Annotated in this window: 58 protein-coding genes (1 of these 58 cut by a window edge); 36 read left to right on the top strand and 22 right to left on the bottom strand. The window is 74.1% G+C overall.

What is annotated here, in order from left to right; all coding sequences use genetic code 11:
* Together FHL80_RS07450 and FHL80_RS07445 are read right to left on the bottom strand one after the other, a co-directional pair.
* Window positions 1-43: the start of a YlbE family protein gene (locus tag FHL80_RS07450; RefSeq protein WP_138732812.1), read on the bottom strand. Its footprint begins 1373 nt before the window's first position; the window shows 43 of its 1416 coding nt (coding positions 1-43); it begins with the start codon at window positions 41-43; its stop codon lies beyond the left edge, outside the window.
* Window positions 36-1508, bottom strand: coding sequence for an AllF/FdrA family protein (locus FHL80_RS07445; RefSeq protein WP_138732811.1), 1473 nt, complete (start codon window positions 1506-1508; stop codon window positions 36-38). Before FHL80_RS07445 ends, FHL80_RS07450 begins: the two co-directional genes overlap by 8 nt.
* Before the next feature lie 150 nt (window positions 1509-1658).
* Here FHL80_RS07445 and FHL80_RS07440 point away from each other — a divergent pair, with 150 nt between their 5' ends.
* From FHL80_RS07440 to FHL80_RS07425, 4 genes are all read left to right on the top strand, one after another.
* The gene (locus FHL80_RS07440) at window positions 1659-2531 is read left to right on the top strand and encodes an FAD binding domain-containing protein (RefSeq protein WP_138732810.1); all 873 of its coding nucleotides are present in this window, start codon (window positions 1659-1661) and stop codon (window positions 2529-2531) included.
* Window positions 2532-2610: 79 nt separating this feature from the next.
* Window positions 2611-3132 carry a (2Fe-2S)-binding protein gene (locus FHL80_RS07435; RefSeq protein WP_138732809.1) on the top strand — a complete coding sequence of 174 codons (522 nt, stop codon included), beginning with the start codon at window positions 2611-2613 and terminating at the stop codon, window positions 3130-3132.
* Window positions 3129-5552, top strand: coding sequence for an aerobic carbon-monoxide dehydrogenase large subunit (gene cutA / locus FHL80_RS07430; protein ID WP_138732808.1), 2424 nt, complete (start codon window positions 3129-3131; stop codon window positions 5550-5552). Before FHL80_RS07435 ends, cutA begins: the two co-directional genes overlap by 4 nt.
* Entirely contained in the window at window positions 5549-6202 is a 654-nt protein-coding gene (locus FHL80_RS07425) for an SRPBCC family protein (protein ID WP_138732807.1), read from the top strand. The genes cutA and FHL80_RS07425 overlap by 4 nt, the downstream gene beginning before the upstream one ends.
* Before the next feature lie 27 nt (window positions 6203-6229).
* Here the strand turns inward: FHL80_RS07425 and FHL80_RS07420 are convergent, their stop codons facing one another.
* The 4 genes from FHL80_RS07420 to FHL80_RS07405 form a co-directional block, all read right to left on the bottom strand.
* A complete protein-coding gene (locus FHL80_RS07420; protein ID WP_216870514.1) occupies window positions 6230-6376 on the bottom strand; it encodes a DUF1801 domain-containing protein in 147 nt (48 codons plus the stop codon).
* Window position 6377: 1 nt separating this feature from the next.
* Window positions 6378-6665 (bottom strand): hypothetical protein, encoded by a 288-nt coding sequence (locus FHL80_RS07415; protein ID WP_138732806.1) that lies wholly within the window; start codon window positions 6663-6665, stop codon window positions 6378-6380.
* Window positions 6666-6678: 13 nt separating this feature from the next.
* Complete coding sequence (locus tag FHL80_RS07410) at window positions 6679-8154, bottom strand: MFS transporter (protein ID WP_138732805.1); 1476 nt, start codon at window positions 8152-8154, stop codon at window positions 6679-6681.
* Window positions 8155-8311: 157 nt separating this feature from the next.
* Complete coding sequence (locus tag FHL80_RS07405; RefSeq protein WP_138732804.1) at window positions 8312-9598, bottom strand: right-handed parallel beta-helix repeat-containing protein; 1287 nt, start codon at window positions 9596-9598, stop codon at window positions 8312-8314.
* Between the two features lie 321 nt (window positions 9599-9919).
* Between FHL80_RS07405 and FHL80_RS07400 the strand changes: the two genes are divergently transcribed.
* Window positions 9920-10912 (top strand): ABC transporter ATP-binding protein, encoded by a 993-nt coding sequence (locus FHL80_RS07400; RefSeq protein WP_246078523.1) that lies wholly within the window; start codon window positions 9920-9922, stop codon window positions 10910-10912.
* Window positions 10909-11817, top strand: a complete 909-nt coding sequence (locus tag FHL80_RS07395; protein ID WP_246078522.1) for an ABC transporter permease — start codon at window positions 10909-10911, stop codon at window positions 11815-11817. Before FHL80_RS07400 ends, FHL80_RS07395 begins: the two co-directional genes overlap by 4 nt.
* Before the next feature lie 43 nt (window positions 11818-11860).
* On the opposite strand, the gene FHL80_RS07390 is transcribed toward FHL80_RS07395, so the two are convergent.
* On the bottom strand, window positions 11861-12583 hold the full coding sequence (locus tag FHL80_RS07390) for a response regulator transcription factor (protein ID WP_246078521.1): 723 nt from the start codon (window positions 12581-12583) through the stop codon (window positions 11861-11863).
* 284 nt (window positions 12584-12867) lie between these two features.
* Complete coding sequence (locus FHL80_RS07385; protein ID WP_246078520.1) at window positions 12868-13563, bottom strand: LuxR C-terminal-related transcriptional regulator; 696 nt, start codon at window positions 13561-13563, stop codon at window positions 12868-12870.
* Between the two features lie 467 nt (window positions 13564-14030).
* Here FHL80_RS07385 and FHL80_RS07380 point away from each other — a divergent pair, with 467 nt between their 5' ends.
* The 10 genes from FHL80_RS07380 to FHL80_RS07335 all read left to right on the top strand — a co-directional run bounded on the left by FHL80_RS07380 (window position 14031) and on the right by FHL80_RS07335 (window position 25783).
* Window positions 14031-14357, top strand: a complete 327-nt coding sequence (locus FHL80_RS07380) for a TcmI family type II polyketide cyclase (RefSeq protein WP_026847962.1) — start codon at window positions 14031-14033, stop codon at window positions 14355-14357.
* Window positions 14358-14386: 29 nt separating this feature from the next.
* Window positions 14387-16135, top strand: a complete 1749-nt coding sequence (gene accA, locus FHL80_RS07375; protein ID WP_138732801.1) for an acetyl-CoA carboxylase carboxyl transferase subunit alpha — start codon at window positions 14387-14389, stop codon at window positions 16133-16135.
* A gap of 2 nt (window positions 16136-16137) precedes the next feature.
* The gene (locus FHL80_RS07370; RefSeq protein ID WP_246078519.1) at window positions 16138-16665 is read left to right on the top strand and encodes an acetyl-CoA carboxylase biotin carboxyl carrier protein; all 528 of its coding nucleotides are present in this window, start codon (window positions 16138-16140) and stop codon (window positions 16663-16665) included.
* Entirely contained in the window at window positions 16662-18404 is a 1743-nt protein-coding gene (locus tag FHL80_RS07365) for an acetyl-CoA carboxylase biotin carboxylase subunit (protein WP_138732800.1), read from the top strand. Before FHL80_RS07370 ends, FHL80_RS07365 begins: the two co-directional genes overlap by 4 nt.
* A gap of 100 nt (window positions 18405-18504) precedes the next feature.
* Window positions 18505-18999 (top strand): SRPBCC family protein, encoded by a 495-nt coding sequence (locus tag FHL80_RS07360; protein ID WP_138732799.1) that lies wholly within the window; start codon window positions 18505-18507, stop codon window positions 18997-18999.
* Window positions 18996-19964, top strand: coding sequence for an ACP S-malonyltransferase (locus FHL80_RS07355; protein WP_138732798.1), 969 nt, complete (start codon window positions 18996-18998; stop codon window positions 19962-19964). Before FHL80_RS07360 ends, FHL80_RS07355 begins: the two co-directional genes overlap by 4 nt.
* Window positions 19961-20392, top strand: a complete 432-nt coding sequence (locus FHL80_RS07350; protein ID WP_138732797.1) for a cupin domain-containing protein — start codon at window positions 19961-19963, stop codon at window positions 20390-20392. The genes FHL80_RS07355 and FHL80_RS07350 overlap by 4 nt, the downstream gene beginning before the upstream one ends.
* Complete coding sequence (locus FHL80_RS07345) at window positions 20389-21693, top strand: beta-ketoacyl-[acyl-carrier-protein] synthase family protein (protein ID WP_138732796.1); 1305 nt, start codon at window positions 20389-20391, stop codon at window positions 21691-21693. Before FHL80_RS07350 ends, FHL80_RS07345 begins: the two co-directional genes overlap by 4 nt.
* Entirely contained in the window at window positions 21690-22931 is a 1242-nt protein-coding gene (locus FHL80_RS07340; protein WP_138732795.1) for a beta-ketoacyl synthase N-terminal-like domain-containing protein, read from the top strand. Before FHL80_RS07345 ends, FHL80_RS07340 begins: the two co-directional genes overlap by 4 nt.
* A complete protein-coding gene (locus FHL80_RS07335) occupies window positions 22928-25783 on the top strand; it encodes an FAD-dependent monooxygenase (protein ID WP_138732794.1) in 2856 nt (951 codons plus the stop codon). Before FHL80_RS07340 ends, FHL80_RS07335 begins: the two co-directional genes overlap by 4 nt.
* Before the next feature lie 60 nt (window positions 25784-25843).
* Here the strand turns inward: FHL80_RS07335 and FHL80_RS07330 are convergent, their stop codons facing one another.
* Complete coding sequence (locus FHL80_RS07330; protein WP_138732793.1) at window positions 25844-26920, bottom strand: alkene reductase; 1077 nt, start codon at window positions 26918-26920, stop codon at window positions 25844-25846.
* 177 nt (window positions 26921-27097) lie between these two features.
* On the opposite strand from FHL80_RS07330, the gene FHL80_RS07325 reads away from it, so the two are divergent.
* Window positions 27098-27919 (top strand): SDR family oxidoreductase, encoded by an 822-nt coding sequence (locus FHL80_RS07325; protein ID WP_138732792.1) that lies wholly within the window; start codon window positions 27098-27100, stop codon window positions 27917-27919.
* A 48-nt stretch (window positions 27920-27967) separates the two neighbouring features.
* Here the strand turns inward: FHL80_RS07325 and FHL80_RS07320 are convergent, their stop codons facing one another.
* A complete protein-coding gene (locus FHL80_RS07320; RefSeq protein WP_138732791.1) occupies window positions 27968-29803 on the bottom strand; it encodes an ABC transporter ATP-binding protein in 1836 nt (611 codons plus the stop codon).
* Between the two features lie 77 nt (window positions 29804-29880).
* On the opposite strand from FHL80_RS07320, the gene FHL80_RS07315 reads away from it, so the two are divergent.
* Window positions 29881-30297, top strand: a complete 417-nt coding sequence (locus FHL80_RS07315) for a MarR family winged helix-turn-helix transcriptional regulator (RefSeq protein WP_138732790.1) — start codon at window positions 29881-29883, stop codon at window positions 30295-30297.
* Between the two features lie 63 nt (window positions 30298-30360).
* Here the strand turns inward: FHL80_RS07315 and FHL80_RS07310 are convergent, their stop codons facing one another.
* Window positions 30361-30984 carry a dihydrofolate reductase family protein gene (locus tag FHL80_RS07310; protein WP_138732789.1) on the bottom strand — a complete coding sequence of 208 codons (624 nt, stop codon included), beginning with the start codon at window positions 30982-30984 and terminating at the stop codon, window positions 30361-30363.
* A 152-nt stretch (window positions 30985-31136) separates the two neighbouring features.
* On the opposite strand from FHL80_RS07310, the gene FHL80_RS07305 reads away from it, so the two are divergent.
* Window positions 31137-31958 (top strand): dienelactone hydrolase family protein, encoded by an 822-nt coding sequence (locus FHL80_RS07305; protein ID WP_138732788.1) that lies wholly within the window; start codon window positions 31137-31139, stop codon window positions 31956-31958.
* Here FHL80_RS07305 and FHL80_RS07300 read toward each other — a convergent pair.
* The 3 genes from FHL80_RS07300 to FHL80_RS07290 form a co-directional block, all read right to left on the bottom strand.
* Window positions 31955-32287, bottom strand: coding sequence for a thioredoxin family protein (locus FHL80_RS07300; protein WP_216870513.1), 333 nt, complete (start codon window positions 32285-32287; stop codon window positions 31955-31957). The genes FHL80_RS07305 and FHL80_RS07300 overlap by 4 nt on opposite strands.
* Before the next feature lie 20 nt (window positions 32288-32307).
* Window positions 32308-32733: a winged helix-turn-helix transcriptional regulator gene (locus FHL80_RS07295; protein ID WP_216870512.1), complete on the bottom strand. Its 426-nt coding sequence runs from the start codon at window positions 32731-32733 to the stop codon at window positions 32308-32310.
* Between the two features lie 115 nt (window positions 32734-32848).
* Window positions 32849-33223 carry a VOC family protein gene (locus FHL80_RS07290; protein WP_216870511.1) on the bottom strand — a complete coding sequence of 125 codons (375 nt, stop codon included), beginning with the start codon at window positions 33221-33223 and terminating at the stop codon, window positions 32849-32851.
* A gap of 119 nt (window positions 33224-33342) precedes the next feature.
* Here FHL80_RS07290 and FHL80_RS07285 point away from each other — a divergent pair, with 119 nt between their 5' ends.
* The 3 genes from FHL80_RS07285 (at window position 33343) to FHL80_RS25285 (ending at window position 37607) form a co-directional block, all read left to right on the top strand.
* On the top strand, window positions 33343-35415 hold the full coding sequence (locus tag FHL80_RS07285) for a hydantoinase/oxoprolinase family protein (RefSeq protein WP_138732785.1): 2073 nt from the start codon (window positions 33343-33345) through the stop codon (window positions 35413-35415).
* Between the two features lie 73 nt (window positions 35416-35488).
* On the top strand, window positions 35489-37366 hold the full coding sequence (locus FHL80_RS07280; protein ID WP_138732784.1) for a hydantoinase B/oxoprolinase family protein: 1878 nt from the start codon (window positions 35489-35491) through the stop codon (window positions 37364-37366).
* Between the two features lie 97 nt (window positions 37367-37463).
* Window positions 37464-37607, top strand: coding sequence for a hypothetical protein (locus FHL80_RS25285; protein ID WP_216870510.1), 144 nt, complete (start codon window positions 37464-37466; stop codon window positions 37605-37607).
* 3 nt (window positions 37608-37610) lie between these two features.
* Here the strand turns inward: FHL80_RS25285 and FHL80_RS07275 are convergent, their stop codons facing one another.
* Window positions 37611-38096, bottom strand: coding sequence for a DnaJ family domain-containing protein (locus tag FHL80_RS07275; protein ID WP_138732783.1), 486 nt, complete (start codon window positions 38094-38096; stop codon window positions 37611-37613).
* Window positions 38097-38129: 33 nt separating this feature from the next.
* Here FHL80_RS07275 and FHL80_RS07270 point away from each other — a divergent pair, with 33 nt between their 5' ends.
* Together FHL80_RS07270 and FHL80_RS07265 are read left to right on the top strand one after the other, a co-directional pair.
* Entirely contained in the window at window positions 38130-38669 is a 540-nt protein-coding gene (locus FHL80_RS07270; protein WP_138732782.1) for an NUDIX domain-containing protein, read from the top strand.
* A gap of 49 nt (window positions 38670-38718) precedes the next feature.
* On the top strand, window positions 38719-39114 hold the full coding sequence (locus FHL80_RS07265) for an STAS domain-containing protein (RefSeq protein ID WP_138732781.1): 396 nt from the start codon (window positions 38719-38721) through the stop codon (window positions 39112-39114).
* Between the two features lie 76 nt (window positions 39115-39190).
* On the opposite strand, the gene FHL80_RS07260 is transcribed toward FHL80_RS07265, so the two are convergent.
* Together FHL80_RS07260 and FHL80_RS07255 are read right to left on the bottom strand one after the other, a co-directional pair.
* A complete protein-coding gene (locus FHL80_RS07260; RefSeq protein ID WP_246078518.1) occupies window positions 39191-39721 on the bottom strand; it encodes a MarR family winged helix-turn-helix transcriptional regulator in 531 nt (176 codons plus the stop codon).
* Window positions 39718-40587 (bottom strand): SDR family oxidoreductase, encoded by an 870-nt coding sequence (locus FHL80_RS07255; protein WP_246078517.1) that lies wholly within the window; start codon window positions 40585-40587, stop codon window positions 39718-39720. Before FHL80_RS07255 ends, FHL80_RS07260 begins: the two co-directional genes overlap by 4 nt.
* A gap of 44 nt (window positions 40588-40631) precedes the next feature.
* Between FHL80_RS07255 and FHL80_RS07250 the strand changes: the two genes are divergently transcribed.
* Complete coding sequence (locus FHL80_RS07250; RefSeq protein WP_138732779.1) at window positions 40632-41183, top strand: sugar O-acetyltransferase; 552 nt, start codon at window positions 40632-40634, stop codon at window positions 41181-41183.
* Window positions 41184-41190: 7 nt separating this feature from the next.
* Here the strand turns inward: FHL80_RS07250 and FHL80_RS07245 are convergent, their stop codons facing one another.
* Together FHL80_RS07245 and FHL80_RS07240 are read right to left on the bottom strand one after the other, a co-directional pair.
* A complete protein-coding gene (locus tag FHL80_RS07245; RefSeq protein ID WP_216870509.1) occupies window positions 41191-42132 on the bottom strand; it encodes an anti-sigma factor RsbA family regulatory protein in 942 nt (313 codons plus the stop codon).
* A 150-nt stretch (window positions 42133-42282) separates the two neighbouring features.
* Window positions 42283-43524, bottom strand: coding sequence for a DUF6986 family protein (locus tag FHL80_RS07240; protein ID WP_138732777.1), 1242 nt, complete (start codon window positions 43522-43524; stop codon window positions 42283-42285).
* Window positions 43525-43575: 51 nt separating this feature from the next.
* On the opposite strand from FHL80_RS07240, the gene uraD reads away from it, so the two are divergent.
* The 5 genes from uraD to FHL80_RS07215 all read left to right on the top strand — a co-directional run bounded on the left by uraD (window position 43576) and on the right by FHL80_RS07215 (window position 46889).
* Window positions 43576-44103 (top strand): 2-oxo-4-hydroxy-4-carboxy-5-ureidoimidazoline decarboxylase, encoded by a 528-nt coding sequence (gene uraD / locus FHL80_RS07235; protein ID WP_138732776.1) that lies wholly within the window; start codon window positions 43576-43578, stop codon window positions 44101-44103.
* A complete protein-coding gene (gene uraH, locus FHL80_RS07230; protein WP_138732775.1) occupies window positions 44100-44417 on the top strand; it encodes a hydroxyisourate hydrolase in 318 nt (105 codons plus the stop codon). The genes uraD and uraH overlap by 4 nt, the downstream gene beginning before the upstream one ends.
* A 60-nt stretch (window positions 44418-44477) precedes the next feature.
* The gene (gene pucL / locus FHL80_RS07225) at window positions 44478-45383 is read left to right on the top strand and encodes a factor-independent urate hydroxylase (protein ID WP_138732774.1); all 906 of its coding nucleotides are present in this window, start codon (window positions 44478-44480) and stop codon (window positions 45381-45383) included.
* A gap of 61 nt (window positions 45384-45444) precedes the next feature.
* Window positions 45445-46335, top strand: coding sequence for a bacteriorhodopsin (locus FHL80_RS07220; protein ID WP_246078516.1), 891 nt, complete (start codon window positions 45445-45447; stop codon window positions 46333-46335).
* Complete coding sequence (locus FHL80_RS07215; RefSeq protein ID WP_138732773.1) at window positions 46332-46889, top strand: phosphoribosyltransferase; 558 nt, start codon at window positions 46332-46334, stop codon at window positions 46887-46889. Before FHL80_RS07220 ends, FHL80_RS07215 begins: the two co-directional genes overlap by 4 nt.
* On the opposite strand, the gene FHL80_RS07210 is transcribed toward FHL80_RS07215, so the two are convergent.
* The 3 genes from FHL80_RS07210 to FHL80_RS07200 all read right to left on the bottom strand — a co-directional run bounded on the left by FHL80_RS07210 (window position 46878) and on the right by FHL80_RS07200 (window position 50895).
* Entirely contained in the window at window positions 46878-47960 is a 1083-nt protein-coding gene (locus tag FHL80_RS07210; protein WP_138732772.1) for a class I SAM-dependent methyltransferase, read from the bottom strand. The genes FHL80_RS07215 and FHL80_RS07210 overlap by 12 nt on opposite strands.
* Window positions 47961-48062: 102 nt before the next feature.
* Window positions 48063-49640, bottom strand: a complete 1578-nt coding sequence (locus FHL80_RS07205; RefSeq protein ID WP_138732771.1) for a methyl-accepting chemotaxis protein — start codon at window positions 49638-49640, stop codon at window positions 48063-48065.
* A 130-nt stretch (window positions 49641-49770) separates the two neighbouring features.
* Entirely contained in the window at window positions 49771-50895 is a 1125-nt protein-coding gene (locus FHL80_RS07200) for a class I SAM-dependent methyltransferase (RefSeq protein ID WP_138732770.1), read from the bottom strand.
* Window positions 50896-51121: 226 nt separating this feature from the next.
* On the opposite strand from FHL80_RS07200, the gene FHL80_RS07195 reads away from it, so the two are divergent.
* From FHL80_RS07195 to FHL80_RS07170, 6 genes are all read left to right on the top strand, one after another.
* Window positions 51122-51889: an SDR family NAD(P)-dependent oxidoreductase gene (locus FHL80_RS07195; protein WP_138732769.1), complete on the top strand. Its 768-nt coding sequence runs from the start codon at window positions 51122-51124 to the stop codon at window positions 51887-51889.
* Window positions 51886-52905: an NADP-dependent oxidoreductase gene (locus FHL80_RS07190; RefSeq protein WP_216870508.1), complete on the top strand. Its 1020-nt coding sequence runs from the start codon at window positions 51886-51888 to the stop codon at window positions 52903-52905. Before FHL80_RS07195 ends, FHL80_RS07190 begins: the two co-directional genes overlap by 4 nt.
* Before the next feature lie 59 nt (window positions 52906-52964).
* Entirely contained in the window at window positions 52965-53171 is a 207-nt protein-coding gene (locus FHL80_RS07185; protein ID WP_138732768.1) for a hypothetical protein, read from the top strand.
* 63 nt (window positions 53172-53234) lie between these two features.
* Window positions 53235-53972 carry an alpha/beta fold hydrolase gene (locus FHL80_RS07180; RefSeq protein WP_138732767.1) on the top strand — a complete coding sequence of 246 codons (738 nt, stop codon included), beginning with the start codon at window positions 53235-53237 and terminating at the stop codon, window positions 53970-53972.
* Between the two features lie 136 nt (window positions 53973-54108).
* Window positions 54109-55053, top strand: coding sequence for a hypothetical protein (locus FHL80_RS25280; protein ID WP_216870507.1), 945 nt, complete (start codon window positions 54109-54111; stop codon window positions 55051-55053).
* Window positions 55054-55159: 106 nt separating this feature from the next.
* On the top strand, window positions 55160-55942 hold a 783-nt coding region (locus FHL80_RS07170), incomplete at its 3' end, for a hypothetical protein (RefSeq protein ID WP_439331086.1).

The following is a 55942-nucleotide window of genomic DNA, read 5'->3' as shown; positions in this document are numbered from 1 at the left end:
TCGACGGCGGGGCGGCCAGCAGGCCGCCGAGGGGGTCACTCATGGCCGTCTCCGATCAGGCTGAGGGCGTACCGGGTGGCGGTGGCGTTGCTGGCGAAGACCGCGGCACCGGCCTCGGCGAGGGCGTCGGCCTGCCGGGACCAGCCCTGCGGGTCACCCTCGGTACCGACCAGCGCGACGACGGTCGGCAGGCCGGCCGCCTGCAGCGCGGGCCCGAGGCTGGCCGCCGGGTCGGGGTCGGCGCCGTGGCCGAGGACGACGTCGAGCAGCAGGACGGCGGGCTCCCCGCCGGCCGCCAGCGCGGCGATCGCCTCCAGCCGCAGCGTCGGGTCGATCATCGGGTGCGCGCGGCCCACGGTCAGGGCGTCGTCGCCGAAGTCGACGACCACCGACCCCGCGGCGCGCAGGTCGGTGCCGAGGTCGAGCTCGGGCCGCAGCGGGGTGTTCGACCGGATGTCGCCGAGCACCGGGGCGGCGATCAGCATCGCCTCGTCGGCCAGCGTGCCGCCGGAGTAGAAGCCCTTCAGCACGGCGCCGGGCGGCACCGCGTCGGCGGTCCCGGGGCGGCTCGGCCACTCCGGGACGGCGACGCCCAGGTCGCCGAGGAGCGCCTCCACCGCGGCGGTGAGGTCGGGGGACTCCACCGACAGCACCGCCGAGCGGACCGGCACCGACAGCCGGTCGGCCGCCTCGCGCACCCGCGCCGCGACCGCGGCGGCCGGGGGCTTGGAGACCAGCAGCACCCGCTCGGTCGACGGGTCGGCGTCCAGCGCGGCGAGGGCGTCGAGCGTGGCCAGCCCGCCGACCGCCTCGGACAGGTCGCGGCCACCGACGCCGAGGACGTGCGAGACGCCCACGCCGGCGGCGTCGAGCAGGCAGCTGACCTGCTGCGCGCCGGTCCCGCTGGCCGCGACCAGGCCGACCGGGCCGGGCCGGACGACGTTGGCGAAGCCGAGGGCGACGCCGGAGACGATCGCGGTGCCGCAGTCCGGGCCCATCACCAGGACGCCGGCCTCGTGCGCCGCCTGCTTGAGCGCGATCTCCTGCTCGACCGGCACGCCGTCGCTGAACACCAGCACGCTGCGCCCCGCGGCGATGGCGTCGGCGGCCTCGGCGGCGGCGTACGGGCCAGGCACGCTGATGATCGCCAGCGCGGGGTCGGTCGCGTCGGCCAGCCCGGCACCGATGGTCCGCGCGGGGATGGTCTGCACGTCGCCGGACCTCTCGCGGTGCGCCAGCGCGGCCTCGACGGCGGCGACCGCGGCGGTCAGCTCGGCGTCGTCGGTGGCGGTGAGCGCGATGAGCAGCTGGTCGGGCTTCGCCTCGCCGTCGGGCGCCAGGCCCATGCCGGCGGCCAGCTCGAGGTTCAGCGGCGTGGCCATCGCGACCAGCACGGCGCTGACGCCGTCCCGGGCGCCGATCTCCCGGCTGACCTGCATCAGGCGGACCGAGTCGGCGTAGACGCCGCTCCGCAGGAAGACGTGCCGGACGCCCTGGCTGTCGTTCACCTGGCGGGACGTTACCCGAGAGGACCTCTTAGCGGTGAGGGACTCACCCCTCGAAGATTTAGCGCTGAGGTACTTCCGTGTCACAGGTCGCGGTGACAGAGTCGTGCCTTCCCCCGCTCGTGCAGGACTGCTCGGAGGTGACGGCACCCGGTGAAGCCCGCCCCGTTCGGCTACGCCGACCCGACGACGGTCGAGGACGCCCTCGACGTCCTCGCCGCGGACGAGGGCGCCAAGGTGCTGGCCGGTGGCCAGTCGCTGCTGCCCCTGCTCTCCATGCGCCTGGCCGCGCCGACCACGCTGGTCGACATCAACCGGGTGCCCGGGCTGGACGGCATCGAGGCCACCCGGGACGGCGTGCGGGTGGGCGCGCTGGTGCGGCACGTCGCGCTGCTGGGCTCCACCGAGGCCGCCGCCGTCCAGCCGCTGCTGGGCCGGGCGACGGCGAACGTCGCGCACCCCGCGATCCGCAACCGGGGGACGACGGTCGGCTCGATCGCGCACGCCGACCCCTCCGGCGAGCTGACCTCCGTGCTGGCGCTGACCGACGGGTCGGTCACGGTCGCCACCCCGGGCGGGCGGGAGACCGTCGGCTGGCGCGACTTCTTCGTCGGCCCGCTGGAGACCTCGGTGCACGGGCCGGCCGTCGTCCTCGATGCCTTCTTCCCCGCGCTGCCGGCGCGCTCGGGCACCGCGTTCGCCGAGATCGCCCGGCGCAAGGGCGACTACGCGGTCTGCGGGGCGGGCGTCGTCGTCACCCTCGACGCGGACCGGCGGGTGGCGAGCGCCCGGGCGGCGTACCTCTCCGTCGGGCTGGTGCCCGAGGTGCACGACCTCACCGACGCGGTCGCCGGCAAGCCGGTCGACAGCGCGGACTGGGCCGCCGCCGGCGAGCTGGCCCGCGGGCTGGTCGACCCCGACGGCGACCTGCACGCCAGCGCGGACTACCGGCGGCTGCTGGTCGGCACGCTCACCGGACGGACGCTGGCCCAGGCTGCGGCCGAAGCCGCAGGGAGGACCGCATGACCGCCGCGAGGACGACGCGGGAGCGAGCACCGCAGGGAGCGCCAGCGACCGAGGAGCGGAACGAGTGCGGAGTCGAGCGATGAGCGCCGTCCACACGGAGCGGACCATCACCGTGGTCCTCAACGGTGTTCCACGTGAAGCAACCGTCCCGGTCCGCTGGCTGCTGTCCGACGCGCTGCGGCACGAGTTCGGGCTGACCGGCACCCACGTGGGCTGCGAGCACGGGGTCTGCGGCTCGTGCACGGTGCTGGTCGACGGCGAACCGACCCGCTCCTGCCTGGTGCTCGCCGTCCAGGTCGACGGCCGCCAGGTGACCACGGTCGAGGGGCTCTCCCGGCCCGACCACCAGGGCGGTCAGGTGCTGCACCCGATCCAGGAGGCGTTCCGGGAGTGCCACGCCCTGCAGTGCGGGTTCTGCACGCCGGGTTTCCTGACCACGATCGCCGCCGGCCTGGACGCCCGGGACGCCTCGGTGGAGATCACCGACGAGGAGGTCGACGAGCTGGTGGGCGGCAACCTCTGCCGGTGCACCGGCTACGCGAACATCAAGAAGGCCTGCCGGTACGCCGCGGCCTCGATGCGGGAGCAGGCGGCCCGGTGACCACCAAGCTGTTCGGGGAGCCGGTCCGTCGGCGCGAGGACGCCCGGCTGATCACCGGCCAGGGTCGCTACCTCGACGACATCGGCTCGTCGGCGTACGCGGCGGCGTTCCTCCGCAGCCCCTACGCGCACGCCCGGATCGTCGACGTCGACGTCACCGCGGCGGTGGACGTCGAGGGCCTGCTGGCGGTCTACACCTACGAGGACCTGGTCGGCCCGATGGCCGAGCCGCTGCCGGTGCTCATCCCGCACCCCCAGCTCACCTCCCCGCGCACCGGGTACCCGCTGGCCAAGGACGTGGTCCACCACGTCGGCGAGGCCGTGGTCATGGTGGTCGCCACCGACCGGTACGTCGCCGAGGACGCCCTGGACAAGATCGCGGTGACCTACGAGGAGCTGCCGGTCGTCGTCGGCGTCGACGCGGCGCGCGCGGCGGTGCACGCCGTCCACGACGACGTCCCGGACAACGTCGCGGCCCGGCACCACCAGGAGACCGGCGACGTCGAGCCGGCCCTGGCCGCCTCGCCGCACACGCTGTCGTTCACCCAGTACTTCGAGCGCAGCGCCGCCATGCCCATGGAGGGCAAGGGCGTGCACGCGCGCTGGGACGGCGACGACTCCTCGCTGCGGGTCTACACCAGCACCCAGGCCTCGACGTCGGTGCGCGCGGCGATCGCGGCGAAGCTGCAGCTCTCGCTGGAGCGGGTCGAGGTCATCGCGCCCGACGTCGGCGGCGGCTTCGGGGTGAAGATCGTGCACCCGTGGCCCGAGGAGCTGCTGGTCCCGATGGCGGCCCGGCTGCTCGGCCACGAGGTCAAGTGGAGCGAGGACCGCCGCGAGCACTTCACCTCCTCGGCGCACGAGCGGCAGCAGCGCCAGGAGGTGACCGTCGGCTACGACGACGACGGGCGGATCACCGCCCTCGACGTCCACATCTGGCACGACAACGGCGCCTACACCCCCTACGGGATCATCGTCCCGATCGTGACCGCGACCCAGCTGGTCGGCCCCTACGTGGTCCCGGTGTACCGCGTGCAGGTGGAGAGCGTCTTCACCAACACGGTGATCGTGACGCCGTACCGCGGGGCGGGGCGGCCGCAGGGCTGCTTCGCGATGGAGCGGGCGATGGACCGGATCGCCCAGGAGCGCGGGCTGGACCGGGCCGAGGTGCGGCTGCGCAACCTCATCCAGGCCGACCAGTTCCCCTACGACCACCACCTCACGTTCCAGGACGGCCGGCCGGTCGTCTACGACTCGGGCGACTACGTCGGGCTGATGGACAAGCTCAAGGCCCTGGTGCACTGGGACTCCTTCGAGGATCGCCGCACCGAGGCCCGCGCGCGCGGCCGGCACCTCGGCATCGGCATGGCGATGTACGTCGAGGGCACCGGGCCCGGCCCGTACGAGGGCGGGCACGTGCAGGTGCTGGGCAGCGGCAAGGTGCTGGTCTCCACCGGGCTGACCTCGCAGGGGCAGGGGCACGAGACCGTCTTCGCCCAGCTGGTCGCCTCCGAGCTCGGGGTCCCGATGGAGGACGTCGAGGTCACCACCGGGGACACCCGCCGGTTCGGGTACGCCGTCGGGACCTTCGCCTCCCGGGCCGCGGTGATGAGCGGCAACGCCGTCGCGCTGGCGGCGCGGGGTGTGAAGGAGAAGGCGCTGCGGATCGCCGCCGACGTCCTCGAGGTCGACCCCGGTGACCTGGAGATCGACGAGGGGCTGGTCCAGGTCAAGGGGACGCCGGGCGCCTCGATCCCGCTGCGCACGGTCGCGGTGCTGTCCAACCCGCTGCGCTACGCCTTCGACGAGGCGGCCAAGCAGGCGACGCAGTTCGCCGGGCCGGGCGACGACTCCAAGCCGCCGGTCGCCGCCGGTGACGCGCCGGGTCTGGAGCACACCGACTACTACTCCCCGGTGCGGTCGACGTTCGCCTCCGGCGCGCACGCCGCGGTGGTGGAGATCGACCCGATGACCTGGGAGATCGAGGTCGTCGACTACGCGGTGGTGCACGACTGCGGCAACGTGGTGAACCCGATGATCGTCGAGGGCCAGGTCCACGGCGGCGTCGCGCAGGGCGTGGGCGGGGCGCTGTACGAGCGGATGGCCTACGACCGGGACGGGCAGCTGCAGAACGCCTCGTTCATGGACTTCCTGATGCCCTACGCCTCCGAGGTGCCCGACGTGGTGATCGACCACCAGGAGACGGCGTCGCCGCTGAACCCGCTGGGCCTCAAGGGCGCCGGCGAGGCCGGCGTGATCCCCGGGTCGGCGGCGATCGCCTCGGCGATCGAGGACGCGGTGGGACGGCGGATCGCGGCGATGCCGATCTCGCCCACGGAGCTGTACGACCTGGTGCGCTCGGACGCGGACCAGGTGACGAACACCGTTGGACCCACGAACGCGACTGGAGCGATGGCGTGAACCTGGACGGCAGTGCGGTGCTCTCGGCGGCGCCCGAGCAGGTCTGGGCGGTGATCACCGACCCGGCGGTGCTGGCGCGGACCATCCCGGGCTGCGAGAGCCTGCAGCAGGTCGGCGAGAACAGCTACACGATGGCGGTCTCGGCCGGCGTCGGCGCCGTCCGCGGGAAGTACTCCGGCGAGGTGCGCCTGTCGGACCTCGCCTTCCCGAAGTCCTACGTCATGCACGCCTCGGGCTCCGGCGGGCCGGGCTCGGTGCGGGCGACGGTGCAGATCACCCTGTGGCCGTCGGGTGAGGGCACCGAGCTGACCTGGTCGGCGGACGCCGTGGTCGGCGGTGCGGTGGCCGGGGTGGGCCAGCGGATGATCACCGGTGTCGCCAAGCGGATGGCCGGCCAGTTCTTCGCCGCGGTGGACAAGGAGCTGTCCGCGCCCAACGTGGTGGCCGAGGTGGCGCCGGTCGCCCAGGACGTGCCCGCGGGAACGTCCCAGGCCGTCCCTGCCGCTCCGGTGACCTACGCCAAGGCCCCGGCTGCCGCGAGCGGCTGGGTGCCGGCCGAGGCGCGGCCCCTGCTGGTCGGCGCTGCCGGTGGTGGCCTGCTCACCCTGCTCGGCGTCTGGGTCGGCTACCTCCTCGGCCGCCGCAGCTGACCGAGGGGGTGTGCGCCGGCCGGCTCGTCAGTCCAGGGTGGACGTCGGCATCGCGTAGCTGATCGTCTCGCCCGCCTCCGGGACCACCTCGTGCACGACCCGGCGGACCGCCTCCAGCCGGGCCCGGACGTCGTCGGGCAGACCGGCCAGGTGCTCCTCCACGGTGGCGGGCACGTCAGCGCCGTCCGGCCAGGGCCAGGCCGAGCGCGGCGGCCGCGGCGACGCGGCCCGCCGACCGGGCGCCCCCGACCGACCGCCAGGACAGCACGGACCCGACCGACTGGGCGGACAGCGCCGAGCCCACCGACAGCCAGCTGAACGCCGAGAACAGCGACGTGGACGAGCCGATGCTGCCCACGGACAGGAACGACCCGACGCTGCCGATCGAGAGGAACGATCCCTCCGAGGCGATCGACAGCGCCGAGCCCTGCGACCACAGCGACATCCAGGACCGGGAGCTCATGCCCCCGAGCGTGTCACTCGGACTCGTCGCCGACCAGGGTCGCGCCCGCGACCAGCGCGGCCTCGGGGTGGCGCAGCTCGACGTCCGGCTCGACGTGCGTCTGCGGGTCCCGGCGCACGGCCGGGATGAGCAGCGCCGCCAGCGCGGCCAGCACCAGCGCGCCGGTGAGCATGAAGAAGCCGTTGGTGTACCCGGACTCCGCGGGCAGCCCGCTGGGGCCGGCGTCCGCGGTGACCACCGATGCCATGACGGCGGCACCGATCGACCCGCCGATGGTGCGGATGTTGGCGTTCATCCCGCTGGCCACGCCGGTCTGCGAGGGCTGCACGGCGGCCACGATCAGGTTCGACATGGCGGCGAACGCCAGCCCGAAGCCGGCGCCCATCACGGTGGAGCCGATGAGCACCTCGCCCTGCGAGTCGTGTGCCAGCGCGAAGACCAGGTAGCCCGCAGCGGACACCAGCGTGCCGATCACCAGCACGAGCTTGGAGCCGATCCGCTGCGCCAGCGCGCCCGACACCAGGCCGAGGACGAAGGAGGCGATCGTCTGCGGGAGCAGCAGCAGCCCGGACGCGGTCACCGTCGAGCCGAACCCGTACCCCGCCGCGGACGGCGTCTGCAGGAACTGCGGCAGGAAGGCGAAGGCCGCGTACATCGCGACGCCGAACAGCAGCGCGACCAGGTTGGTCGCCCAGACGGCGCGGATCCGCATCATCCGCATGTCGATCAGCGGCTGGGCGGAGCGGGACTCCACGACGACCCACAGGACGGCGAGGACGACGGCCGCGGCGAGCAGGCCGAGCACCGACGCCGAGCCCCAACCCCAGGACGGCGCCTGGCTCACCGCGAGCAGCAGCGCCACCAGCCAGGCCGACAGCAGCAGGGCGGCGGGCCAGTTGATCGAGCCGGCCGTGCGCACCGGGGACTCGGGGACCAGGAACTGGGCGGCCAGCGCGGCGATCACCAGCACCACCAGCGGCAGCCAGAACAGCCAGTGGTAGCTCAGCGCGTTGACGATCGGGCCGGCCACGACCAGGCCCACCCCGGCGCCGACGGCGATCAGCGCGGAGATGGCGCCGACCGCACCGGCGACCTTCTCGCGCGGGAACTCGTCGCGGATGATGCCGAACGCCAGCGGGAGCACGCCGCCGCCGATGCCCTGGACCACCCGGGCGATGATCATCACGGTCAGGTTGGTGGCCAGCGCGGCGAGCAGGCAGCCGAGCGCCAGCGCGGCCAGCGCGAGGACGAACATCCGCTTCTTGCCCCGCATGTCCCCGAGCCGGCCGAGGACGGGCGTGGAGATCGAGGCCGAGAGCAGGTAGGCGGTCAGCACCCAGGTGACGTCGGACTGGTCGGTGCCCAGCGCCGCCTCGAGGGTCGGCAGGACCGGGGTCACCAGCGACTGCAGGAGCGCGAACGCGATCACCCCCGTCGTCAGCACCGCGAAGGTGACCTGGTGGTGCGCGCGACGTCGGGTGCTGCTCATGCGGTGCGGGTCCGTCCTGTTCCGTTGCGTCGGTCGACCTCGGCCAGCGTGCCCGCCCCCGGTTCCCTTCCCGACTGCAGCCCTCGTCACAGCCGGCGGACGCACCGAGGCCCCTTCCCGGACGGGAAGGGGCCTCGGCGTTCAGCGGAGCGTGCGGTCAGCCGCAGAGCCCTGCCGGGTCACTCGTCGTGCACTGGTTGTCCCGGAACACGATCCCCGGGCCGGGCTCCAGGAGCAGGGTGCCCGGGATGGGACGGGTCAGCCAGATGTCGACCGGCTGGTTGTCGGCGAAGTGGTTGCCGATCACCTTGATGTGCTCGACCAGACCCGGGTCCTCGGCACCGGGCGGGCTGGTCCCGGGCGGGGGCGCGAAGCTGATCAGGTTCAGACCGGCCGGCGGGTAGTTGATGGGGGCCTCACCGGCCGGGACGACCGGGTGGTTGCCCGTGATGGTGTTGTTGACGACCTTCACGTGGTCGGCGTTCGTGATGGACACCCCGACCCCGGAGACGCGCTGGCTGCCGTCACGACCGGCGATGCAGTACCGGTTGTTGGCCACCGACGTGTTGTCGTGGATCGTGAAGTCGCCGCCGTGGACGTGGCCGTTGGTGTTCGGCACCTCCGTGGCGGAGTCGTCGAAGAACAGGATCCCCACGCAGTTCCCGGTGACGGTGTTCCCGGCGATCTCGCCGCCACGCGACTCGCGGACGAAGACGCCCAGGTTGTAACCCTCGACGTAGTTGCCCAGGATGTCCGCCGCCGCGGCGTCGGAGTCCTGGAGGCCGACCCCGGCGGTGCCCGCGTAGACCGGAGCAGCCCGCGTGACGCCCTTCTCGTGGTTGTTCGACATCGAGATGTTCTTCGACGCCGCGGCCATCACGCCGTACCGCTCGTGCCCGATGCCGGCGGTGTCGTGGACGGCGTACCCGTTGGCGCCCCAGGTGGCGATCCCGCTCGCCGGGTGGTTCTTGGTGGTCAGGCCGCTGACGGTGACCGGAGCGTCGGGGTAGAGGAAGAACAGGCCGGAGACGTCGTCGTTCAACGTGCTCGGGTCGTCCTCGGCGTCCGCGGCCTCCTGGGCCTCCCAGCAGGGGGTGGGCGTGGCGGTCGGCAGGTCCGCGACGTTGTTCCACCTCGGCCAGCTGATCGTCGTCGCGCCGGCGCCGGCCCCGACGATGGTCAGGCCCTTGTGGTCGACGCAGACGGCCTCCCGGTAGTTGCCCGCCTCGATCCTGATGGTGTCCCCGGACCGGGCCGCGTTCACCGCCGCCTGGATGGACTCACCCCGGTGCACCACCAGGGTGGAGCCCCCGTGCCCGTGCCCGCCGGCCACCGCAGCACTCGCGGGCAGGGCGGCGAGCATCAACCCCGCGGCCACCACGACCGCTCGACTGCGGGCCCCCCATGGACCTCGTACCTTCCCGACCTTGCTGGTGTTGCGCATGACAGCCCTCCCGTATCGAGCCGCTCTGGTCGACGAGCCGGTGCGGAGAGGACTCCGGACCTGGCCGATTGGCGAGGACCACCTTCGAGGACGCGACCGACCGAGCCCAGACGACAGGAGTCGACTCCTGAGCCCACCTGAGGTGGCAAACGCGACCTGCGGGGCGGGGGAGGTGCGACCTGGGTCGTGCCCGGGTCGTGTCCCAGGTCGGAGCACCCAGGTGCACCGCGGGCCGGACACCCCCGTCCTCCGGGGGGAAACGTCGCGCCACGCCCGGCGCAGCGGTCGACAGGGCTCTGCGGGCGGGAGCACAGTCCGGCCATGCAGCCTGTGCAGGAGAGCGTCGGGGGCAGGGCCGGCGACGAGGTCGTCGTGCTGGACGGGCTCACCAAGCGCTACGGCGCCCGCACCGTCGTGGACGACCTGTCCCTCACCGTGCGTCGCGGGGAGGTCTACGGCTTCCTCGGCCCGAACGGTGCCGGCAAGACCACGACCCTGCGGGCCCTGCTGGGGTTGATCCGGCCGACCAGCGGCAGCGCGACGGTGCTGGACCGGCCGGCGGGCTCGTCGGCGGTCCGGGTCGGCGCGCTCATCGAGGGCCCCGGCTTCTACCCCTACCTCTCCGGCCGGGACAACCTCCGCGTCCTCGCCCGGTACGCCGGGGCCCCGTCCAGCCGGGTCGACCTGGTGCTGGGCACCGTGGCCCTCACCGATCGCGCCGGCGACCGGTACAGCACCTACTCGCTGGGCATGAAGCAGCGGCTCGGGGTCGCCGCGGCGCTGCTCAAGGACCCCGAGCTGGTCATCCTCGACGAGCCCACCAACGGGCTGGACCCGGCCGGCATCACCGACATGCGCGCCCTGCTGCGCCGGCTGTCCGCCGACGGCTGCACGGTCGTGCTGTCCAGCCATCTCCTCGGCGAGGTCGAGCAGGTCTGCGACCGGGTGGCGGTGATCTCCGCCGGGCGCCTGGTCGTCGAGAGCAGCGTCGGCGAGCTGCTCGGGCTGCGCCGCCTGGTGGTGGAGGCCGAGCCGCTGGAGGAGGCCGCCGCGGTCACCGCCGGGCTGCTGGGCGCCGACCGGGTGTCGGTGGAGGACGGCGTCCTGGTCGTCCAGGCCGGGCCGGAGGACACCGCGCGGGTCAACCGCGCGCTGGTCATGGCCGACGTCGACGTGACCGGGCTGCGCCAGGAGGTGCAGACCCTGGAGGAGGTCTTCCTGCAGATGACCGGGTCCGAGCTCGGTGCCGCACCCCCGACCGATGCGCCTCCCGGGCGGTCCCGGCGGCAGCTGCCCGAGAGCGCCGTCCGATGAGCACAGCGACGGACACCAGGACGCCGGAGCGCGGTGCCCCCTCGGCCCGGACCCGGACCGTGGGGTCGCTCGGGGCGATCGTCTCGGCAGAGCTGCTCAAGCTGCTGCGGCGCCCGGCCACCTGGGTGCTGCTCGGGTTGTGGCCCGCGCTGCAGCTGGTGTTCAGCACGCTCATCCCCTACGTCAGCTACCGGCGCGGCGCGTCCTACGAGGGCAGTCCGCCGGAGGCGCTGCTGGCGAGCACGCTGCCCGACCGGCTGGTGGAGAACACGCTCTCCGGGCTGCCGCTGTTCGGTGGGGCCCTGCTGCTGACCCTCGGCGCCCTGCTGGCCGGCAGCGAGTACGGCTGGGGAACGCTCAAGACGCTGCTGGGTCAGGGTCCCCGCCGGCTGACGCTGCTCGCCGGCCAGCTGCTGGCGCTGATCGTGGTGCTGGCCGGGACCGTGCTGCTGAGCTTCCTGTTCACCGCCCTGGTGAGCTGGGCGATCGCCACCGGCGCCTCTGCGACCGTCGACTGGCCCAGCGCCGCCCAGCTGGTCCGCGGCTTCGGCGGCGGGCTGCTCATCGCCACCACCTGGGGCGTGCTGGGCATGCTGCTGGGAACGGCGCTGCGGAGCACCGCGCTGCCGATCGGGCTGGGGCTGGTGTGGGTGCTGGCCGTGGAGAACCTCATCGTCAACGTCGCCGCGCCCCTGCTCGGTGTCTTCGACGCGGCGCAGGCGGCGCTGCCCGGGGTCAACGCCGGGTCGCTGGTGGCCGCGCTGGCCGGGGACCACGCGGAGCTGCGCACCCCGGGGGTCGCGGCCATCGTCGACGGCGGCCAGGCGGCATGGGTGCTGGCCGGGTTCCTCGTCGTCTTCACCGCGCTGACCGGCCTGCTCCTCACCCGCCGCGACGTCACCTGACGGCCCCCGGCGGGAGCCTCCAGGTGGCGAGGCGACTCCTCCGTCAGGCGGCGGGCGAGTGGTCGCGGTTGAGCAGGATCGCCAGCTGGGTGCGGGTGCGGACGTCCAGGCGGCGCATCACCGCGGTGAGGTGGCTCTTGACCGTCGCCGGGCTCAGGAACAGCCGGCTGGCGATCTCCTCGTTGCTGAGCCCCTCGGCCACCAGCGCGGCCACGTCGCGCTGCCGCTCGGTGAGCCGGTCGAGCGCCCGCCCCCCGCAGTCGGCCTGGGCGGCGTCCCCGGTCAGGTAGCGCACGAGCTGGCTGGCCACCGCGGAGTCGAGCGCGGTCTCCTTGCGGGCGAGCGCGCGGACGGCCTCCACGAGCCGGCACGCCGCAGCCCGGCGCGGCAGGAAGCCCCGGACCCCGGCCTGGAGCACCTCCATCATGCCGGAGTCGGGCCGGTCACCCATCTCGGCGAGCACCAGCACCCCGGCTCCGCGCTGGCAGAGGTCCCGCAGCAGCGGCAGGCTGGAACCGCCCAGGAGGCCCTGCCGCACGACGACCACCTGCGTGCCGGGGCCGTCGGTGACCTCGACCGCCTCCTGGAGCTGGCTGGTCTCGGCGACGACGGCGATGTCCGGCTGCGCCTCGAGGACCACCCGCAGGCCGAGCCGGAAGACCTCCTGGTCCTCGCACAGCAGCACCCGCACCAGGGTCCGCGGTGGCCGGGTCGTGCGCGGCCGGAGGGGGAGCTCGGTGTCCCGCAGCCCAGGGGCGCGCGCCACGTCCCGCAGGAGAGAGCGACTCCTCCCCTCGTCCGTGGGGGCGCGCAGGGTCAGCCTGCCGTGGCTCGTCCGAGACCCTCCGTGGTCCGTGGTCATGAGGACTCCCCCTGTCCTGCGAGCGGCGACGCCACCCCCCACCGGAGGGTGGATCCGACACTCGTCCGTCTCAACGGTGCACAGACCGTAGCGAACAACTGGTCCCGCGTCCTCGCCTTCGTCGACCCCGGACACAGCAGATGCACAGTGGAACAGGCACGCGGCGTGTCGTTCCGCTCCGGAGCCGCTCAGCCCCTCGACGAGCCTGGTCCGCGACCGTCGGGCCTGGTCGACCGGTGGAAGTGGATCGCCAGCTGCGTCCGGTCGCGGAGCCCCAGGCGACGCAGGGCGACGGTGATGTGGCCCTTGACCGTCGCCCGGCTGACGTTGAGCCGGTCGGCGATCTCCGCGTTGGTCAGGCCCTCGGCGACCAGCCGGGAGACGGTCTGCTGGCGCGCGGTCAACGGCCCGCTGTGCAGGGCCGGCCCGCCGTCGCCCGACCGGGGCGCGTCGTCGAGACGGTGCAGCAGCTCCCCCGTCGCGGCCGCGTCGAGCACCGTCTCGCCCTGCGCCACGGCCCGCACGCCGTCGATGAGGCGCTGCGGGGTCACGGTGGTGTGCACGTACCCGCTCGCCCCTGCCTGGAGCGCGTCGATGAGGTCGCTGCCGGCGCCGGGCTCGCCGAGCAGCACGACCCGGATGCCCATCGCGGTCAACGCCCGGACGAGCTCCTGGACGACCGGTCCGTGCGCCCCGAGACCGATCACGGTCACGTCCGGCCGCGCGCTCGTGGCGAGGGCGAGGGCTTCGGCAGCGCCGGCCGCCTCGGCGACGACGGTGAGGTCCGGCGCGCGGAGCAGCACCGTGCGCAGACCGTGCCGGAGCACCTCGTGGTCATCGCAGATGAGCACCTGGACCGGCACCCCCGCGGGCGGTGTCACCACCCCGTCACCACTCTCGGAAAGCACACGACCACCCCCCGTGGCATCACCGGCCGTACCGAACAACGGGTCGCCGCTCATGCGTGTCAACTCCGCTCCGGACGGCACCCGTTGCCGAGCCCACCTACGTCGGTGTCACCGGGAAGCTAGGGGACACCCCCAGGTCAGCGCCACAGTCGACCGCGCGTTGCCCGGGGACGGACCGACGGTTCATACCCGGGTAGGGGGTCCGACCCCACGGAGAGTCGGGAGAACCCGCCCCGGGTGGCAGAGCCGACGGCCAGACGGCGGGGGACACGGGCTCGGTCCGGGGTGCGGTCGCGCTCCCTGAGGCGGAGGGCCCACCCCCGCCCCGCCACCTCCGGTGGCCCTCCAGAACGGCCCCTGCGGCCGATGCCCGGAGCACCGGAGCCGCCCTAGCGTCTGCCGTGTCGATCCGGTTCTTCCCGCCCACCGCCGCAGGAGCACCCGTGCACGAGACGATGATCATCGCGAAGATGGACCCCCGCGACGCGGACGAGGTGGCCGCCGTCTTCGGCCGCTCGGACGCGACGTCCATGCCCCACGACATCGGGGTGCGGCACCGGTCGCTCTTCCAGTTCCACGGCCTCTACGTGCACCTGATCGGCTTCGACCGGCCGCCGTCGGAGTCGATGCAGATCGCGCAGTCGTTGCCGGCCTTCCGGTCGGTGAGCGACGAGCTCAAGCCCTACATCGAGCCCTACGACCCGAACTGGCGCTCACCGCAGGACGCGATGGCCCGTCGCTTCTACCACTGGACCTCGTCGCCCGAGTGAGGGCGGCGGTACGCGGTTGAGAGGCAGTCATGACCCGTTCCTCGTTGACGACACCCGGCGTGCCCGCCGCACCGGTTCACGCCGGCTGGACCTCCTGCCCGGCCTGCGGCTGGCTGCTCTACCACAAGCGGCTGGAGCGCAACCTGCACGTCTGCCCGGAGTGCGAGCACCACCTGCGGCTCAGCGCCCGGGCCCGGATCGACATGCTCGTCGACGCCGGGAGCTTCACCGAGACCGAGGTCCCCCGCGGGGACTCCGACCCGCTGGCCTTCACCGACCTGCGCCCCTACCCCGAGCGGCTCCGCGACGCCGCGCACCGCTCCGGGGAGTCCGAGGCGGTCCTGGTGGGCGAGGCGCGGATCGGCGGGACACCCCTGGTGCTCGCCGTCATGGACTTCGGCTTCCTGGGCGGCAGCATGGGCGTCGAGGTGGGCCGGCGGGTGAGCGAGGCCGCCGCGCTGGCGCTGGAGCGGAGCCGGCCGCTGGTGGTCGTCTGCGCCAGCGGCGGCGCCCGGATGCAGGAGGGCGTCTTCTCGCTGTTCCAGATGGCCCGCGCCAGCGAGGCCTTCGGACGGCTGCACGAGGCCGGGCTGCTCTCGGTCTGCGTGCTCACCGACCCCACCTACGGCGGCGTCTCCGCCTCCTTCGCGACTCTCGCGTCGGTGCTCATCGGGGAACGCGGCGCGCACGTGGGCTTCGCCGGCCCGCGCGTGGTCCAGGAGACGATCCGCGCCGAGCTCCCCCGCGACTTCCAGACCTCGGAGTTCCTGCTCGCCCACGGCCTGGTGGACCGGGTCGAGAGCCGGGCGGACCTGCGGCCGGTGCTCATCCGGCTGCTCACGCTGCACGGCCGCGACCGCGCCGGCGTCCCGGCCGAGGACGAACCGGCCGGCGAGCCGGAGCCTGCGTGGGCCGAAGGGCCCGAGCCCCCGCCGGCGGAGAGCGATCCCTGGGAGGTCGTCCAGCGGGCGCGGGTCGCGGACCGGCCGACCACGCTGGACTACCTGCACACCGCCTTCGACGACTTCGTCGAGCTGCACGGCGACCGGGCCTTCGGCGACGACCCCGCCGTGGTGGGCGGGGTCGCCTCCATCGGGGGCCGTCCGGTCGTGGTGATCGGCCACGAGAAGGGGCACTCGGTCCGCGAGCGGGTCGCCCACAACTTCGGGATGCCGCACCCCGAGGGCTACCGCAAGGCGCTGCGCCTGCTGGGGCACGCCGAGGCCCACCGGCTGCCGGTCGTCACCCTCGTCGACACCCCCGGGGCGCACCCGGGACCGGAGGCGGAGGAGCGCGGGCAGTCCCACGCGATCGCCGAGATCATCATGCGCAGCAGCCGGCTGCGGGTCCCCGTCGTCGCCGTGGTCACCGGCGAGGGCGGCAGCGGTGGCGCGCTGGCGCTGTGCACCTCGGACCGGCTGCTGGTCCTGGAGAACGCCTACCTGTCGGTGATCAGCCCCGAGGGGTGCGCGGCCATCCTGTGGCGGACGGCGACGGCGGCCCCCGCCGCGGCGCGGGCCATGCAGCTGGGCGCCACCCACCTGTTCCGGTCGGGCATCGCAACCTCCGTCGTCCCCGAACCACCGGGCGGCGCGCACACCGACCCGGTCGCGGCAGCGGACCTGCTCCGCGCGGCGCTCCTCCGCGAACTGGACGAGCTGTCCCGGGCCGACGTGGCCACCCTGCTGGCCGAACGCTCCCGCCGGTTGTCCGGCATGGACGGGAACGCCGGCCGCCGCATGCGCACGCTGCAGCCCGTCGTCCCGGCGGGGTGCTGACCGTGCACCCGACGGAGTTCACCCCCCGGCCGACGCTGAGCGGCGCCCCGCTGCCGCCGGACGACACCACCCGGTCGCTGAGCAACGAGGTGGTCGAGCTGGCCCGCAGCCTGCCCGGCGACCTGCGCCGGCTCACCGTGCGCAGCGGCGACACCGCGATCGAGGTCGAGTGGGCGGCCGAGGACCGCCCCGCCGGCGAGGGCGGGGGCGCGCTGCGCAGCGCACCGGCCGGCCGGGACGTCCCGGCCGACGCCGCCGGGCCGGCCGTCCCGGACGACGTCGTCGCCGTCCCGGCGCCCCTGGTCGGGACCTTCTACGTCGCCCCGTCCCCGGACGCCGACCCGTTCGTCCGGGTCGGCGACACCGTCGAGCCCGGCCAGACGCTCGGGATCGTCGAGGCGATGAAGCTGATGAACCCGATCGTGGCCGACGAGGCGGGGGTCGTCACCGAGGTCCTCGCCGGGGACGCCGAGTCGGTGGAGTACGGGCAGGTCCTCATGTACCTGCGCCCGACGGTGGCCGCGCAGTGATCAGCCGGCTGCTCATCGCCAACCGCGGCGAGATCGCCGTCCGGATCGCCCGCGCCTGCCGGGAGCTGGGCATCGAGGTGGTCGCCACCTACTCCACCTCCGACCGGGACTCCGCGGTGGTGGCGATGGCCGACGAGGCGGTGCACATCGGCCCGCCCGCCCCCCGGCGCAGCTACCTGCACGTGCCCAACCTGATCGAGGCCGCGCTGCGCACCGGCGCGGACGCCGTCCACCCGGGCTACGGGTTCCTGTCCGAGGACCCCGACTTCGCCGAGATCTGCGACATCGAGGGGCTCACCTTCGTCGGTCCGCCGCCGGAGGTCATGCAGCAGATGGGCAACAAGGCCACCGCCCGCCGGCTGATGGCCGACGCCGGCCTGCCGCTGCTGCCCGGGGTGGTCGAGCCGGTCCGGACGGCGGAGGAGGGGCTGGCGATCGCCGACGAGATCGGCTACCCGGTGATCATCAAGGCGGCGGCCGGCGGCGGCGGGCGCGGGATGACGGTCGTGTCGGCGCCGGGGGAGTTCGCCGAGGCCTTCGCCACCACCCGCGCGGTCGCCCGCGCGGTGTTCCGCGACCCGACCGTCTACGTGGAGCGCTACCTGAGCCGCGCCCGGCACGTGGAGGTGCAGGTGCTCTGCGACGGGCACGGCGCGGGGATCCACCTCGGTGAGCGCGACTGCTCGCTGCAGCGCCGCCACCAGAAGCTGCTGGAGGAGGGGCCCGCGGCCCACCTCTCCCCCGAGCAGCGCGCCGACCTCGGCGCCCTCGCGGTGCGCGGTGCGCTGTCGGTGGGGTTCACCGGCGCCGGGACCATGGAGTTCCTGGTCGACGGCGCCGGCGCGTACTTCATGGAGATGAACGCCCGCATCCAGGTCGAGCACCCGGTCACCGAGGCCCTCACCGGCGTCGACCTCGTCCGGGAGCAGCTGCTGGTCGCCGGTGGCCGGCGGCTGCAGCTGCAGCAGGAGGACGTGGTGACCCGCGGCGCCGCGATCGAGTGCCGGATCAACGCCGAGGACCCGGCCCGCGGCTTCGCCCCCGCCCCCGGCCACCTCGACGTCCTGCAGGTCCCCGGCGGGCCGTGGACCCGGTTCGACACCGGCTACCGGCAGGGCGACGACGTGAGCCCGCACTACGACTCGCTGCTGGGCAAGCTCGTCGTCTGGGCCCCCGACCGCGACCAGGCGGTCCGGCGGATGGACCGGGCACTGGCCGAGCTGCGGGTCGAGGGGCCGGCGCTGCACACCACCATCGCCCTGCAACGGGCGATGCTCCGCCACCCCGACGTGCGCGCCGACCGGCACGACATCGAGTTCCTCGACCGCAGCCTGCCCGAGCTCCTGGTCTCCGCAGCTGCCCTCGCGGCGACCCCGACGGCGCCCATGCCCGCCGCCCACGGGTCGCTGCAGCTCGTCCCGGCACCGTCCGGCAGCGACCGGCCGGGGCCGTCCCGTCCACCCACCCCTGAGAGGAACACCGCCATGCCCGACACCTCGTTCACCCTCGACGACCTGATGGACCTGCTCTCCGAGAAGGCCGGGCTCCCCCCGGAGTCGCGCACCACCGACCCCGACGCCCACTTCGCCGACATCGGGCTGGACTCGCTGGCCTTCCTGTCCATGCAGACCGAGCTGCACGACCGGTTCGGCACCGAGATGCCCGACGACGACCCCGACCGCTACACGCTGGGCGAGATCGTCGCGACCGTCTCCTCGGCGCAGTCGCAGATGGCCTGAGGGAGGACCCCGTCCCCGTCACGCCCCGCACGCTCGGCGCGAGCCCCCGGACGGGGCCGTGCCCGACCCCCTGACCCAGGCAGCCAGCCGGAGGACCCAGATGAGCACCCTCGAGAACGACAGCCGGACCGTCGGCCACACCGACAACTCGATCTTCATCGACGCGGACATCGACCACGTCTGGCGGATGACCAACGACCTGACGACCTGGCCGGACCTCTTCACCGAGTACGCCGAGGTGGAGATGCTCGCCCAGCACGGCTCGACGTTCCGGTTCCGGCTCAAGATGCACCCCGACGAGTCCGGCCGGGTGTGGAGCTGGATCTCCGAGCGCACCCTGGACGAGGCCGCCCACGAGGTCGTGGCGAAGCGGGTCGAGCCCGGCCCCTTCGAGTTCATGGACATCCGGTGGAACTACGCGCCGGAGGGCACCGGCACCCGGATGCGGTGGCAGCAGGACTTCCGGATGCGGCCCGAGGCGCCGATCGACACGGCCGGCATGACCGAGCGCATCGACGCGAACAGCAAGGTCCAGATGGCCGTCATCCGGGACAAGGTGGAGGCCGCCGCCAGGCACGCGGAGCCGACGACGTGACCGACCTCGCCCCGGGGGCCGCGGTCGTCCTCCCGGGTGAGGGCAGCGCCCGCCCCGGCGCCCTCGACGCCTGGCTCGGCGACGAGGCCGCCCGGGACGTCGTGGCCGAGGCCTCGGACGTGCTGGGCCGGGACGTCGTCCCGTGGTGGGGTGACCCGCTCAACCTCTGCGACCCGGTGGCTGCGCACCTGACGGCGGTCGTGACCGGGGTCGCGGGGTACCGCAGCCTGGTCGCCGCCGGTCTGCGGCCGGTCGTCGTCGCGGGGCACGGCGTCGGGGAGTACGCGGCGCTGGTCGCCGCCGGCGCCCTGCCGCTGGACCAGGTGGTGGCGTTCGTCGACTGGCGCGCGGAGGCGCTGGCGCACGCGCCGCGCCCCTCGTGTGCGGGCATGGCCGCCGTCGTCGGCCCCGGAGCCGCGGAGGTCGCCCGCGCGGTGGTCACCGAGCTGGCGGCCGGCGGGCTGAGCGTGGCCTCCCTCGACGGCCCGGCGCAGGTGGTGCTCTCCGGCAGCCGGGAGGAGCTGGAGCAGGCGCGCACGGCCGTCACCGCAGCCGGGCTGGACATGGTCCGGCTCCCCGGGCGGGCCGCCTGCCACGGCCCGCTGATGCAGTCCGTCGCCGACCACCTCGCCGCACCCCTCGCCGACCTGGACTGGTCCGTCCCGGACGTCCCGGTGGTGCCCAACGCCGACGGCCGGCCGACCCGCGACCCGGACCACCTGGCCCGGTGCCTGCGGGCGCACCTGACCTCGCCGGTGCAGTGGGAGGCGACCTCGCGCGCGCTGGTCGGGGCCGGTGCCACCTGGGTCGTGGAGGTGGGCCCCGTGCCCACCCTCGGCCCGCTGATCCGCCAGGTCCACCCGGACCTCCCGCTGCACCTGGCCACCGCGCCCGGTGCGCTCACCCCCACCGCACTCCCGGAACCCGCGCTGACGGGCCCGGCCCCCACCGGAGGAGAGAGATGACGACGATCCAGCACCCCACGGCGAAGGTGCGCTGCGGGCCCACCGTGTCCCGGGCCGACGCGGTCCCCAACCGCCGTCGCGGCGGTGACATCCGAGTGCTGCTCTCGCCGACCAGCGTGGGCGCCACCGCCGGGTTCATGGGCACGCTCACCCTCGAGCCGGGGGAGGTCGTCACCGAGCACTGGCACCCGTACTCGGAGGAGTTCCTCTACTGCGTCTCCGGCGACGTGCTGGTGACCCTGGACGGCGAGGAGCGCCGGCTGGGCGGCGAGTCGGCCGTGCACATCCCGATCGGGGTGCGACACCGCATCGTCAACGACGGCGCGGAGACGGCGTTCTTCGTCTTCCTCGCCGGGCCGCTGGCCCCCCGGCCCGAGCTCGGCCACGTCGACACCGAGCCCTCGCCTGGCTCGATGGGCGTCCGGTGAGCACCCCCACCCCCTCGGGACGCCGGGTCGTCATCACCGGCATCGGCGTGGTCGCCCCCGGCTCGATGGGCCGCGAGGGCTTCTGGGAGATGATCACCGCCGGCCGGACGGCGACCCGGCGGATCACCTTCTTCGACCCGAGCCGCTTCCGCTCGCAGGTGGCGGCCGAGGTCGACTTCGACGGGCGCAAGCTGGGCCTGACCGCCCACGAGGTGCACCGCAACGACCGGTTCGTGCAGATGGCGATGGTGGCCGCCGACGAGGCCGTCGCGGACAGCGGGCTGACCTTCGGGGCCGGCGGCGCGGACGACGCCCCGGACCCGGACCGGGTCGGGGTGACCCTGGGCAGCGCGGTCGGGGCGACCATGCGGCTGGAGAACGAGTACGTCGCGGTCAGCGACGCGGGGAAGCACTGGCTGGTCGACCCGCGGTACGCCACTCGGTTCCTGCACCAGGCGCTGGTGCCCAGCTGCGGGGCCACCGAGCTGGCGGTGCGCTTCGGCGCCCACGGGCCGGCCACCGTGGTCTCCACCGGCTGCACCTCGGGCATCGACGCGGTCGGCTACGGCGCCCAGCTGATCGAGGACGGCGACGCCGACGTGGTGATCGCCGGGGCCAGCGACGCCCCCATCTCCCCGATCTCGATGGCCTGCTTCGACACCATCCGGGCGACGACCGCCAACAACGCCGACCCCGAGCACGCCTCCAAGCCCTTCGACGCCCGCCGGGACGGCTTCGTCATGGGCGAGGGTGCCGCGGTGCTGGTGCTGGAGGAGCTCGACCACGCCCGGCAGCGCGGCGCGGAGGTGTACTGCGAGGTCAGCGGCTACGCCAACCGGTGCAACGCCTTCCACATGACCGGTCTGCGGCCCGACGGCATCGAGATGGCCGAGGCCATCGGGCTGGCGTTGGACCAGGGCCGGATCGACCCCGACGAGGTCGGCTACGTCAACGCCCACGGCTCGGGCACGAAGCAGAACGACCGCCACGAGACCGCCGCGGTCAAGCGCAGCCTGGGCCCGACCGCCCAGCAGGTGTCGATGAGCTCGATCAAGTCGATGGTCGGGCACTCGCTCGGCGCGATCGGGTCGATCGAGATCGCCGCCACCGCGCTGGCGGTCAAGCGCGGCGTGGTGCCGCCGACGGCCAACTACGGGGTGCCCGACCCCGAGTGCGACCTGGACTACGTGCCCAACACCGCCCGCGAGCAGAAGGTGGACGTCGCACTGTCGGTCGGCAGCGGCTTCGGCGGCTTCCAGTCGGCGATCGTGCTGGCCTCCCCGACGAGGAGGAGCGCATGACCGGGCTGCTGGTGACCGGGATCGGCGTCGTCGCCCCCACCGGCGTCGGCGTCGAGGCGCACTGGTCCTCCCTCGTCCGCGGGGAGCCGGCCATCCGGCCGATCGAGGGCTTCGACACCGACCAGTACGGCGTGACGCTGGCCGGGCAGATCCGCGACTTCGACCCGAAGGCGTTCGTGGCGCCGCAGCTGATGGTGCAGACCGACCGCTGGACCTGGACGTCGCTGGCGGCCGCGACGCTGGCCGCGCAGGACGCGGGCTACGAGGCGCCCGAGGACGCCTACGCGACCTCGGTGTTCCTGGCGGCCGGCTCCGGCGGCAACGAGTTCAGCCAGCACGAGATCCAGGGGCTGTGGGCGAAGGGACCCAAGTCGGTCGGCGCCTACCAGTCGATCGCCTGGTTCTACGCGGCCAGCACCGGGCAGCTCTCCATCCGCGACGGCTACAAGGGCCCCTCCGGCGTGGTGGTCAGCGAGGGCGCGGGCGGGCTGGACAGCATCGGCTGGGCCCGCCGGGTCGCGCGCCGCGGCACGCCCGCCGTCCTGGTCGGCGGCACCGAGGCCGGCGTGACGCCGTACGCGCTCCTGTGCCAGGCGACCAGCGGCCGGCTGTCGACGGCGACCCGGCCCGAGGACGCCTACAAGCCGTTCGACCACCGGGCCAACGGTCACGTGATCGGCGAGGGCGGCGCGATCCTGCTGCTGGAGGAGCCGGGCGCCGCCCGCGCCCGGGGCGCACGGCAGGTCTGGGGCGAGGTCGCCGGCTACGGCGCCACGCACGACGCCCACCACCACGAGGACCCCGCACCCGACGCCACCCAGTACGCCCGGGCGATCCGGCTCTCCCTGGCCGACGCCGGGGTGACGCCGGACGAGGTCGACCTGGTCCTCGCCGACGGGGCCGGGGTGCCCGAGCTGGACGCGCTGGAGCTCGAGGCGCTCCAGCGGGTCTTCGGCGGGCGGGCCACACCGGTACCGGTGACGGCCCCCTCGTCCTGGACCGGGCGGCTGATGGCCGGTGGCTCGGCGCTCAACGTGGCGACCGCGCTGCTGGCCATCCGGGACGGCATCGTGCCCGGCACCGCCCACCTCGACGACCCGGTCGACGCGCCGGGTGTCGACCTCGTGCAGCAGAACCGGGTGCAGGACGTCGGGACCGTCGTCGTCCTCGCCCGTGGCTTCGGGGGCTTCAACAGCAGCCTGGTGCTGCGCCGACACCAGGAGGAGCAGGCAGCATGACGGCAGCGACCGAGAAGGCCCCGGTGGTGCGCACCCTGTTGCGGATGCGCACGCGGGAGGGGTGCGAGGCGGAGTTCGAGCAGAACTGGCGGCGGGCGGCGGCGGAGATCAGCAAGGTCCCCGGCAACCTGCGGCAGGAGCTCGTGCGCGACGCCGACGACCCGCGGACCTTCGTGATCACCAGCGACTGGGTCGACCGTGCCGCGGTCGACGCGTTCGGCCGCAGCAGTGCCCGGGAGACGCTCACCGAGGCGCTGCGCGAGCTGCGGGAGGACGCGTCACGCAGCACCTACGAGCTGCTGTACACCGTCGACGGCGGGCAGCCCGCCGAGGACGACCGGCCGCCGCACGTCCGGATCGACATCAGCACCCGGGTCGACGAGGGCCAGGAGGAGGCCTTCGAGGCCGCCTACGCCAGGACCACCGCCACCCTGCGCGGCACCCCCGGGCTGATCCGGGAGGAGCTGCTCAAGGAGATCGGCGCGCCGAGGTACCACATCTTCGCCGAGTGGGAGTCCGAGCAGGACTTCATCACCTGGGTCGACGACCCCTCGCACGCCGACCAGAGCGCCGCGCTGATCCGCTGGCTGTCGGTGGAGTTCAACCGCCAGCACTACGAGATCCGGCACCGTCCGGCCGAGGCCGGTGGCGGGTCGGCGGAGCCGACGACGCGACCGCACGTCCGGATCGACATCAGCACCCGGGTCGAGCCGGGCGAGGAGGATGCCTTCGAGGCCGCCTACGCCAGGACGACCGCCACCCTGCGCGGCACGCCCGGGCTGATCCGGGAGGAGCTGCTCAAGGAGATCGGCGCGCCGAGGTACCACATCTTCGCCGAGTGGGAGTCCGAGCAGGACTTCATCACCTGGGTCGACGACCCCTCGCACGCCGACCAGAGCGCAGCGCTGATCCGCTGGCTGTCGGTCGAGTTCAACCGCCGGCACTTCGAGATCCGCTACCGCCCGGTGGAGGCCGGTGGCGGCGGCTGGCCGCTCCCCGAGCCGGCCGCCGGGTCCACCGGTCCGGCCCAGCCGGTCGCGGCCGCACCGGTCGCGGCTGCGGCACCGGCCCCGGCGCCGCGGGTGTCCGCGCCGGTCGAGCCCGCGCCGGTGCCCAGTGCACCCGTGCAGGAGTTCGTCGAGGCGCCGGGCACGCAGCACGCCGCCGCACCCGTCCCGGGGCCGATCACCCCGCGCACCGTCGGCGGGGACGTCGAGGTGCTCGTGGCCGGTGCCGGCCCGGCCGGGCTGACCCACGCCCTGGAGCTCGCCCGCCGGGGCATCGCCGTCCGCGTCGTCGACAAGCGGGCGCAGGCGGCGACCCAGGCGGACAAGGCGATCGGCATCCACTGCCGGACGATGGAGATCTGGGAGGACCAGGGCATCGTCGCCGAGGCGATGGACGCCGGGATCTGGCTGCACGGGCAGACGGTGTTCGTCAACGGCAAGCAGACCCACCAGGTCGACTGGGCCGGCCTCGACGAGCTCCCCTACGCCCACCTGGGGCTCCCCCAGTACGACACCGAGCGGCTGCTCACCGCGAGGCTGCTCGCGCACGGCGTCGCCGTCGAGCGCGGGGTGGAGCTGGTCGGCTTCAGCCAGGACGACGACGGGGTCACCGCGCAGCTGCGGCTCCCGTCGGGGGAGACCGAGACCACCCGGGCGCAGTACCTGGTCGGCTGCGACGGTGCGCACAGCGTGGTGCGGGCCGGGCTCGGGCTGGACTTCGAGGGCGGGGTGTCGATGTTCCCGCAGCTGTTCATGCTGGGCGACGTCGACGTCGACTGGGACATGCCGCCGGGTCACCTGGTCCGCTGGGTGCGGATCGAGGAGGACGGTGCGTTCACCGGCATGCTGGTCTGCGTCCCGCTCAAGGGCCGCAACCGCTACCGGATCGCCACGCTGGCCCCCGAGCCGCTGCAGAAGACGATCGGCTCGGGCGTGGTGCCACCCGGGTTCTGGCAGGAGTACACCCCGCCGACGCTCGCCGACATCCAGGCGGCGATCGACGACGTGGGGCCGGCGGGCGCGACCGCGAGCAACCTGCGCTGGTCGTCGATCTTCCGGGTCAAGCACGGGATCGTCGACCGGTACCGGGAGGGCCGGGTCTTCGTCGCCGGGGACGCCGCGCACCTGCACCCACCGGCCGGTGGGCAGGGCATGAACACCGGGATCCAGGACGCCTGGAACCTGGGCTGGAAGCTCGCGCTCGCCGTCCGGGGGCTGGCCGCGCCGGGTCTGCTCGACAGCTACGACGCCGAGCGGCGTCCGGCGGGCAAGGCGATCGTCGACCGCGCCGTCGCCATCGCGTTCACCGACGAGATGGACATGGAGGACGAGAAGGCGCAGTTCCTGCTCGAGATGCAGATGACGATGAACTACGCCGGGAGCCCGCTGGTCGGGGAGGTGACCGACCGGGAGGGCTTCGCCGGTGGTCCGCAGCCCGGGTACCGGGCGCCGGACGTCCTGGGGCTGCGCCGCTTCGGCGTCGCGCACGACCTCCGGCTGTTCGACCTGACCCGCGGGACGCACGCGACCCTGCTGCTGTACGCCGGTGCCGGGGTCGGCGAGGAGGACCTCGCGGCACTGGAGAAGCTGGCCGCGTCGGTCCGGCAGTCGACCCAGGGCCAGGTGCACCCCTACCTGGTCGCAGCCCCGGACGCCACGGTGCCGCCGCTGGTCGACCTGCCGGTCGTCCGGGACGCGCAGGGCGGCTTCGCCGCCGCCTACGGCGTCCCGGACAGCGGGACGGCGGCGTACCTGGTGCGGCCCGACGGGCACGTCGGCCTCCGCACCCGGGTGGTGACCGACGCCGTGGTGCGGGAGCACCTGGCGGGGGTCTTCGCCGGCTGACCGCAGACCTCGAGGGGTCCGGCAGCGGACGGCTGCCGGGCCCCTCGGGTGCGGAACTGCTCAGCTCTGGGCGAGCACCGGGTAGTCGGTGTAGCCCTCGGCGCCAGCGGCGTAGAACGTCGCGGCGTCCGGCTCGTTCTCCGGGTGCTGACCCGCCCACCGCTCGACCAGGTCGGGGTTGGCGATGACCGGGCGGCCGACGGCGACCGCATCGGCGTGCGCGGCGTCGATCAGCGCAACGGCCTCCTCGCGGGTGGTCACCGTGCCGAAGCCGCTGTTGGCGATCCACGGGCCGTCGAACCGGCGGCGCAGCTCCTGGACGAGCTCCCCGGCCGGGTCGGAGTGCAGCACCGACGCGTAGGCCAGGCCCAGCGGGCGGAGGGCGTCGAGCAGGTGGCCGTAGGTCGCGCGGACGTCGGCCTCGTCGACCTCGTGCATCCCCTGGACGTGGTGCATCGGGGAGATGCGGATGCTGACCTTGCCGGCGCCGATCTCCGCGGCGATCGCGGTGACGACCTCGAGAACGGCGCGCGCCCGGTTCTCCGGCGTGCCGCCGTACTCATCGGTGCGCTGGTTGGTGTTCGGCGACAGGAACTCGTGCAGCAGGTAGCCGTTGGCGCTGTGCACCTCGACGCCGTCCAGGCCCGCCTCGACGGCGCGCGTGGACGCGGCCACGATGTCGGCCAGCGTGCTGCGGACCTCCTCGGTGGTCAGCGCGTGCGGCACCGGGTAGGGCACCTTGCCGGTGGCGGTGTGCGCCTCGCCCTGGATGGCGATGGCCGAGGGCGCGACGATCCGGTCGGTGCCGGTGATGTCGGGATGCGAGACGCGGCCGCCGTGCATCACCTGCATGACGATCCGGCCACCCTCGGCGTGCACCGCGTCAGCGACCCGGCGCCAGCCGGCCGCCTGCTCGTCGGTGGCGATGCCGGGCTGGCCGGGGTAGGCCCGCGACTCGGCGTTCGGGTAGGTGCCCTCGGTGATGATCAGGCCGAGGCCGGCCCGCTGGCGGTAGTGCTCGACGACGAGGTCACCGGGGACGCCGGCCGAACCGGACCGCAGGCGGGTCAACGGGGCCATGACGACGCGGTTGGCGAGCTCGATGTCGCCGAGGGTGACGGGGGAGAACAAGTCCATGCCAGGGACAAGGTGGTTGCGCAGGCTCACCATTCCGGGACGGCACCGACTGCGGCGCGCGTCACGCCCCGCCGTCCCGAGTTTCGCCGAAGGCATGCCTTCGGCGAGCAGGGCGGAACACAACCACGGTGCTGTGCGCTGGGAGACCCCGGACGCTCTACGAGAGGAACAGCACCCATGGCCAAGACCTGGTTCATCACCGGCGCGTCGCGCGGCTTCGGCAAGGAGTGGTCGATCGCGGCCCTCGAGCGCGGCGACAGCGTCGCCGCCACCGCCCGCGACACGTCGTCCCTGGACGACCTGGTGCAGCAGTTCGGCGACAGCGTGCTGCCGATCAAGCTCGACGTCGACGACCGGGCCGCCGTGTTCGCGGCCGTCGCGCAGGCCCACGAGCACTTCGGCCGGCTCGACGTCGTCGTCAACAACGCCGGCTACGGCCAGTTCGGGATGATCGAGGAGATCTCCGAGGCCGAGGCGCGGGCGCAGTTCGACACCAACGTGTTCGGCGCGCTGTTCGTCACCCAGGCGGCGCTGCCCTACCTGCGCGAGCAGGGTTCGGGGCACTTCCTGCAGGTGTCGAGCATCGGCGGGATCTCCGCGTTCCCGAACATCGGCATCTACAACGCCTCCAAGTGGGCGCTCGAGGCGTTCAGCCAGTCGCTGGCCGCCGAGGTCGCCGACTTCGGCATCAAGGTCACGCTGATCGAGCCGGGCGGGTTCTCCACCGACTGGGGTGGCGCCTCCGCCAAGCACGCGCAGTCGAACCCGGCCTACGACACCTACCGGGAGAAGGCCGCCGAGCAGCGCAAGGCCCGCGTGGCCACGCCGGGCGACCCGACGGCCAGCCGCGCCGCCGTCCTGGCGGTCGTCGACGCGGAGAACCCGCCGCTGCGGGTCTTCTTCGGGGACGGCCCGCTGGGCATCGCCACCCGCGACTACGAGTCCCGGCTGGCCGAGTGGCGCGAGTGGGAGCACGTCTCCAAGGTCGCCCAGGGCTGACCACCGCGACGGCCGCCGTCCCGGGTCGGGACGGCGGCCGTCGTCGTCTCAGGCCGCGAGCACGGCCTCGCGCTCGGCGGCCCCGGCCAGCTCGGCGTACCGCCCACCGAGGGCGATCAGCTCGTCGTGGGTGCCCTGCTCGACGACCCGGCCGTGCGCCAGGACGGCGATCAGGTCGGCGTCCCGGACGGTGGAGAGCCGGTGGGCGATGGTGATCGTCGTCCGGCCGCGGCTCGCCTCGTCCAGCGCGGCCTGCACCGCGCGCTCGGTCGTGTTGTCCAGCGCGCTGGTGGCCTCGTCGAGCACCAGGACGCGCGGGTCGCGGAGCAGCGTGCGGGCGATGGCCAGCCGCTGCTTCTCCCCGCCGGAGAACCGGTGCCCACGGGCGCCCACCACGGTGTCGTAGCCGTCGGGCAGCGCGGCGATCACGTCGTGCACCTGGGCCCGGCGGGCCGCGTCGACCATCTCCGCGTCGGTGGCGTCGGGCTCGGCGTGCCGCAGGTTCTCCCGGATGGTGCCGTGCAGCAGGTAGGTCTCCTGGGAGACGACGCCGACCACCCGGGCCAGGTCGGCGAGCGCCACGTCCCGGACGTCGACGCCGTCGATCGTCACCCGGCCGGTCGTCGGGTCGTTGAGCCGGGCGACGAGCGAGGCCAGCGTGCTCTTGCCCGAGCCGGTCTCGCCCACCAGCGCGAGGGTGGCGCCGGCGGGGACGGCGAGGTCGACGTCGTCCAGCGCGGCTCCGTAGCTGTCGTCGTAGCGGAAGCCGACGTGGTCGAACCGGACCTCGCCGCGGACGTCGGTCAGCGGGACGGGGTGCGCAGGGTCGTCGATGTCGACGGTCAGGTCGAGGTACTCGAACACCCGGCTGAACAGGGCCATCGAGGCGGTCAGCGCGACACCGATGTCCAGCAGGCCCATCAGCGGGCGGAACAGGTTGCCCTGCAGCGCGGTGAACGCGACCAGCGTGCCGATGGTCATGCCGCCCGACGTCGCGGGCAGCCCGGCGGCCAGGTAGATCAGCGCCGGGATGCCGGCGAACACGATGCTCATGGTGGCCATCCGCCAGCGACCGGCGAGCTGGGAGCGGACCTCGAGCCCGACCAGGTCGTCCGACGTCCCGGCGAAGCGCCGGGACTGCGCGGGACCCGCGCCGAGGGTCTTGCCGAGCAGCACGCCGCTGACGCTGAGGCCCTCCTCGACCTGGGTGTTCAGGTCGGCGAGGTGGCGCTGGCGCTGGGCGGTGATGGTGCGCCGCATCCGCGCCACCTTGCGGGTCAGCCAGATGGCCGGCGGCAGGACGACGAGGGAGAGCAGGGACAGCCGCCAGCTCAGCGCGGCCATGGCCAACGCCGTGCCGACGACCGTGGTGGCGTTGGAGGCGAAGGAGGTGGCGGTCGAGGTGACCACCGACTGCATGCCGCCGATGTCGTTGGTCAGCCGCGACTGCACCTCGCCGCCCTTGGTGCGGGTGAAGAAACCCAGCGACTGGCGCTGCAGGTGGGCGAAGACCGACGTGCGCAGGCCGTGCATGACGTGCTGGCCGACGGTCGTGGACAGCCAGGTCTGCAGCACGCCGAGGACGGCGGTCACCGCGGTGACGGCGACCATGCCGGCGACGGCCCAGGCGAGCAGCCGCACGTCCTGCTGCGGGAGTGCCTCGTCGATGACCAGCCGGACGAGGAACGGCGTGGCGAGCGCGATGGCCGAGGAGGCCACGATCAGCGCGACCACCAGGGTCAGCTGCCAGCGGAACGGGCGGAACAGCCCGGCCACGCGGCTCCAGCGGACGGGCGAGCGCTCGAGCTGGGCCTTGTCGGCCGGGTCCGGCCGGCCGCCGCTGCGACCCCCGCCTGCACGGCCCTGCACGGTGTCGTCGTCCAAGCGACCACCCCTTCCCGGATCGATGGTGAGGTTACCTCACGGTGTGGTAACCGCACCATCAGCGCTACCATTCCCGCATGACGGAGGACGGGACGGCGGCCCTCGGCGACCTGCTGATGCGGGCCGCCCGGACGCTCCGCCGCCGGTTCGGCGCGGTCCTCACCCCCTGGGACCTGTCGCCGCACCAGGCGCGGGCCTTGCGGGTGGTCAGCTCCGGCGACGGCGTCCGGCTGTCCGAGCTCGCCGAGGCGCTGCGGATCGCACCCCGTTCGGCGACCGAGGTCGCCGACGGGCTGCAGGAGCGCGGCCTGGTGGAGCGCGCGGCCGACCCGACCGACCGGCGGGCCGTGGTGCTCACCGTCACCGAGGCCGGCCGGCAGGTGCAGCGCGAGGTGGACGACGCGCGCGCCGCGGACTCCGCCGAGCTGTTCGCCCGGCTGTCGGCCGCCGACCGCGCCGAGCTGGCCCGGATCCTGCGCGCGCTGACCGACTGACCTCAGCGACGGGCCCGGCGGCCGCCCTCCGCGGCGGGCGGTGCGGCGGCCGGGCCTGCGACCTCAGACCTGCTCGGGGGTCATCGTCCCGGTGTCGACGTCGCCGGCCCGCTGGTAGGTGGCGATCAGGGCGCCGGTCGGGGTGCCCGTCGAGGAGGTCAACCGCCAGCCGCGGGGCATCGTGCCCTCGCCGAACAGCCGCTTGCCGGTGCCGAGCGTGACCGGGAAGACGATCAGCCGCAGCTCGTCGACCAGGTCGGCGGCCAGCAGCGTCTGGGTCAGCCCCGGGCTGCCGTGCACCTGCAGCTCCCCGCCGTCCTGCGCCTTCAGCGCCCGGACGGCGTCCACGACGTCGCCCTCGATCAGCCGGGCGCCGTCCCAGTCCACCGACTGCAGGGTGCGCGAGGCGACGTGCTTGGGCAGCGTGTTGAGCGCCCGGGCGATCGGGTCGTCCTCGGTGGGCGCCTTCGGCCACCAGGCGGCGAAGATCTCGTAGGTGCCGCGGCCGAGCAGGAAGTCCTGGGCGCCGGCGAACCACTCGTCGATCTGCCGCCCCATCGGGTCGTCGAAGTGCGGCACCACCCACCCGCCGTACCGGAACCCGCCGGAGGTGTCCTCCTCCGGGCCCCCGGGGGCCTGGGCGACCCCGTCGAGGGTGAGGAACTGGGTGACGACGAGCGGACGCATGGCAGACCTCCGGGATCGCAGCCGCCGCAGGTCGGCGGCCCTGCACTCCAGACGCCGCTGGCGCGGGGAAGTCATCGCCGCCGGACCGACACCGAGGAACACATCCGGACGGAGGACTCGACCGATCGGCCCGGATGCTCCACGATCAGCCGATGACAGAGCCGTCATCGTCCGCAGTCGCCGGGTGGGCCACCGAGTCCTTCACCAACGCTGGCATCACCCACGACCTCTACACCCGCGGGTCCGGGCCCGGCGTCGTGCTGCTGCCCGAGATCCCCGGCATGACACCCGAGGTGATGGGACTGGCCGACCACCTGGTCGAGGCCGGGTTCACCGTCACCGTCATCTCGCTGTTCGGGGACCCCGGCCGGCCGATGAACCCCGGCTACGCGGCGCGCAGCTTCGCCTCGGCCTGCATCAGTCGGGAGTTCCGCGCCTTCGCGAAGCGGGCCGACCGGCCGGTCGCCGAGTACGTCCGGGCCGTCGCGCGCCGCGTGCACGACCGGGTGGGCGGCCCCGGCGTCGGGGTGATCGGCATGTGCTTCAGCGGCGGCTTCGCACTCGCGTCGGCGGTCGACCCCGTCGTCCTGGCGCCGGTGGCCAGCCAGCCGTCGCTGCCGATCCCGGTCACCGCCGGGCGGCGCCGCGACCTGGGGATGTCCGACCGGGAGCGGGACGCCATCTCCGCCCGGGTGCAGACCGAGGGTCTGTGCCTGATGGGTCTGCGCTTCAGCGAGGACAGCGCCTCGCCCACCGACCGGTTCCGCTCGCTGCGCGCCGCCTTCGGCGACGGCTGGCTGCCCATCGCGCTGAACTCCCGGCCCGGCAACGCCGCCGGCATCGGCCGGAACGAGCACATGGTGCTCACCAGCAAGGACGCCGACACCCCGGGCCACCCGACGCACGAGGCCCGGGGGCAGGTGACGACGTTCCTGCGGGAACGCCTCGGGGTGACGGCGCCTGCTGCGGGCTAGACCCGCGCGGGGAGGTGCGGCTCGAACTCCTTCATGAGCTGCACCTGCGGACGGGCCCCGGTGACCTGCGCGACGACCCGCCCGCCGACGAACAGCGACATGGTCGGCATGCCGAGCACGCCGTAGGCCCGGGTGGTCTCCGGGTTGGTGTCGACGTCGAGCGACACGACCCGGAGCCGCCCGGCCTGCTCCTGGGCGATCCGCTCGAGGACCGGGGCGATCATCCTGCACGGCGGGCACCAGTCGGCGGTGAACTCGACGAGCACCGGCGTCGGGCTCATCAGCACGTCGTCGACGAACGTCCGGTCGGTGGTGGCGGTCAGGGACATGGCAGCTCCTCGGTCGGTCCTCATCGGTTGACCTGGGCGACGAGCCGGTCCTGCGGGCCGGCCTCCTCGCCGCAGTCGCACACCAGCCGGGCGGTCACCCGGCCGCCGCAGCCGCCGTGCCGGTAGACGACGTCCGGCGGCGAGCCGGCGCCCAGGTGCCGCTCGCCCCAGTCCGACACCGCCGCCAGCAGCGGCAGCAGGTCGTAGCCGGCATCGGTGAGCACGTACTCGGAGCGCGCCCGGCTGCCCGGGACGACGTAGGGACGGGTGCGCAGGACCCCGGCGTCGGTCAGCCGGCGCAGCCGGTCCGACAGCACGGCGCGCGGCGCGCGGGTGGCGGCCTCGAGCTCGTTGAACCGCCGCAGGCCGAGGGACACCTCCCGGACGACGAGCAGGGCCCAGCGCTCCCCCACCAGGCCGAGCACCTGCGCTACAGCGTTGTCCACGGTGCTGAGTCTGAACCCTGAACCGAGGTGGGTCAACAGGGACGCGACCTCCGCGGCCTGGGCGACCTGTCCGTGATCCGCGCCAGGGAGCTGGCCGGTCCGCCGGACGAGTGACTCAGCCGGCCACGAAGAGGCAGAACGGGTGGCCGGCCGGGTCCAGCAGCACCCGCACGTCGTCCTGGGGCTGGAACTCGGCCACCTGGGCGCCCAGCGACTGCGCGAAGGCGGTCGCCGCGACCAGGTCCTCGACCCGCACGTCCAGGTGCAGCTGCATCTGCTGGTCGCCGGGGCGCTGCGGCCAGGTCGGCGGCACGTGGTCGCGCTCCAGCTGGAAGGACAGGCCCGGCCCGCCCGGGCGCAGCGTCACCCACTCCGGCTCGTCGGTCTCGATCGGCCAGCCGAGCAGCTCGGCGTAGAACCGGGCGAGACCCCGCGGGTCCGGGGTGCCGAGCACGGTGCTGGTCAGGCTCATCCGGGGTCGGTCGGGCACGGGTCCTCCTCGAGGGCGGTCGGCAGGTCGTCGTCCATGCCGTTCCGGACTGCCGGCCGACACGGAGTTCATCGGTGCGCCCTTCCGGTACAGGTATCTCAGCGCTAAGGTTTCTGCCCATGAGCGCTCGCCGCGTCCGCATCGGGATCGACACCGGGGGCACGTTCACCGACGTCGTCGCCGTCGACGAGGACACCGGCGAGGTGGCCACGACCAAGACGCCGTCCACCCCGGCCGACCCCGCCGACGGCTTCCTCACCGGCGTCCAGAAGGTGCTCGGCCAGCTGGGCCTGGACGGCAGCGCCGTCACCGCGGTGAGCCACGGGACGACGGTCGCCACCAACCAGCTGCTCGAGGGCAAGCTGGACCGGATCGGCTTCATCACCACCGAGGGCTACGAGTCGGTGCTGGAGATCGCCCGCCAGTCGGTGCCCGACGGCTACGGGAACAGCTACTTCTGGGTCAAGCCGCCGCGGATCGTGCCGGCCGACCTGGTGCGCACCGTCCGCGGCCGGCTGGACGTCTCCGGCGCCGAGGTCCGCCCGTTCTCCACCGAGGACGCCGTCGCCGCCGCCCGGTTCTTCCGGGACGCCGGCATCACCACCGTCGGCGTCTGCTTCCTGCACGCCTACGCGGACGACTCCCACGAGCGGGCGATGCTCGACGTGCTGCGGGCCGAGCACCCCGGCGCCGTCGTGTCGATCAGCTCGCAGGTGCTCCGCGAGTACCGCGAGTACGAACGCTCGGTCACCACCCTGGTCGACGCGGCGGTCAAGCCCAAGGTGGGCGCCTACGTCACCAACATCCGCCGGCGGCTCGACGAGATCGCCCCCGACGTCCCCTTCTACGTGATGAAGAGCAACGGCGGCGTGCTCAGCGCGGCCGAGGTGGTGCACCAGCCGATCACCACGATGCTCTCCGGCCCGGCCGCGGGTGCCCTGGGTGCGGCGCTGATCGCCGGCACGGCCGGCTTCGACCGGGTGCTCACCTGCGACGGCGGCGGGACCTCGACCGACGTCACCGTGGTGATCGACGGCGAGCCGACGCTGACCACCGAGGGCTCGGTCGGCGAGTACCCGTCCAAGATCCCGATGATCGACGTGGTCACCGTTGGCGCCGGCGGCGGCTCCATCGCCTGGCTCTCCCCCGAGGGCACGCTCAAGGTGGGGCCGCGGTCGGCGGGCGCCGACCCTGGTCCGATCTGCTACGACAACGGTGGCACGGAGCCGACCGTCACCGACGCGCACGTCGTCCTCGGCCGGATCCCCCCGCACCTGCTCGGCGGGGAGATCCCGCTGTCGGTCGACGCCGCCCGGGCCGGGCTCGAGCGGCTCGGCGGCGAGCTCGGCATGGGCGTGGAGCAGCTGGCCACCGGCATCCTGGAGATCTCCGCCTGGAACCAGGCCAACGCGCTGCGCCAGGTCACCGTCGCCCGCGGCCTGGACGTCCGCGACTTCACGCTCACCACCTTCGGCGGCTCCGGGTCGCTGCTCGCCTGCCGGCTGATGGACGTCCTCGGCCTCCCCCGCACCCTGGTGCCACCGAACCCGGGGAACGTCAGCGCCTTCGGGCTGCTGACCGTCGACGTCCGCAACGACTACGTGCAGACCATGGTGTCCCGGCACGCGGACCTCTCCCCCGCCGCCGTGGCCGACGCCTTCGCCGCCCTGGAGACCCAAGCCGCCGCGGCGCTGGACGAGGAGGGCTTCGCCCGCGACCAGCAGCGGATGCAGCGCACGGCCGACCTGCGCTACGTGGGCCAGGCGTTCGAGGTGCGGGTCCCGGTCGCGGACGGCGCGCTCGACGCCGCCGCGCTGGACGCCGTCGCGACCGCGTTCCACGCCGCGCACTCCCGGCTCTACGGCTACGACTTCGCGGCCGACCCGCGCCAGGCGGTGGAGTGGGTGAACCTGCGGGTGAGCGGCATCGGGCCGATCCGCCGTCCGGACATCGTCGAGCTCAAGAGCCGGGAAGGCGGGGTGGACCGGTCCGTCACCGGCACCCGGCGGGTGTTCTTCGACGACTGGGCGGAGGCGCCGCTGCACTGGCGGCCCGACCTCGGGCCCGGCGACGTCGTCGTCGGCCCGGCGGTCGTCGAGGAGTTCGGCTCGACCGTCCCCGTCCACCCCGGCTTCGCCGCGACCGTCGACCGGTTCGGGAACCTGCTGCTCACCAAGGAGTCCAACCAGTGACCGAGCTTGCGAGGTCACGCGGAGACAGAGCACCGTTGGCCAGTTCGCCGACGAGCGCCAGCGAGGAGGAGAAGTGACCAAGCCCGCCGCCGACCCGGTCCTGGTGGAGATCGTCGCCGGCACGCTGGCGGCGATCGAGAAGGAGGTCGAGACGTCGATCGGGCGCACCTCGCGCTCGCCGATGATCCGCGACGCCCACGACTTCCGGGCCGGCATCCACGACCGGCAGCTGCGCAAGCTCACCGGGCGGTCCTACTCGGCGCTGGTGCACCCGGTCGTCCGCGACCACCCGATCGACACGATGAACCCCGGCGACGTCTTCTTCCACAACGACGTCTACCTGTCCGAGGGGGGCATCGGCCACCTGCCCGACCTGTGCGTGACGGTGCCGGTGTTCGCTCAGTCGTCCCCTCAGGGAGTCCCGGACGGCACCCCGGAGGTGGTCGCCTTCATCCAGGCGTTCGGCCACCACGACGACATCGGCGGCGCGGTGCCCGGCTCGATGCCGTCGGCGGCCACCAGCGTGTTCGAGGAGGGCCTGATGGTCCCCCCGATCAAGCTGTGGGACCGCGGCGTCCGCAACGAGGCCGCACTGACGATCATGACCCGGAACTCGCGGATGCCCGACTCGCTGGCCGCGGACCTCGACGCCGAGTGCTCGGCCTGCCTGGCCGGCGCGCGGCGGCTCGGCGAGCTGTTCGACCGGTACGGCGTCGAGGCGGTGGAGGCCTGCTTCGAGTCGATCCTGAGCAGCTCGACCGAGGTCTACCGGCGGGAGATCCTGTCCCAGATCCCGGACGGCTCCTACGTGTGGGAGGACTACGCCGAGCACGACGGCGTGGAGGCGCCCCAGCTGCACCGGCAGCGGATCACGCTGACCATGGACAGCTCGGCCGACGTACCGCTGGTCATCGACTTCACCGGCACCGGACCGCAGGCGAAGGGGCCGATCAACCACTGCGGCGACTACGCCGACGGCAACTTCCTCAAGAAGTGGCTGGCGCCGGTCCTGCGGAACCTGGCCGCCACCCCGGAGCGGATGGCCCAGCTCGACGTGAACGAGGGCGTCGTCCCGCTGATCGAGATGCGGTTCCCGGAGAAGGGCACGCTGCTCACCCCGATCTTCCCGGCGCCGACCAACGCGCGGACGTTCGTGATCCTGCGGCTGCTCGGCGTGCTGGCCGGGGTGCTGGCCAAGGCGACCGGCGGACGGATGCCCGCTGACCAGGAGACGATCCGGTACACCGGCGTCTACGGCACCGACGCCAACGGCGAGCCCTACCTGATGCGGGAGGTGCTCGGCGGCGGCTCCGGCGGGCGGTACTACGCCGACGGCGAGGACACCATCCACGTCGTCCCGGACTCCCGGAACCTGCCGACCGAGTTCACCGAGTCCCGCTTCCCGCTGCGGATCGAGCGGCTGGGCCTGGCGGTGGACTCCGGTGGACCGGGGCGGTACCGCGGCGGCTGCGGGTACGAGAAGGACATCCGGGTGCTCCGCGACGCGCACTTCATGTCCATCGCGGACCGCTCGATCCTGTCCTGCTGGGGCGTCAACGGCGGCAAGGCCGGCCGCCCGTTCTCGATCACGGTCGACCCGGGCGGGCCGGACGAGCACGAGGTCGACGCGCTGGCCGACGCCGAGCCGCTGCGCGCGGGCACCGTCGTCCGGGTGCGGACCACCGGCGGTGGTGGCTGGGGTGACCCGCTGGACCGCCCGGTCGAGGAGGTGCTGCGGGACATCGCGTGGCGCAAGGTGTCGGTGGCCGGCGCCCGGGCCGACTACGGCGTGGTCGTGGCCGGGGACGGCACCGCGGACCACGGGGCGACCGAGGCGCTGCGGGCGTCGATGCGCGCCGACCGCCCTGCGGTGGAGCCGTTCTTCGACCGCGGTCCGGGCTACGCACTGCTCGCCGGCGGCGCGACCCACAACGAGTTCGACCTCCTGTAGGAGGGGTCCCGGCGAGTTGAGCTCTGCTCCACATGTGGAGCAGAGCTCAACTCGTGCAGGTGGCAGGTCAGCCGGGGTCCGGGCAGGGTCGGACGACGTGACCGAGCCAGCGCACCAGGCCGAGGAACCGAACCTGCACCCCGGGCAGCACGACGAGGGCGGCACCGGTGGCATGGCCACCCGCGAGCTCGCCGCCCACCACGCCGAGGAGGCGCGGAGCGAGGACGACGAGGAGGGCTGAGCCTCAGTCCGCGCGGCGGCGCCACCAGCCACGACGGCGGGACGGCGGGGGCGCCGGCGCGGGGTCGGGCTCCGCGACGGCGGCCGGCCGGGTGCGCCGCCACTCCTCGACCATCTCCTCGACGTCGGGCATCCCGACCGGGACCCACACGCCCTCCACGGGCCGCCGGTAGTACTGGTCGACCCGCTCGTTGTGCGCCACGACGAGCGCCCGGACGGCGACCTCGGACGTCTGCCGCTCGATGAGCGCGGGCAGCTCCTCCCGCTCCTTGCGCAGGGCCAGCCCGGTGGGCAGCATCGCCCCGACGTCGCCCTCCTCGCGCCTGGCCCACTCCAGCGCCCACTCGTAGCTGGACTTCTCCCGGTCACGGCGGGGCAACGGCTTGCCGGCCAGGGACAGCCCGTCGAAGGCGCCCTCGTCGTGCGCGCGGCGGATCTGCTGCTCGACCCACGTCTCGAAGGTCATGCCCTGCGGCTTGCGCTCCGTCATCGGTGCCCCTCCTCGTCTGCGAGGCTAGGTCGCATGCGGACGACGAGCAGCCGGGAGGTGTACCGGAACCCGTGGATCCGGGTGCGGGAGGACGACGTCGTCCGCGAGGACGGGTCGACCGGCGTGTACGGCGTCGTCGAGAAGCCGCACTTCGGGCTGGTGATCCCGGTCGAGCGAGACGGGTTCTGGCTGGTCGAGCAGTTCCGGCACCCGCTCGGCCGCCGGGCGTGGGAGTTCCCGCAGGGCACCTGGACAGCCGGCGCGGACGGGACGGCCGAGCAGCTGGGCCGGGCCGAGCTCGCCGAGGAGACCGGCCTGCGGGCCGACGGGTTCCGGCACCTCGGGCACCTGGACCTGGCGCCGGGGCTGTCCACGCAGGAGTTCGACGTCTGGCTGGCCACCGGGCTGAGCCCGGGGCCCACCGCGCGCGAGGCCACGGAGGCGGACATGAGGACGGCGTTCGTCCCGGAGACCGAGTTCCGGGCGATGGTGCGCGACGGCCGCTTCACCGACGGCCCCTCGCTGGCCGCCTACAGCCTGCTGCTGCTCTCGGAGCAGCAGCCGTCCCTGTGAGAACGTGGTCCTCAGCATGATCCGTCCGAGCACCGGGAAGGACAGGGCCATGGACGAACCGGAAGTCAGCGTCGACGTCGAGGTCACCGCGCAGGACGCGCACGCAGCGGAGATCACGCTGACCGGTGAGCTGACCGAGGGGGCCCGCCGCCCGTTGGTGCGGGCGATGACCGACCTGCTGCTCGGCGCGCCCCAGCTCCGCCGGGTCCAGCTGGACACCCGTCGGGTCACCTTCCTGAACTCCGCCGGGCTGTCCACGCTGGTGCAGGTGCAGAAGATGTGCCAGCCGCGCGGCATCGAGCTGGCGCTGGTCGTCGGGGACGACTCCGTCACCCGCCCGCTGCAGCTGAGCGGCCTGTGGCACCGGTTCACCGTGATCGACCGCCGTCCGGACGCCCCCGAGGACGTGCACGAGGCCACCCACCGCCCCCGCGAGCACTCCTAAGTTGCTGGGACGTAGTCCCGCCCCGTCCAGAGGCTCGCGCCGAGCTTGCGAGGCGTGAGGGGGACGGGGTGTTTTCTCAGGAGGGGTCGGGGACGCTTCCGGGGACCCGGCCGAGCGCCACCAGCCAGCGGCGGAGCAGGGCTCCCAGCTGGTCGCGCTCGTCGTCGGTCAGGCCGGCGAGCATGTCCCGCTCGGTCTCGAGGTGGTCGGGCAGGGCCGTGTCCAGCGCCGTCCGGCCGGCGTCGGTCAGCGTGACGACGACGGCCCGCCCGTCGGCGTCGCTGCGCCCCCGGGTGATCAGCCCCTTCTCCTCCAGCCGGTCCAGCCGCTGGGTGATCGCCCCGGAGGTGACCAGCGCGGTGCGCATCAGCGCGGTCGGGGTGAGCTGGTAGGGCTCCCCCGCCCGGCGCAGCGCGGCGAGGACGTCGAAGGACGGCGCGTCCAGCCCGTGCCGGGCGAAGGTGGCCCGCTGGGCCAGGAAGACCTCACGCTGCAGCTGGCTGATCCGGCCGATGACGCCCATCGGCGAGCAGTCCAGGTCCGGGCGCTCCCGCGCCCACTGCTGGAGGATCTCGTCCATCGCGTCCCCGCCGGCCCGGTCGCTCACGCCGGCATCCGATCGCGGTGGCCGGGCTCGCCGAGGTCCAGGTCGGCCAGGTGCTCGGCGTAGCTCCGCGGAGTGCGGCCGAGCAGGTCGGTGAGCACCCGGGGGCTGCCGGTGAACCCGTGCGCCCGGTAGTGGTCGAACATCGTCCGGCGGCAGCGGGCGGCGTAGGAGGTGGGCACCTCCCCGCTCGGGACGACGTCCTCGGCCCGCACCGCACGCCCGAGCCGCTCGCCGACCAGCTGGGCGATCCGGGGAGCGGTCAGCGCCTCGGGGCCGGCGGCCTCGAACGTGCCGCCGTCCAGCCCGTCCTCGGTCAGCAGCACCGCCGCGGCCTCGGCGACGTCCCGCAGGTCGACGAGCGACTGCGCCGTCCGCAGGCCCCAGGGGCTCCGCAGCACCCCGCCGTCCCGCACCGCCGCGAGCTGGCCGTCGAGGTTGTCGGCGTAGGCGCACGGCTGCAGCACCCGCCAGGACCGCAGGCCGCTGGCGTCCAGCGCCTCCTCAGCGCGGTCCTTGGCCGCGTGGTGCGGCATGACCCGCAGCTGGGGGCGCAGCACCGAGTGGTAGACCAACCGCGGGAGCCCGGCCCGGCGGGCCTGGGCGAACAGCGCCGGTGCGCCGTCGGCCTCGTCGGGGTCGAAGTTCGGCCAGATCAGGTACAGCGCCTCGGCCCCCGCGAGGACGCCCGACCAGGTCATCGGCCGGCCCAGCTCGGCGACGACGACGTCCGCGCCGAGCGCGGTGAGCTCCGGTCGCGGACCGCGCCGGCCGACCACCGCGCGCACCGACCGGCCACGGGCGCGCAGCGCCCGCACCACCGCCGTCCCGGTGGACCCGCCCGCCGCGGTCACCACGATCACAGCCATCACCTTAGGGCTGAGGTACATCCGGCGGCCGCTACCGTGCCGGGATGGGCGAGATGAAGGACCGGATGCTGGCCGGCCAGGAGTACAAGGCCAACGACCCCGACCTGCGCGCCGACGGCCGCCGGGCGGCCGAGCTGACCGCCCGGTACAACGCCGAGCCGGAGCACGACCGCCGCAGGGAGCTGCTCACCGAGCTGTTCGGCTCGGTCGGGGTCAACACCACGATCCGCCCCGAGCTGCGCTGCGACTACGGCTACAACGTCACAGTCGGCGCCAACGTCTTCGTCAACTGGGGCGCGGTCTTCCTCGACGTCGGCCGGATCACCGTGGGGGACTTCGTGCAGATCGGCCCGAACTGCCAGTTCCTCACCGCCACCCACCCGCTGGACGTCGGCCGCCGCCGCGAGGGCTGGGAGGGCTCGGCGCCGATCACCCTCGCCGACGACGTCTGGCTGGGCGGCGGCGTGATCGTGCTGCCCGGCGTGACGATCGGCGCGGGCACCGTCGTGGGGGCCGGCGCGGTCGTGACCAAGGACCTGCCCGCCGGCGTCCTCGCCGTCGGCAACCCGGCCCGGGTGGTCCGGCAGCTCGGCTGAGCCCGGCTCAGCGGAGCGCGGTGACCAGCCGGACGGTCAACCCCGCGGGCCCGCGGACGAGGTCGACGTGGTCGCACAGCTTGCGGGCGAGCCAGAGGCCCATGCCGCCGCGGGAGAGGTCGTCCCCGTGGGCCGGCTGGTACCCGGCCGTGGCGTCGCGGTAGCTCGTGCCCGCATCGGTGATCGTGCAGACCAGCCGGTCCGGGACGGCCCACAGCCGGGCGGACACCGGCGGGGAGCCGTGCCGGAACGCGTTCGCCGCGATCTCGCTGACCGCCAGGTGGAAGTCCTCCTCGGTGTCCCGGTCCCCCGCCCGGCCGCGGAGGGCGGCACGGAGCTGGTGCCGCAGCTGCGGCAGGGACGGCGCGGCGTCGACCGCGAGCACCGGCGCGGTCCGCTGGACGGGCTCCTCGGGGACGTCCAGCCCGTCGAGGTACGCGCGGGGGTCCCGGTACCGGGGGTTGACCTGGCGGCCGTGCCGCCCGGTGCGCAGGTGCGGATGGGTCGCGGCCGCGGCGGCCAGCGCCGCCTCCGGCGCCGTCCGGCGGTCGTACAGGCAGAGGATGGAGACCGCCTGCCCCCCGTAGGCCAGGTTGGTGATCGCCTCGCAGCGGCGGCGCTCGTCCCAGGCACGGCCTCCTGGGGCGGTGACCAGGCTCAGCAGCCGGTAGCGGCGCGGCGCGCACTCGGTGGCGACCGTGCGGATCGACCCGATGAGGTCCGGTTCCCGCCGCCACACCGCCCGTTCCGCGGCGGTGAAGGTGACCTCGGGCAGCGTGGGCGCGAGCTCGTCGACCAGCCAGCCGGGGAGCGAGGCGCGCATCAGGTCACCGCCGGCCCGGCCCTCGCCGAGGAAGGCCGCGGCGGCGCTGCGCAGCTCCTCGTCCGAGTCGACGACGAGGAGCTCGTGCTCGGGGACCCCGGTGGGGACGACCGGGCTGGCGGTCACTGGCAGCACTCCTCTCCCGGGACACGGGGACCTCGACGACCCGTCGCATTCTCGATCACCGGCCCCGTGCGGACCGCAACCGACCCCCGCAGCGGCCGGGCACCGGGTCCGGACGCGCTGTCGGCCTGCGCGTTTGCCTCGAGGTTCACGCTACGTGAAGACCCGCGTCGGCGTGTCGCCGTGCCCGGCGCAGCGCCGCCGGCCGGCCAGGCCGTCCAGGGCGGCCCGGTCCAGGCCGGTCGCCGACTCGACCTCGGCGACGTCGAGGGCGCCGCAGTCCAGCCCGCGCAGCACCACGGTGGCCAGCGCCCGCGCGGTGGCCGGTTCGTCGAGCACGCCCCCCTCGACCCGGCTCACGTACGCGGTCAGCCGGGCGGCCGCGGCCGGCAGCGCGGACCGGAAGAAGGCGTAGGTGGCCACGTACCGGGTGACCAGCTGGGCGGGATGCAGGTCCCAGCCCTGGTAGAAGCCCCGCTCGAGGGCCCGGCGGACCAGACCGGCGTGCACCCGCCAGGCGGCGTGCACCGCCGCCGTCGACCCCACCGGGAGCACGTTGGTCGACCCGTCGACGGCGCGCGCGCCCGTTCCGGCGACGGCCACCTGCATGGCCTGCTTCGCGGCGTCGGCCGCGGGGTGGTCGGAGGCCTGGTGGGCCGCGGCGATGCCCAGCGAGGCGCTGTAGTCGTAGGTGCCGTAGTGCAGGCCGGTGACCCGGCCCTGCCCGGCGTGCAGCATCCGGGCCAGCGTCGCCGTCCCGTCCGCGCCCAGCACCGCCTGCGGCGTCTCCACCTGCAGCTCCAGGTCCAGCGCGAGCCCGCTGGTCCGCTGCAGCGCGTCGAGGACCGGCAGGAACGCGGTGACCTGCTCGACGGCGGTGACCTTGGGCAGGGTGACGACGGCCCGCTCCCGGCCGGCCGCGGCCAGCCCGGTCAGGAACAGGTCCAGGCTGCGGACGCCGCGCCGACGGGTGGGCTCCTCCAGGGACTTGGCCCGGATCCCCAGGAACGGCGACAGCGTCGCCTCGGCGGCCAGGACGGCGGCGGCGGCCCGGACGTCGTCGTCCTCGGCCTCCGGGGGTCCCCGGTAGCCGTCCTCGGCGTCGACCCGCAGGTCCTCGACGGGCTCGGCGGCCAGCTTGCGGCGCACCCGGGGCAGCACCTCGGCGACCAGGCCGGGGTCCAGGTCGAGGTCGGGCAGGCCGTGCTCGTCGAGCGCGGCGAGCGCGGTCGCACCCCAGGCGGACACCAGCCCGGGGACGACGGCGTCGGCCGGGACGTAGCAGGTGTGCACCGGCTGCCGGGCCGGGGACTCGCCCGGGTAGGCGGCCAGCCGGGCGGCGTCCACGGGCGCCAGCTGCTGGTCGAGTGCGGCGAGGACGTGCTCGGGGATCACCGTGCCTCCGTTGTCTCCTGACCGGGGTCGCGAGCTGGCATCCTCTCCCACGTGGCCGAGCCCGCCGTCCCCGCTGCCCTCACGCGCTTCAACTCCGAACCGGTCGAGCAGGTCGAGGACGTGCTGCAGGCGATCAACGCCGCGCCACGGTTCGCGACCGAGGTGGCGGTCGGCCGGCCGTACCCGGACGTCGACACCCTGGTGCGGCGGGTGGAGCAGGTCAGCCGAGGGCTGCCGTGGGAGGAGGTCGCGATCGCGCTGACCGCCCACCCACGGATCGGTGACCGGGTCACCGGATCCAGCCCCGAGGCCCGGTCGTCGCGGCGGGAGCAGAACGGGATGACCGCCGCCGACGTCGAGCTGAAGGCCGCCGTGCTGGCCGGCAACCGGGCGTACGAGCAGCGCTTCCACCACGTGTTCCTGATCCGCGCCGCGGGCCGGTCGGCGGAGGAGATGCTGGCCGAGCTGCACCGCCGGCTGGACAACGACGTGGAGGTCGAGCGGGCCGAGGTGACACAGCAGCTGGCCGAGATCACCGCGCTGCGGGTGCGCCGGCTGATGGAGAACGGGGCGCCATGAGCGTGTCGACGCACGTGCTGGACGCCGTCCTCGGCCGCCCCGCTGCGGGGATCACGGTCCAGCTCCTGGACGCCGACGGCGTGGTCGCCAGCGGCACGACCGACGCCGACGGGCGGTGCCGGCTGACCGAGGACGCGACCGCCGCCGGCCCGCACCGGCTCGTGTTCGCCACCGGCGCGTGGTCGGAGGCGCAGGGCCGGGAGACGTTCTGGCCGGAGGTGGTGCTGACCTTCGCCGTCCGGGAGCCCACCGAGCACCACCACGTGCCCCTGCTGCTCTCCCCGTTCAGCTACTCGACCTACCGCGGGAGCTAGCGGGGTCAGCTCGGTTCCACGGGAAACCTCGCAGCAACGTCGAGCGGAGAGAGTGCGCGCATGGCGATCGTCCTCGGGCCCAACCAGTACGGGAAGGCGGAGGTCCGCGTCGTCGCGGTCGACCGCTCGACCCCCCGCCACTCGTTGGTCGACCTCAACGTCAGCTCCGCCCTGCGCGGTGACTTCGCGGCCGCGCACACCGCCGGCGACAACGGGCACGTGCTGACCACCGACGCGCAGAAGAACACCGTCTTCGCCTTCGCCCGCGACGGCATCGGCTCACCGGAGGAGTTCGGCCTGCGGTTGGCCCGGCACCTCGCCGGCTCCTACGAGTGGGTCAGCGGCGCGCGGGTGGCGATCGAGTCCTACGGCTGGGACCGGATCGCCGTCGGCGGTGTGCCGCACGACCACGCCTTCCGGCGGGCCGGCGGGGAGGTGCGGACGGCGGTGGTGACGGTCGACGGCGGGGACGTGCACGTCCTGGCCGGGCTGACCGACCTCGTCGTCCTCAAGACGACCGGGTCGGAGTTCTGGGGCTTCCCGCGCGACCGGTACACGACGCTCCCGGAGACGACCGACCGGATCCTGGCCACCGCCGTGACCGCCCGCTGGCGGTACACCGGCACCGACCTGGACTGGAACGCCACCCACGACGCCGTCCGGACGACGCTGCTGGAGACCTTCGCCGGCACCCACTCCCTCGCCCTGCAGCAGACGCTGTACGCGATGGGGGAGGCGGTGCTCGAGCAGCACGGCGACGTCGCCGAGGTCCGGTTCTCGATGCCGAACAAGCACCACTTCCTGCAGGACCTGTCCGCCTTCGGGCTGGACAACGTCCTCGACGGGCCGGGCGCGGTGGTCTACCACGCCGACGACCGGCCGTACGGGCTGATCGAGGGGGCGGTCCTGCGGGACGACGTCCCGGCCGCCCCCGCCGCCTGGCTGGGCACGCCCGGGTTCTGCTGACCGGTGGCGGGGTAGAGGGCGATCGGCTGAGCCCGGCCGCACCCCGACCCCCGGAGAGACCGTGGAGCTGGCCGACACCCCGACGCCCGAGCTGCAGACCATGACGCTGGGCGAGTACGACCTCGTCGAGTTCGCTCTGGTGGCGGCCGGGTTCGCCCTGCTGGCCTACACCCTCTACACCTGGACCAGCCGCGAGGAGCTGGGGGCCCGCTACCGCCCCTCTGCCTACGCCGGGCTGTGCATCGGGGCGGTGGCCACGCTGTCCTACGCCGTCCTGTTCGTCCGTTGGGGCAGCGGCTTCGACCTGGCCGGCGACGTCTACGTGCCCAACGAGGAGGCACGGCTGTCGTTGTCGCCGCGCTACATCGACTGGTCGGTCACCGTGCCGCTGCTGACCGTCGAGCTGCTCGCGGTGTGCTCGATCGCCGGGGCGCGGGCCCGGGCGCTGCGGGCCAGCACGATGACCGCGGCCTTCCTGATGATCCTCACCGGGTACCTCGGCTCCCAGGTGCTGGACTCCGGCCGCAGCACCACGGCACTGGTCACCTGGGGGCTGATCAGCACGGTCTTCTTCGCCTACCTGTACCTCGCGCTGGTGAGGGCGGTCCAGGAGTCGTTGCCGACCATGGGCGCGGAGGCCGCGGTCAGCCTGCGCAACGCCGCCATCGTGCTGCTGGCCACCTTCGGCGTGTACCCGCTGGTCTACGCCGTACCGGTGTTCGCCGACGTGACCTCGACCTGGCTGACGACCATGCAGCTGGCCTACTCGGCGGCCGACGTGCTGGCCAAGGTCGGCTTCGGGGTGCTGGTGCACAAGGTCGCGAAGCTGCGCACCGCCGAGGACGTCATGGCGGGCCGCGAGACCCATCCGGAGCCGGTCTGGGTGAGCGACGTGCACAAGAGCGACGCCGTGCTGCCGGCCGTCGCGCCGGCTGCGACGATCCACCGGTGAGCGCAGCTGCCGAGGCCGACCGCGAGACCCTGAGCTACTCCGACTTCGGGCGGGCTGCCCGGGAACTCGCGCAGCAGGTCGCCGACAGCGGCTTCGAGCCCGACATCATCCTGTCCATCGCCCGCGGCGGGCTGTTCCTCGGCGGGGCGCTGGGCTACGCGCTGGACGTGAAGAACCTCTTCGTGATGAACGTCGAGTTCTACACCGGCATCGACGAGCGGCTGGAGCTGCCGGTGGTCCTGCCGCCGACCCTCGACGTCGTCGACCTGCGCGGCACCACGGTGCTCATCGCCGACGACGTCGCCGACACCGGCAGGACCCTCGAGCTGGTCAAGGACTTCTGCGCCGGTCACGTCACCGAGGTGCGCACCGCCGTCGTCTACGAGAAGCCGCGCTCGCTGGTGCGCTGCGACTACACGTGGAAGAGGACCGACGCGTGGATCGACTTCCCGTGGTCCACCCTGCCGCCGGTGACGAAGGACCCTGCTGCCCCCCACCACCCGCAGGCTCGCGGCGGGTCCCTGCAGCAGGGCCTGAGCGGCTCAGGTCACTAGGCGGTAGACCCGGAAGAAGCCGGCGTCGATGGGGAGGACCTCCACGTCGCTGAAGCCGGCCTCACGTGCGTACCGGCGCAACAGGGCCGGGCGCATCACCGTGCCGGTGGCCGCGGACGGGTCATGGGACCGACCGTCGGGCAGGCAGCAGAGCAGGCTGTAGCCGTACATCAGCCGCTCGACCTCATCGCCGGGTGCGGTGAACTCCTCGGCCACCGCCTCGTCGACCACCAGCACCGTCCCGCCGGGGCGGACCAGCCGGCGCATCGCGGACAGCACCCCGACCGGGTCGGGCAGGTCGTGCACGCACTCGATCGCAGTGACCAGGTCGTAGGCGGCCGAGGCCTCCAGCTCCCGGATGTCCTCGGTGCTGAACGTGACCCGCTCGGCGACGCCCGCCTCGACCGCGTGCCGGCGGCCGCGCTGCACCGAGGGCTCGTCGACGTCGAAGCCGTCCACCTGGGCGGCGGGCCACCGGCGGGCCATGGCGATGCTGGACCAGCCGTAGCCGCACCCGACGTCGGCCACCCGGCCGGAGGTCCGGAGGACGTCGTCCACACCCGGGACGGCGGGGAGCACCTCCTCGACCAGCGCGCCGGTCAGGAAGGGCCGGTTCGCCGCGGCCTGAGCGTCCCGGACCTCGTCGCCCAGGTCCGCCCAGGACAGCGTGCGCATCCCCCGGTACACCTGGGCAAGGTGCGGAACGTGCCGGACGAAGGCGACCGTGGCGTCGGCCAGCGGCATCAGGTACAGCGGGTCCAACTCGTCGACGAGCACGGCGCGGTGCTCGTCGGGCAGGGAGAACCGCCGGTCGTCGGGCGGCGCGCTCGGATCCTCGACCGCCAGGTAGCCGGCGACCGCCTGTTGCTCGAGCCACTCCCGGGCGTAGCGCGCGTCGGTGCCGGTGCGGTCGGCCAGCTCCGCCGCGGTGAGCGGGGAGCAGTCCGCGAGGCAGCGGTACCAGCCGAGCCGGTGCCCCAGGGCAACCGCGGCGATCTCCGCGCTGCCCAGCAGCGCGGCGAGCATCCGGTCGGCCAGGGGAGGGAGCGGAGGCGCTGACGTCGTCGTCATGCCCGACGAGTGTGTCCCTCCTCCGCCCGACGGGAAAGGCCCCGTCCAGGTCCTGCCCCGAGCCTGCGGGGAGTGGGCGGGGCGAGGTCCTCCGTCAGGGTGTCAGCAGCGGAACCGGCCGACGGCGGTGCTGAGCTCGGCGGCGAGCCGGGCCGTCTCGTCGATGGCCAGCTGGGCGTCGGCCATCGCCCGGGTGGTGGAGCTGGTGGCCTCGGCCACCGCCCCGGCGCTGCCGGCGATCTGCCTGACCCCGGAGGCGGCCTCGGAGACGCTGCGGCTCATCTCGGCGGCCGTCGCCGTCTGCTCCTCCACGGCGGCGGCGATGGTCCCCTGGGCGTCGTTGATCCGGGCGATGACCGCGGCGATCTCGCCGATGGCCGCGACCGCACCGCGGGTGTCGGCCTGGATGCCCTCCACCCGGGCGGTGATGTCCTGGGTCGCCTTCGCGGTCTCCTGCGCCAGCTCCTTGACCTCGTTGGCGACCACGGCGAAGCCCTTGCCGGCCTCGCCGGCGCGGGCGGCCTCGATCGTGGCGTTGAGAGCCAGCAGGTTGGTCTGCTCGGCGATCGAGGTGATCACCCCGACCACGGTGGCGATCTCCGTCGAGGACTCACCCAGCTTGCCCACGGTCGCGGTGGCCGACTCGGCCGCTCCGACGGCCTGACCGGCGATCCGGGCGACGTCGGCCGCGTTCTGGGCGATCTCCCGGATCGAGCTGCCCATCTGGTCGGTGCCGGCCGCCACCGTCTGCACGTTCCCCGACACCTGCTCGGCGGTGGCGGCGACCCGGCCGGTCTGCGTCGCCGACTCCCCCGCCAGCCGGGTCATGTCCTCCGCGGTCGCCGAGAGCTCCTCGGTCGCCGAGGCGAGGGTGGTGGAGCTGTCCCCGATCGTGGTGAGCAGCCCGCGCATCGTCCCCATCGAGGCCTCCAGCGCGGTGGCGATGGCCCCGACCTCATCGGTGCTGGTGATGCCGGTGCTGCCGCGCAGGTCGCCGGTGGCCAGGCCGGCGACGACAGCGCGCACCCGCCGCAGCGGGCGCACCACCGACCGGGTCACCACCCAGCCGAGCACGCTGAGCACCAGGACGGCGCCGATGCCGACGGTGATCGCGGAGGCGATCGCCGACTCGCGCTGTTGCCGGCTCTCCGTGGCCGCCGCTGCGGCCTGGGCGCCGACGGCGTCGCTCACCGCCGGGAGCGCCCGCTCGAGTTCCTCGAAGGCGCGGCGGAACTGCGGGTAGGCGGCGACCGCGGTGACCCGGTCGGTGCCCGCGAGGGTGACGACCTGCCGTCCGGAGGTCAGGTAGGCGTCGACCTCCTCGGCCACCGAGTCGACGGCCGCGGCGACGTCCCGACCCAGGCCACCCTCCCGGACGGCGGCCAGCGAGGACTGCAGCGTCGCGGCGTGGTCCTGCAGGTCGCTGACCGCGGAGGCGTACTGGCTGCCGCCGCCGTCGAGCAACGCCTGCAGCACGTCACCCCGGACGGCGTCGTGCATCATGTCCGCCTCGAGCGCCGAGCCGGTCGCCGTGGTGGTCAGCAGCAGTTCGTCGGTGCGCTCGCCGGTGTCCTGCAGGGCGGTGACGGCGATGACACCGAAGACCCCGAGCGCGAGGGACCCGGCCCCCACCAGGGCGGACAGCTTGACGCCGAGCGGGCGGTCGGTCCACCAGGACATGGGGTCTCCTCGGGCAGCGACGTGAGTGGGGTGGCACCGTCGATGCCGGGAGGTTCGACCGCCCGTCGACGTCCTCAAGCCGTCCTGCGGAGTTCCGGCGGACCTTCTCGTTCCGGTGGTCGTCGGGGGTTCAGGACCGGGTGCTGGCCGTGACCGTGAACGTGGGGTCGCGGGTGACCTGGCGGGTGGGGCCGACGATGCGGCGCAGCGCGTTCCGGTGCGGCAGGTGGCTGTTGTAGACGCACCACAGCTCGCCACCGGGTCGGAGCACCCGGGCCGCTCCCGCGAACAGCCGGTGGGCGAGGGTCTCGGAGACCGCGACGCCGGCGTGGAACGGCGGGTTGCAGACCACCAGGTCGACGCTGCCCTCCTCGAGGCTGCCGGCGGCGTCGTCCCGGACGACCCGCACCCGGTCGGCCAGCCCGTTGGCGGCGACCGTCGCCGCCGCCGAGGCCACCGCGGCCGCCGACTGGTCCACGCCGACGACCGACAGCCCGGGCCGGGCCGCGGCCAGCGCGACCGCCAGGACCCCGGTACCGCAGCCGAGGTCGACCGCCGTCGCGGCGTCGGGGACGGCGCCGGGGAGCGCACCCAGCAGCGCCCGGGTGCCACGGTCGACCTTGACCCCGGCGAACGCCGCACCGTGCGAACAGACGGTGAGGCCGAGGTCGGCGTGCTCCCGGCAGACCGGGAAGGAGCTCTGCACCGGGCGGGGGCCGCGGGCGACGAGCACCCGGGACTTCTGCCGGGCCAGGGTGGCGTGCACGTCGGTGAAGCCCTCGGCCAGCACGTCGTTCATGCCGAGCGTCATGTGCTTGACCCGGCCGCCCACGTACAGCGTCACCTCGGGGTCCGCGCCGGTGGCCACCACCTGGACCAGCTCCCGCAGCGCGTCCAGGCTCTTGGGGGCCTTCGCCAGCACCACCCGGGCGCCGCGCAGCAGGTCGGCGTCCAGTTCCGGCACCGAGCGGTACGCCCCGGTGAGCCCGGTCCGCTCGGCGTTGGCCGCCAGCGCCAGCTCACCGACCAGCAGGTCCTGGTGCACCCGGACGTCGGTGGCGCCGTGCAGCGCGACGGCGCCGAGGGTGAGCGCGCCGTGGCCGTCGTCGAGCACGACCACGGCGCCGGGGTGCGCGGCGAGGTCGGTCGCGGCCTCGTCCAGGAGCAGCCGGTCGGTGGCGTCGACCGCGACCAGGTCGGGGGCGTCGACGTCGGGCTCACGACGCAGTTGGGCGAACAGTTCGGCTGCGTCCACGGGTCCACCTTCCCCCAGCCGCCGGGGCGGCCAACCTCCAGGGGCCCCCGCCCCTTCTCGACACCCCAGGAGCAGCCGGCGCCGAAGACGGCGGTCTGCCTGCCGTCGGGGGACGCCGGCTGGGTCGTGGCCCCGGGAGAAGATCATGTCCGGGAGCAGGTCCGCGCTGCAGCAACGGTCGCCGTCCGCCATTGTGGCCACTTCGGCGGATGAGGAACGGGAGCACATGAGCACAGAGCAGCTGTCGGGTCGGGTGGCCCTGGTGACCGGAGCCGCGAGCGGGCTGGGCCGCGCGGTCGCCGCCGCGCTGGCCGAGGCCGGCGCCACCGTGGTGCTGGGCGACATCGACACCGCCGGGGCGGAGAAGACCCGGGCCGAGATCGGCGACGCTGCCGAGGTGGTCCCGCTCGACGTCACCGACGACGACGCGCGCCGCCGGGTGGTCACCGACCTGTTCGCCCGGCACGGCGACGCCTTCGACCTGCTGGTCAACGTCGCGGGCATCGACCGGCCGGGCTACATCACCGACATCGACCTCGCCGACTACCGGATGGTGCACGCGGTCAACTGCGAGGGGCCGGTGTTCCTGACCAGCGAGTTCCTCAAGGTGGTGCAGCACCGGCCGGCGGGCACCGTCGCCGACGTCGTGCACGTGACCTCGCTGTCCGCGGTGACCTCCGGAGCCGGGGCGATCGCCTACAACAGCTCCAAGGCCGCGTTCCGCAGCGCCACCCGGTGCATCCAGCGGGAGCTCCGGGAGAAGGCGACCGTGGACGCCGACGGTGCGGAGACCCCGTTCCCGGCCCGGGTGCACAGCATCGTGCCGGCCGCGATGGACACCCCGATGATGGAGCGCTGGGGGATCCCGGCACACCGGATGATGCCGCCGGCCGACGTCGCCCGGATGGTGCTGACGATGGTCACGATGCCGGACACCAGCTTCGTGCCCGAGGTGTTCGTGGTCCCGCGCAACGAGCCGGACTTCCCGCGGTGAGCATCGCGACCCGCGAGTGGCAGCTGGTCCGCCGTCCGCACGGCGAGCCGGTGGACGACGACTTCGCCCTGGTGACCCTCGAGCGCCCGGACCCCCAGCCCGGCGAGGTCGTCGTCCGGACGATCGCGATGTCGGTCGACCCGTACATGCGGGGGCGGATGAGCGCGGTCAAGTCCTACGCCGCGAGCTGGGAGCTCGGCGAGACGATGCAGGGCGGAGCGATCGGGCAGGTCGTCTCGTCGCGGTCGGACGACGTGCCCGAGGGCGCGCTCGTGCTGCACGGTGCAGGCTGGCGGGACGTCGCCGTGCTGCCGGCCGCCCACGTGTCGGTGGTCCAGCCGCTGCCCGGCCTGCCGCTGTCGCTGTACCTCGGCGTGCTCGGCATGCCCGGGCTCACCGCGTGGGCGGGGCTGTTCCGGCTGGCGTCCTTCCAGTCCGGCGACACGGTGTTCGTGTCGGGGGCGGCCGGCGCGGTGGGCAGCCTGGTCGGCCAGTTCGCCCGGCTGCGCGGGGCCTCACGGGTCGTCGGCAGCGCCGGGACGCCGGAGAAGGTCGCCTGGCTGCGGTCCATCGGCTTCGACGCGGCCTTCGACTACCACGACGGCCCGGTCGCCGAACTGCTCGCCGGTGTCGCCCCGGACGGGATCGACGTGTTCTTCGACAACGTCGGCGGTGAGCACCTGGAGGCGGCGATCACCGCGTTCCGGACGTTCGGGCGGGCCGCGCTGTGCGGGTCGATCTCGAACTACAACGCGGTCAGCGCGCCGCCGGGACCACGGAACCTGGGCCTCGTCGTGGGCAAGCAGCTGTCGCTGCGCGGGTTCATCGTGAGCTCGCACTCCGACCTGCGCCCGGAGTTCGTCCCGGCCGTGTCGGGCTGGCTGCGCGAGGGGTCGCTGGTGGTGCGGGAGACCGTCGTCGAGGGGCTGGACTCCGCGGTGGACGCCTTCCGGGCGCTGCTGAGCGGGGGCAACACCGGGAAGATGGTCGTCCGCCTCGCACCCGACCCGAGCTGATCGGGGGCCTGCGGACGCGGTCCGGTTGACCGGTCGACGATCCGGGCAGAGTCCTGATCATGTGGCTCTTCCTCACCCGCCGGTTCCGCATGTGGGTCCTGCTCACCGTCCTCGCCCCGCTGGCCACCGGCCTGCTCCGCCGCCTCGGGCTGGCCCTGCAGAAGCGCAACGGCCCGACCGCCGTGAGCAACGGCCTGCTCAGGGCCGGCGACGTCGGCGACCGGGCACGCGTCAAGCTGGGAGGCAAGCCCCGCCGCGGTCGCTGACGCGCCGGTCGGGGCTCCGTCGCGGCCGCCGCACGACCGCATCCGCCGACACCGAAGGACACCGTGGACGCCCAGCCACCGTTCCCCACACCCGACGCCGACCGCCCCGACCCGCTCGTCCCGGTCCTCGAGCAACGCGCTGCGCAGGGCGAGACCCGGGGCCTCGCGCTGTTCTGCCACGGCGGCACCGTCGCCAGCGTCGAGCCGCCCCGGGAGCGCGCCCTCTCGCTGGTCCGGATACGCGCGATCGACCAGTTCGTGCACGCCTCCGCGGCGCACCGGGGGATCGGCACGGCCCTGGTCCGCTACCGCGTCGCCGGCTGGAACGGGGAGGCCGCCGACGCCTTCCAGGACGTTCGCTGGGCGGTCGAACGGCTCCGCGAGCAGCACGGCACCGACGTCCCGATCGTGCTGGTCGGGCACTCCATGGGCGGTCGGGCCGCCCTCCGCGCCGGCGGCGAGCCGTCGGTCACCGCCGTCTGCGCGCTGGCCCCGTGGACGCCACCGGGCGAGCCGGTGATGCAGCTGCGCGGCCAGACCGTGGCCATCCTGCACGGCCGCGGCGACCGCTGGGTCCCCGCCCGGCTCTCCTTCGACCACGCCGTCCGCGCCCGACGGGCCGGCGCGCGGGTCGCCCGCTTCACCATCGCCGGCGGGCACTCGATGATCCGACGCGCCGCCCGCTGGCACACCTTCGCCCGTGACGTCGTCCTCGCCGGCACCGGGCTCGAACCGATGCGGGCCGACATCGCCGAGGCCCTGCAGCAGCCCAGCCCCGAAGGGCTGGCCGTCCCGCTGTAGCCCGCCCGGGCTGACGCTCCGTGATCCCGCTGGGGAGCAGGTCCACCTGATCGGGCGACCTGTTCCGGGCTGCCGGATCGGGCAGCAGCCTGTTCACTGGTCGTGAGAGTCCGATCACATGGAGTGGGGAGGTGGCATGACCGAGGACGCGCCCGCTGTCCGTCCGCGACGCCGCCACCGCCGCTCCGCCGGCCGGGCACTGGTGCTCGCCGGCGTCGGCACCGGCCTGTGGCTGCTCGGCTCGGCCGCCTCGACCGCCTCTGCGGAGGTCGCTCCTGCGCCCGGCCCGGTGGTCTCACTCGCCTCCGACCTGCTCGCGCCGGTCGGCGGGGTGGTCGCACCGGTGACGCAGCAGGTGGCGGTCCCGGTGGTCAGCCCCGTCGTGACGCCGGTCGTCACCGACGTCATGGCGCCGACGGTGCAGCAGGTCGTCGTCCCGGTCGTGGACCAGGTCGTCGTGCCCGTCGTGGACCAGGTCGTCGTGCCCGTCGTCGACCAGGTCGTGGTCCCGGTGGTGGACGACGTCGTCGTCCCGGTCGTCGTCCCGGTCGTCGACCAGGTCGTCGCACCGGTCGTCGGCGGCGTGGTCGAGCCGGTCGTCGAGGACGTCGTCGAGGACGTCGTCGAGGACGTGGTCGAGGACGTCGTCGCCCCGGCCGTGTCCCAGGTGACCGAGCCGACCGGCGATGGTGCCCCGGTGCCCGCCACGGCGGGAGCTCCCGCCGACGTCGCGCCGCCCGTTGCGACGCCCTCGGAGACCGTCGCCGACACGGTCGACGGCTCGGCGCCGTCCCCGGCGAAGGCCCTGTCGGTTGCTCCGGCGTCCACGGACGAGGTCCTCGCCGCTTCGGACGTGCCGGCGACGCCGGGACGGTCCGCGCCCGCTGCGCCGACGGGCCTGCCCGCCACGTCCGCGCCCGCGTCGTCCGCAGGGTCCGGTTCCTCCTCCGGTGACCAGACGCCGGTCGACCTCTCCTCTTCTCCGCGGACGGTGCTCGGTGCCGCCCTCGCTGCGGCGCCCGGGACCGGGTCCCGACCGGCCCGTCCCGCCTCCTTCGAGCCCTCCTTCTCGCCCGACTGAGTCCGCCGCCGTCAGCCCTGCGCTGACCGTGCGGCACCACCCGGCCCGCCCTCGGACGGGACCGGTCCCCCTCAGTCCGGCACCACCCTCGAGAAGGACACCTCTCATGAACGTGTGGATGAAGCGCGCCCTGCAGACGGGCCTGTTCACCGGCAGCCTGCTGGCGCTCGGCACCGGCATCGCCTCGGCCGACGGCGGCGTGGCCGACGTGACCGTCCCGGTCACCGTCACCGACAACGCCCTGGCCGTCCTCGGAACGGCCGGCAGCACCCCGGCAGAGATCGACCTGCCCGCCCTCGACGGCACCCTCGCCGCCGACCTCGGGGCGGTCAGCCTGACCGTGCCCATCACGATCAGCGGGAACGCGGCGGACGTCGCGGGGATCGACGTCGTGCAGCCGGACGCCGAGCCCTCTGCCGCGCCGACGGCGAGCTCGTCGGCGGGCTCGCTCGTGGGCGTCGACGTGCCGGTGACGGTCACCGGCAACGCGGTCGCCGTCCTCGGGGAGGCAACCGCGAACAGCCCGACCGCCCCGCCGGCGACGGGCACCGGAGGCGGCGGCTCCCTCGCAGACGTCGACGTGCCGGTGACCGCGTGCGGCACCGGCCTCGCCGTCCTCGGCGACGCCACCGGCAGCTGCACTGCGCCCGCCACCACCCCGGCCACCAGCGGGGACACCAGCGGGGCGCCGGCCATCGACGTCGACATCCCGGTCACCGCGTGCGGCACCGGCCTCGCCGTCCTCGGCGACGCCACCGGCGACTGCACTGCGCCCGCCACCACCCCGGCCACCAGCGGGGACACCAGCGGGGCGCCGGCCATCGACGTCGACATCCCGGTCACCGCGTGCGGCACCGGCCTCGCCGTCCTCGGCGACGCCACCGGCGAC

Origin of the sequence: Modestobacter excelsi, from assembly GCF_005930495.1 — a bacterium.
In the GTDB taxonomy this organism is placed as follows: domain Bacteria; phylum Actinomycetota; class Actinomycetes; order Mycobacteriales; family Geodermatophilaceae; genus Modestobacter; species Modestobacter excelsi.
The sequence above is the reverse complement of the archived record's forward strand: the minus strand, read 5'-3'. Positions and strand labels throughout refer to the sequence as shown.

Bases quoted from the DNA above. Each gene is read 5' to 3' on its own strand.
- FHL80_RS07395 (WP_246078522.1), top strand. From the start codon at position 10,909: ATGAGCACAGCGACGGACACCAGGACGCCGGAGCGCGGTGCCCCCTCG.
- FHL80_RS07330 (WP_138732793.1), bottom strand. From the start codon at position 26,920: ATGGACTTGTTCTCCCCCGTCACCCTCGGCGACATCGAGCTCGCCAAC.
- FHL80_RS07285 (WP_138732785.1), top strand. From the start codon at position 33,343: ATGAGCGCTCGCCGCGTCCGCATCGGGATCGACACCGGGGGCACGTTC.
- FHL80_RS07250 (WP_138732779.1), top strand. From the start codon at position 40,632: ATGGGCGAGATGAAGGACCGGATGCTGGCCGGCCAGGAGTACAAGGCC.
- pucL (WP_138732774.1), top strand. From the start codon at position 44,478: ATGGCGATCGTCCTCGGGCCCAACCAGTACGGGAAGGCGGAGGTCCGC.
- FHL80_RS07435 (WP_138732809.1), top strand. From the start codon at position 2,611: ATGAGCGCCGTCCACACGGAGCGGACCATCACCGTGGTCCTCAACGGT.
- FHL80_RS07350 (WP_138732797.1), top strand. From the start codon at position 19,961: ATGACGACGATCCAGCACCCCACGGCGAAGGTGCGCTGCGGGCCCACC.
- FHL80_RS07415 (WP_138732806.1), bottom strand. From the start codon at position 6,665: ATGAGCTCCCGGTCCTGGATGTCGCTGTGGTCGCAGGGCTCGGCGCTG.
- FHL80_RS07410 (WP_138732805.1), bottom strand. From the start codon at position 8,154: ATGAGCAGCACCCGACGTCGCGCGCACCACCAGGTCACCTTCGCGGTG.
- FHL80_RS07300 (WP_216870513.1), bottom strand. From the start codon at position 32,287: ATGTCCCTGACCGCCACCACCGACCGGACGTTCGTCGACGACGTGCTG.
- FHL80_RS07255 (WP_246078517.1), bottom strand. From the start codon at position 40,587: ATGGCTGTGATCGTGGTGACCGCGGCGGGCGGGTCCACCGGGACGGCG.
- FHL80_RS07265 (WP_138732781.1), top strand. From the start codon at position 38,719: ATGGACGAACCGGAAGTCAGCGTCGACGTCGAGGTCACCGCGCAGGAC.
- FHL80_RS07310 (WP_138732789.1), bottom strand. From the start codon at position 30,984: ATGCGTCCGCTCGTCGTCACCCAGTTCCTCACCCTCGACGGGGTCGCC.
- accA (WP_138732801.1), top strand. From the start codon at position 14,387: ATGACCCGTTCCTCGTTGACGACACCCGGCGTGCCCGCCGCACCGGTT.
- FHL80_RS07335 (WP_138732794.1), top strand. From the start codon at position 22,928: ATGACGGCAGCGACCGAGAAGGCCCCGGTGGTGCGCACCCTGTTGCGG.
- FHL80_RS07405 (WP_138732804.1), bottom strand. From the start codon at position 9,598: ATGCGCAACACCAGCAAGGTCGGGAAGGTACGAGGTCCATGGGGGGCC.
- FHL80_RS07275 (WP_138732783.1), bottom strand. From the start codon at position 38,096: ATGACGGAGCGCAAGCCGCAGGGCATGACCTTCGAGACGTGGGTCGAG.
- FHL80_RS07270 (WP_138732782.1), top strand. From the start codon at position 38,130: ATGCGGACGACGAGCAGCCGGGAGGTGTACCGGAACCCGTGGATCCGG.
- FHL80_RS07325 (WP_138732792.1), top strand. From the start codon at position 27,098: ATGGCCAAGACCTGGTTCATCACCGGCGCGTCGCGCGGCTTCGGCAAG.
- FHL80_RS07400 (WP_246078523.1), top strand. From the start codon at position 9,920: ATGCAGCCTGTGCAGGAGAGCGTCGGGGGCAGGGCCGGCGACGAGGTC.
- uraH (WP_138732775.1), top strand. From the start codon at position 44,100: ATGAGCGTGTCGACGCACGTGCTGGACGCCGTCCTCGGCCGCCCCGCT.
- FHL80_RS07305 (WP_138732788.1), top strand. From the start codon at position 31,137: ATGACAGAGCCGTCATCGTCCGCAGTCGCCGGGTGGGCCACCGAGTCC.
- FHL80_RS07210 (WP_138732772.1), bottom strand. From the start codon at position 47,960: ATGACGACGACGTCAGCGCCTCCGCTCCCTCCCCTGGCCGACCGGATG.
- FHL80_RS07205 (WP_138732771.1), bottom strand. From the start codon at position 49,640: ATGTCCTGGTGGACCGACCGCCCGCTCGGCGTCAAGCTGTCCGCCCTG.
- FHL80_RS07195 (WP_138732769.1), top strand. From the start codon at position 51,122: ATGAGCACAGAGCAGCTGTCGGGTCGGGTGGCCCTGGTGACCGGAGCC.
- FHL80_RS07340 (WP_138732795.1), top strand. From the start codon at position 21,690: ATGACCGGGCTGCTGGTGACCGGGATCGGCGTCGTCGCCCCCACCGGC.
- FHL80_RS07185 (WP_138732768.1), top strand. From the start codon at position 52,965: ATGTGGCTCTTCCTCACCCGCCGGTTCCGCATGTGGGTCCTGCTCACC.
- FHL80_RS07360 (WP_138732799.1), top strand. From the start codon at position 18,505: ATGAGCACCCTCGAGAACGACAGCCGGACCGTCGGCCACACCGACAAC.
- FHL80_RS25280 (WP_216870507.1), top strand. From the start codon at position 54,109: ATGACCGAGGACGCGCCCGCTGTCCGTCCGCGACGCCGCCACCGCCGC.
- FHL80_RS07315 (WP_138732790.1), top strand. From the start codon at position 29,881: ATGACGGAGGACGGGACGGCGGCCCTCGGCGACCTGCTGATGCGGGCC.